Source organism: Azospirillum palustre, assembly GCF_002573965.1.
Classification (GTDB): Bacteria; Pseudomonadota; Alphaproteobacteria; order Azospirillales; family Azospirillaceae; genus Azospirillum; species Azospirillum palustre.
Window position 1 is genome coordinate 1,024,986 of sequence record NZ_PDKW01000043.1, and the last position, 56,039, is coordinate 1,081,024.

The following is a 56,039-nucleotide window of genomic DNA, read 5'->3' on the forward strand; positions in this document are numbered from 1 at the left end:
CGTCCTGCAAAAAGCAAGGAACGGCGCGGCAACTGCCGGTCTTCCGTAACGGAGCGTATGGAATGCCCTGATTTGCGGAAATTCCCTCTCCGTCCCCTCTCTCGCCCAGAACCGTCTCCAGACGATATGGGGGCGGACTCAGCGCCCCGTCAGGGGGGACTTGCCCGGAGGGGTCGGACTGCCGCCGTCCGGCCAATTGCCGAAATCGCTGTGGCCGCGGGCGGCCAGCGTGCGGACACTGGCCCGCAGGGTGCGGATCAGGCACAGCGCCACCGCCAACGACTGGGCGCCGCCGTCCGATCCGGCCAGCCAGCGCAGGGCCGCGGCATGGGCCTGGAGTGCATCGACATAACCCTCGATGTCCGGCTCCACCCAGGTGACGCAGGTGGACAGCGATGCGACGACCGAGGCCGCGGCGGAATCGCCTGCGGTGGCGATCTGCACGTCCGACAGGGCATGCCGCAGCCGGCTGCCGATCGGGTCGGGCCGCTCGATTGCCGCCTCCAGCTTGTCGAGCGCCAGCAGCATCCGCATCCGCTTGGGATCGTCGCTGCGCATGGCGGCGGCACCGCGGTCGGGCGGCATGGCGGCGGCCGGAACCGCGATCGGCGGCATCGGGGTCGGCGGCACCGGCGTCGTGGGTGGCGTTGCGGGAGGGGGCAGATGTGCCATGCCGCTCACCGCCGGGCGCGGCGTGGCCGGCCGGGGCGAGGGGAGGCTGGCGGTCGACGGGCTGCCCTGATCGGCCGGGTTGGCGGCCGGGCGGCTGGTATTGCGTCCCGGTTCCGCGGTTCCCGTCCGGGGGGAGCCGTCGCGGCGGTTCAGCACCGCGTCGATGCGACGGGCCAGGGTGGCGGCCGGCACCGGCTTCGCCAGCACGGAATCGGCGCCGGCATCCCAGGCGCTGCGCACGGTGGCGAGGTCGGCATTCGCGGTCAGCACGATGATCGGCATGCTGGGCCGCAGGCTGCCCGGCGACTGGCGGATCCACTGGACCAGCTGCGCGCCGCCGACCGGCTCCATCACCCAGTCCGTCACCATCAGGTCGTAGACCTCGCGCCGCAGCGCGTCCTTGGCCTCCTGGCCGTTGCCGACCGCGGTGATCTGGCCGACGCCCCACAGCCCCAGCATGTCCTTCAACGCGCGCTGCAACAGCGGATTGTCGTCGACGATGAGGATCTTGACGGGGGAGGCGGGACGCTTCGTCATGGAGTGGTTCCGATGATGCGGCTGTGTCTGTCCCGATATCCGCCTCCACGGCCCGCTTTTCATGGAGGGGGACGGGTAAGTGCCCAATGAGACAGCCCATGTACCGTTGGGTGGGCCGGGTTATCCCCAGCGCCGTTCGAATGGGTAGCCCGCGCGGTCGGGCACCTCTTTCGATACCGGAACGGTGAGATCTGCGCATATCAGAAAATTCTGATGGTTATGGACGCACGCGTCCGCTGCCCCTATGATTTCACTGTCAGGTTTCGAATGGGGCGGGCTATGAGCGGCGGATGCGGTGGCGGATCCTGTGGCGGCGGTTCACGTGGCGGTGGATCATCCCGTCTTTCCGGCGGATCGGGTGACCTGAAGCACACCATGCGGATGGCGATGGTGGTGAACGGACTGCTCGGCGCCCTGCTGCTCGCCAGCGCCAACGCGACGCAGGCGGTCACCCTGTGGGCTGCGGCCCTGCTGATGCTGAACCACGCCGCCGGCCATGCGGTGACGCTGGTCGGGCTGGGACGCCGGCCGGACTTGCACGGGCGCCTGTCGATGATTCAGGGGGCGGCGTTGGTCGTTGCGGCGGTGGCGCTGGTGGTGACGGCCGGGCGCAGCATCGCCGGCATGGCGATCCCCGACGTGCCGCTCGCCAGTCTGGCCCTGCTGCTGGCCATCGGCGTGACGGTAGCGACCGCGACCCTGCTGTTCGCCGGCCGGCGCGGCGCGCTGAGCCTGCGGGCGATCTGGCTGTGTTCGCGCAAGGATGTCCTGCCGCTCGGCGCCGGCCTGGTGGGGCTGGCGGCAAGCTGGCTGCTGCTGGACGGGGCGCCCGACGCGCTGGTCGGCGCCGGGATCGCAGCGTTCCTGCTGCCGGCCGCCTGGGGCCTGCTGCGCGGCAGGATAGGGGGCAGCGAGGGTGGTGTGGCTGGGCGATAGCCTCACCACCCCATCGGCCCCCTGTCTTCACGACCGCTGGCGCAGCCGCTCCAGCAGGGCCTTGGTGGCGAAGCCGTCCGGGATCTCCCCGACCGACGCCTGGAAGCGGCGCACCGCGTTGCGGGTGTTTGCCCCGACGATGCCGTCGGCGGCGCCCGGCTCCAGCCCCAGCGACGCCAGACGCTGTTGCAGGTCGATGCGCTCGTCGCGGCTCAGCGCCTGCTCCTCGCGCGGCCAGGGGCTACGGACGCCGGGCTTGCCGGTCATGCGGTCGGCCAGCATGGCGACGGCCAGTGAATAGCTGGTCGATGGGTTGTAGCGCATGATCGCGCGGAAGTTGTCGCGCACCAGGAAGGCAGGGCCGCGATGCCCGGCCAGCACCAGGATCGCCGCCGATCCCTCGCCGCCCAGATCGCTGCCGTCCACCGGACGGACGCCCAGCCGGCGCCAGTCCGACAGCGGCTTGGTGATGCTCAGCTCCGCCTGATCGTAGGGGAAGCCGTCGGGCAGCCGCACCTCCTGTCCCCAGGATTCTCCCTGCCGCCAGCCATTCGCCAGCACGAACTTGGCGGTGGAGGCCAGCACGTCGGGCATGCTCCCCCAGATGTCGCGGTGGCCGTCGCCGTCCTCGTCCACCGCGTTGCGCAGGAAGACGGTCGGCATGAACTGGGTCTGGCCCATGGCGCCGGCCCAGGAGCCGGTCATCCGCTCCGGCGCGATGTCGCCGGAATCGAGGATACGCAGGGCTGCCAGCAGCTCCGACCGGAAATAGGCGGCGCGGCGGCCTTCGAAGGCCAGCGTCGTCAGCGCGTCGATGACCGCGAAGTTGCCGGTCGACTTGCCGAAGTCCGATTCCACCCCCCAGAAGGCGACCAGGATCTCTCCCGGAACGCCGGTGCGGCGGGTGATGCGGGAAAGCAACGCCGCATGCTCCTGCAACTTCTGACGGCCGTCCTGGACGCGCTTTTCATTCACGGCGCTGTCCAAATACTGCCACACTTGCCGGGTGAACTCGGGCTGTGCGCCATCCAGTTCGACGACGCGGTCGGACAGCTTCACCCGCTGGAACGCGCGGTCGAAGGTCTGCGGACGGATGCCCTGGCCCAGCGCTTCGACACGCAGCGCCGCCAGCCATTCGGGGAAGGAGGCGGGCTGCTGCGCCACGGGCTGGACGGCCGCCGTCGCACTGCCGGGTGCCGAGGCAGCGGTTGCGACCGGAGCGGTGGCTCCGGTGCTCTGGCAGCCGGCCATCAGCAGCGTGGCGAGAAGGAGGCGGGCGGGATGACGGAACGGAAGTCGCATGCGCTCGACCGTGATCGGAGGGGAAGCCGGGCCGTGACCCTAAGGCCCCCGGGCGCAAGGCTCAACCGTCAAATGGGCAGCCCTGTCGGGGAAACGCCTATTGCGAGGGGTATACGCTTGCAGGGCCGCCGGACCGGTCCATATCAAATTTCAATGCAACGCTTTCGCAAATCCCGTCCGGCAAAGCCCTGTCTCCAGGCGCCGAACCCGGCCGGATTTGCCCAGGTTGACTTCGTCTTGGGCAGGGCTGCCGGGACGGGAGCGGAAGCCGGAACACCACCTTCTCCAATCGCGTTGATCTGGGAGCGCTTCCATCGGGAAGCAGCCTCCCGCCGCGGAACGCCAAGGGTGCCGACGCCATGAAAATCGTGATCCTCGGCTTGAGTAATGGGGGCTTGACCAACGGTTACCGCCAGGATGGCGGGCACAGCATGCGCTGGCGCGCGCTGATCCATGGGCTGGCGATCCGCGGCCATCGCGTCGTCGCGGTCGAGCGGACCGGCCCCGGCTCCCCTGTCCCCTGGACCATTCCCGGCGGCGACGTGCTGTCCTACGGCGCCTGGGACGAGGTTGCGGTGGCGGCCGCGGCCCAGGCGGACGATGCCGGCGTGGCGCTGGTGGTGGCGCAGGGGCCGGACGCCCGCGTTGCCGCCGACCTCGTCCGTCAGTCCAAGGCACCGCGCCGCGTGCTCTACGATCCGGAAGCGGCGGTCAGCCTGACGGCGCTGGAGGCGGGAGAGGCGGTGGACCATCTGCCGGCCGACGGGCTGGCCGGCTTCGACATGGTGCTCGCCTCCTGCGGCGGGCCGGCGCTGGACCGCTACCGCGCCAAGGCGGGAGCGGAGGCGGTGGCTCCGTTCTATCCCTGGATCGTGCCGGAGGTCGACAAGCCCGGCGACTTCAAGCGCGAGTATCTGGCCGATCTCTGCTGCATCGTCGGCGGGCCGGACGGCATCCGCGAGGGGCTGGGCAGCTTCTTCATCGACCCAGCCCAGCGGCTGACCCGCCGGCGCTTCGCGCTGGTCGGCGCCGATCTGCCCGACGGCGTGCCGCGCGCCTCCAACATCCTGACCTTCCCCGACCTCGACCCGGCGCGTCATGCCGATGTGCTGGCCTCGGCCAGCCTCGCGCTGACGCTGGCCCGCGACGACGAGCGCCGGATCGGCTGGTGCCCGTCGCCCCGGCTGTTCCTGGCCGCCGCCTGCGGATCCGCCATCGTCGCCGACCAGTGGGAAGGGCTGGACAGCTTCTTGGAGCCCGGCCGCGAGATCCTGGTCGCCGCCCAGACCGACGACGTGACCACGGCGATGATGCTGCCGCGCAACCATCTGACCGACCTCGGCCGCCGGGCGCGCAAGCGGGTGCTGGCCGAACACAGTGCCGAGCGGCGCGTGCAGGAGTTGCGCAGCATCCTGGACCTGAAGGGCAGCGGCGGTGACGACTGACGTCATCCGATTTAGAGTTCGTCTGGTGCTTCAATAAGCACCAGACGAACTCTAGGCTTTTGGTTTTTCCGTGTGATTCACGCTTCAAGCGATTCCGCTTGAACCGATCACACTTCAACGGGGATGCGAAAGTGCGGGGAGCGGGCTATGGTCCGCTCCCCGTTTCGTTTTGCGCCCAATGCCATTTGGCAAATCATCAGGGAGCCCGCCGCCGATGCCGACCGTCACCATCCGCCCCGCCGTCGAAGAGGATTGCACGACCATCCTGCGCTTTGTCCGCGAACTGGCGGAGTTCGAGCGCGAGGCCGATGCGGTCAAGGCGACCGAGGAGGATTTCCGCCGCGATGGCTGGGGGCCGCAGCCGGTGTTCGAGGCGCTGATCGCCGAGTTGGACGGCGCGCCGGTCGGCTTCGCGCTGACTTTCCGCAACTTCTCCACCTGGGAGGGGCGGCCTGGCCTCTATGTCGAGGATCTCTACGTCACGCCCGACGCCCGGCGCTACGGCGTCGGCCGCAAGCTCTTGGCTGCCGTGGCGAAGCGCGCGGTGGAGCGCGGTTACCGCCGGGTGGATCTGAGCGTTCTGGATTGGAACCCGGCGCGTGACTTCTACGACCGGGTCGGCTTCCGCCAGATGAAGGAATGGCTTCCCTATCGCCTGACCGGGGAGGCTCTTTCCGACCTTGCGGCGGAAGTCGGTACCGGGGAAGAGTAAAAGGCCGGGATCAGACGGCGCGGTTCAGAGCAGACACGCCGATGATCTCGGCGTAGTCGGCACGCTCGCTGCGCAGGTTCGACAGAAGATCGACCAGGCTGTCGCGGACGAAGGCATCGTCCTGTTCGACGATGGTGTCTTGCGTCAATCGAATGAATTGGTCGAGAAGCGCGATATGGGCCGCGGAGGAGGCGTTGATCTTCTTCGAGTTGACGGCGCCGATCATGTAAATCTCCCTGGGCCTGAGCGTTCCCGATGGCCTTATCAAGCCATCGGGCGAGTTAAAGACTTCCTAACGGGACTATGCGGCAGGTGGTATCTTCGGGGGTACTTCCGATCTATGGTCGCGTTGCATCGGATCACCCCGAAGAGTTACCTCAAAACGTCTATGAGGACCTTTGAAGTTCTGCTGCAATCGATCCCCGTCGGATGCCCCGGCGGGTAGCATGCATGATGACAACACGCACCGCTATGTCCGGTTGCTCAGACTGCCCGAGGGAATTGGAGGGAGGGACCACCGAAGGGTGCAGTCCCGCCCACCCGGTTGGGCAAGCACAACCCCCTGAAAATGCTGACTCCCGAAAAGTCGATCAGGCGGCGCGGCGGGCGGCAGTGCGGTCGCGGGCATCGGCGCGCTCCAGGGCGCGGGCGACCAGATCGTCGAAAACTCCGCCGATGGGCTCTTCCAGAACTGCGGCCCGGCCGGCAAGCATCGGGCCTTCCATCAGCAGGGAGCCTTCCTCGCCGGGGCCGAGAACCCGCCAGCCGCGGCTCTTCATCTCCGCAACGCGCGTCCGGGCAATGAAGGCGCGGACATGGTCGTATGCCAGATCGTCCATCCTGTTCCCCCAATCGCTGTCGGTACCCGCCGGCTTTACGGCGGATCATTGAGGAAAGCGTACGGAAGAACAGCGAACGCAACAAGAACAAATTCGAGTGAATAGCGAGGATTTCCGCCGAGTCGCTCAAGCTCCCGCTTGGAGCGTGGCCCTGGCCTGCGCATTCCCGGCCCTTGCCGTTCCGGGGTCCACTGCAAAGATCAGGCAAGGCGGGGGAATTTGCAACCCGTCCCACCCGTGACCAAAAGCGGCGATCAGGAAAGGTCCGACCATGAGCGGTGTCCGCACCGAAACCGACAGCTTCGGCCCCATAGACGTTCCGGCCGACCGTTACTGGGGCGCACAGACCCAGCGCTCGCTTCAGAATTTCCGCATCGGCGGAGAGCGCATGCCGGTGCCGCTGGTGCGCGCGCTGGGCATCCAGAAGCGCGCGGCCGCCGCCGCCAATATGACGCTGGGCGTGCTCGATCCGAAACTCGGCGCTGCCATCATGGAGGCAGCGGACGAGGTGATCGACGGCCGGCTGGCCGATCACTTCCCGCTGGTGGTCTGGCAGACCGGCTCCGGCACCCAGACCAACATGAACGCCAACGAGGTGATCGCCAACCGCGCCATCGAGCGGCTGGGCGGCACCATGGGGTCGAAGACCCCGATCCATCCCAACGACCATGTCAACATGGGGCAGTCGTCGAACGACAGCTTCCCCACAGCCATGCACATCGCGGCGGCCGACGAGATCGTGCACAGCCTGATCCCGGCGCTGGAGCATCTGCGCACGGCGCTCGATGCCAAGGCCGACGCCTTCCGGGACATCGTCAAGATCGGCCGCACCCATCTCCAGGATGCCACGCCGCTGACGCTGGGGCAGGAGTTCTCCGGCTATGCCGCCCAGGTCTCCTACGGCATCGGCCGGGTGAGGGGCGCGCTGCCGCAGCTCTACCGGCTGGCCCAGGGCGGCACCGCGGTCGGCACCGGCCTGAATGCCAAGCCGGGCTTCGCCGAAGCCTTCGCCGAGGAGGTGGCGGCCTTCACCGGCCTTCCCTTCGTCACCGCGGAGAACAAGTTCGAGGCGCTGGCGACCCACGATTCGCTGGTCGACGTGCACGGCCACCTGAACACGCTGGCGGTGTCGCTTATGAAGATCGCCAACGACATCCGCCTGCTCGGCTCCGGTCCGCGCTCGGGCATCGGCGAGCTGTCGCTGCCGGAGAACGAACCGGGATCCTCCATCATGCCGGGCAAGGTCAACCCGACCCAGTCGGAAGCGATGACGATGGTCTGCGCCCAGGTGATGGGCAACCACACCACCGTCACCGTCGCCGGCGCCACCGGCCATTTCGAACTGAACGTGTTCAAGCCGGTGATCGTTTTCAACGTCCTGCAATCGATCCGCCTGCTGGCCGACGCCGCGAACAGCTTCACCGACAATTGCGTGGTGGGAATCGAGGCCAACCGCGAGCGCATCGCCAGGCTGGTGTCGGACAGTCTGATGCTGGTGACGGCGCTGAACCCCCACATCGGCTATGACAATGCGGCGAAGATCGCCAAGAAGGCCCACAAGGAAGGGACAAGTCTAAAGGAGGCCGGGCGGGAACTCGGACTCCTGACGGATGAGCAATTCGATCAATGGGTTCGCCCCGAACGGATGGTTGGTCCCGGCTAAGCTTGGGGTTAGGGTGGGGGTGCGTCTTTCCCGGCCGTTCCGGCCTTCCTCTGACCACCCCCATCTCCCACTGCGATGCGTGCGTGACCATGAAGAAGCGTTCGGTCCTGATCGCCGGCCATCCCACCAGCGTCTCCCTTGAGGAGGAGTTCTGGGACGCCCTGAAATCGGTGGCGCAGTCCCGCGGCCTGTCGGTCAATGCCCTGATCGAGGAGATCGACCAGACCCGGACCGGCAACCTGTCCAGCGCCATCCGCGTCCACGTGCTGAAGGCGGTGCAGGGGCGCGGGGAGTAGGAGGCCTCTCGGATACCCGCAGGTGGACACCCGCCCATTGCCGGCGTACACGGGTGCCTGGTCCCCCTCATCACCGTGCCAAGACCCCGCCGCCATGCCGCCAGACGTCACCACGCTCGACATCATCGCCTTCGTCTGGTTCATCGGTTCCTGGGTCGGATTCACCGTCACCCAGGACCATCTGATGGCCGGGCGCAACGTGGTGAACCGGCATCTGCGGATCGTGCGCCGCCACTGGATCGAGCGGATGCTGGAGCGCGACAACCGCATCATGGACGCGCAGCTGTTTGGCCACACCATGCACAGCTGCACCTTCTTCGCCTCCACCAACATGCTGGTGCTGGCCGGACTGATCGGGTCCTTCGGTGCGGCGGAGCGGGCGCAGCAGCTGATCTCGGACCTGTCCTTCGCCGTCCCGACCTCGCACCAGATGTTCGAGATCAAGATGCTGCTGATGGTGGTGATCTTCACCTTCGGCTTCTTCAAGTTCACTTGGGCGCTGCGTCAGTACAATTACTGCTGCGCCCTGATCGGTTCTGCGCCGATGCCGCCGGTGCCGCCGCAGGACCGCCGGGAGATCGCCCAGACGATCAGCGAGGCGCTGACCCTTGCCATCGTCGCGCTGAACGGAGGCATCCGCGCCTATTACTTCGCACTGGCGGCCCTGGTCTGGATCATCGGCCCCATTCCGCTGATCGCAGCGTCGAGCGGCGTTGTTTTCGTTCTCACCCGCCGTCAGGCGTTTTCCGCCACCGAGAAGGTCATCCGCGTGCAGACCCAGTGGTTGGAAAGAAACGATTCAAGCAAAGCGAAATAACAAATAAAATCCCACACGTTTTCTTGCGCATGCGACCAAATATCCTCTACCTGATGGCGAGTTTCGGCGGCTAAGGTCCGGTCATCGAGGATCGCACGACAGCTTGTCGGTGCGGCGCAGAGAACAAGAGGGCGGAAATGAACGCCGACACTGCACTAACGATCATGGAAGCGCTCGATCAGGCGGAGGCTCTGCTGAACCGCGTTCACCTGCGCGACGGCTATGCCGGACGCGACACGCTGGCCCGCAACCGGGAACTTCTGAACGCGGCCCGCAATCGGCTCGATCAGGTTCACAGCATCGAGGAAATGGGCGTGTTCGAGGGCTTCGGCCGGTCCCCGGTCCTGGCCTGAGACGGCACCGGTATTCCGGCGATCACCGCACGTCAGCCCTTCAGCAGCACCTTGCCGCCGCTGCGCACCTTCGACCAGTCCTTGGCGAAATAAGCGAAGTCGCTCGACGGCCGGCTGAACAGGAAGCCCTGGGCAAACGACACGCCCAAGCCGTTCAGCAGCTCGGCGTGCACCGTCTCCTCCACCTGCTCGCCGATCAGTTCCAGCCCCAACTGGCGGCAGACATCGACCATGCTGCGCAGCATCGCCATGTCGCGTGGGCTGTTCACGGCGCCGCGGACGAACTTGCCGTCGATCTTGGCATAGTCGGCCTGGATGCCGTACAGCGACTGGAAGCTGGTGGATCCTGCGCCGACATCGTCCAGGCAGATGCGGAAGCCGCTTTCGCGCAGCTTCTGCAGCACCTCGTTCAGCTTGGCGATGTCGGTGACGACGACGGTTTCCGTCACTTCGATGAGCAGCTTCGAGGCCAGATCGCCGTAGGGGGCGACGACCGACTGGAACTGCTTGAAGAAGATCGGGCTCATCAGCGTCTTGGCCGACAGGTTGATCGCCACGTCGGGCAGCTTCGGTTCCTTGCGGAACTGCTGCAGCGTGTCCAGCACCGTGCGGGTCAGAAGCAGGTCGAAGTCGTAGATCAGCCCGACATCCTCGGCGAAGGTGATGAAGTCGGCCGGCGAGCTCGTCCCTTCGACCCGGGTCAGCGCCTCCAGATGGTGGACGGCGCCGGTGCCGATGTCGACGATCGGCTGGTAAACGACGATGAAATTGCGGTTGTCGATGGTGGCGCGCAGTTGCCCGATCCGTTCCACCGCCCCGGCCATCAGGCGGTTCGCGCCATCCTCCAGGCTGGAGATGGTGAACTCGCCGCCTTGCGCGGAGGCGAAGGCCTGCACGGTGTAGACCAGCGCGCGGGCGGCATCCGTGGCGTCCAGCCGGTCGTCGGCCATGTCCAGCGTCCAGGACCGGATGCCGCCGGGCAGGGCGCCGCCCGCCGCCTCGATGATCTGGGCGATGTGGCCCTGCACCTCGCGCCCGTCGATGTCGGCGGCATGCACGATGCCATAGCGATCGCCGGTCAGTTGCCCGGCGCTGTCGCCGTCGGCGGAAATGCCGCGCAGATAGGCGTCGATGCCCTCGCGCACCTCCGCCGCCGCTCCCTCCGGCATCGAATCCACCATCGCCTGCAACCCTTCGACCAGCAGCAGGGTCAGCCCCTGCTCCAGTCCCCGTTCGCGCGCGGCGTGGATGCGTTCCTCCAGGATGCCGGCGAAGCCGCACTGGTCGAGCAGTTCACCCTGCGCCGCCGTGACCGCCCCACTGCCGCCGTTGCCACGGGCCGGAGCGGTCAGCAGCACCGTGAGGAACAGGGAACCGGGACAGGAGTCGAGCCGGCAGCCGCCGAGCAGTGCCGGGAACTGCTGGCCGTCGAAGGCCTGGAACATCACGCGCGACGGCTTGATCCGCGCCTTTTCGCGAATGCGGTCAAACAGGACATGGACATATTTGCGGTCGCCGGGGGCCACCACCTCCATCAGGTTGCTGCCGACCAGCCCGCCGACCTCGCCCTTGGTCAGCCGGCAGCGGGCGCCGGCGGAAAACAGGATGTTGCCCTGGGGATCCGATTCGATCAGCAGATCGGCGGCGGCGAAGGCAAAGCCGACGAAGCGGTCGCGGTCGCGGCTGGACTGTGGACGGCGATGGCCGGCCGCGCCGGAGGCCGGGGTGACGGCCGGTCCGATCGGGGGAGGGGAGCGACCTGCGCTTTCCTGCGACAAGGGCATCGTCATCCGGCTACAAATTACATCAAAGTTTAGAGAGTTTCTTCCTGAATGCAACAGAGAGTAACCAATATCGATACGAGATAAAAGCCGCATCGACGGGAAATGACCTGCGCCTGACTTGAACACCACAATTTGAGACATCTATTTCGCAAATGCGAACTAACGGACGTAACTTCGCCGGGTGCTCATGGCTGCGATTAATAACGTTACCAGGAAATTGACGAAATCGTTCCGATATCGGAATGACCGTTTTCGATGCTGTCCATCATGAGCGGGCGACCCTATCGGGTCTTTTCCGCCGGAGCCGCCTCGCCATGCATCGTGGTTAAGAAGGTCAGGTGACTTCCATCGCCGCCGGCCGGACCGCGGGCTTCCGCCGCTTCGACAGCAGTGCGCTGAAGCTGGATTGTCCGGGTATTTCCACGAAGCGGTAGGTCAGGCTGGCGACCGCGACCACCGTCCCCAGATAGGCGAGCGCCAGAAGATCCATCATCCAGGTGGCACCGAAGGAGATCAGCCGGTCTTCGGCGCCGTCGGTCGCCTGCTCGACGAACATCGGCTGGCCCGACAGCCTCTGCGTTGCGACCGCTGCCTTCTCGTACAGCGCGATGACCAGCGCATGCACCATGTAGACGGAGTAGGAGCGGGCGCCCAGCCATTGGAAAGGCCGCATCGCCAGCAGCCGTGAAATCACCCCGCCTTCGAAGGCGAACACCCAGACGACCAAACCGAACAGCAGGGGCGAGGCATAGGACAGGGCGTTTCCGCGCGCCGTTGCAACGAAGATGATCACGGCGGCAAGGCTGAGCCCCTCGCTCAGCCCGGCTATCGTCGACCCAACTGTCGGCCGCCGCATCGGCAGCCTGGACAACAGTCCGGCACCGCGGGTCGCCTGGAACAGCCGATACGCCACATGGCCGGTGAAGAAACCATAGAGGCAGCGGAAATATCCAAAGTCGAAGCTGGTGTCTATGTATTGGTCGGACCATCCCATGACCACGAAAGCGCCGGTCGCCGACAGCGCCACCGCCGACACCGTCACCAGCCATGTGCGGCGGGCCAGCAGGCAGAGTGCTGCGAAAGTGACGTAGGCAAGGAACTCGGCGCTGATCGACCAGCTCGGAATGTTCCAGGTCAACCCGTCCTCGATGCCCAGGGAGTGTACAAGGAACAGGTTGCTGAGAATGGAGGACGGCGCGAAGCGGTCGGTGAAGGCCGCCGTCTCGCCGCTGATCGCCAGTGCCTTCACCATCTCCAGCGGAATGAAGGCGATCAGGGTGGCGGCATGCAGCGGCCAGACCCGGCCAAGGCGTCTGACCAGAAAATTCCCGCCGTCCGCCGTCGAGTTCAGGCGGTGGATATAAGCGTGGGTGATGACGAAGCCGCTGAGAACAAAAAAGAAATCCACAAACAAATAACTGCCGCGAACGAACGGAACGAGGTAGAAGTGCCCGGAAGCGTTGAAGTGAAATAATGCGACGAACAAAGCGCATAAGCCGCGCCAGCCGTCGAGAACTGGAAAGCGCATTTCGGATCTCCAGATTGGCGTATTGTCTCAGCCATCTCACACCGGCTGCCGATATATTTGTTCTGAAAAGTGATACCTGCTCAGCAATGGGGGCTATGCGCCCGATTACCGCTGGCTGAACGTAAATGTCGGAACCGCAACCAAAAAGCGGAAATCAGGCTTATTCCGAACGCCGGCCGGTGATTACCTCCGAAAGGTTGTGGCGATGGAATGCCCGCTTCCTGAGGACCGCGGATTTGTCCGGCCGCGGGCGGCCCTACCCGTTGTGAGCGGCACCATATCAGGCTGGAGCCTGAAACACCGTTTGGTTGTCTTGGAAGCGGTACGCTGCTTGCGCCTTCAGGTTGCGCTCTTTCGGCCTTGAGCCGGGCAGGCTCAACCGCCATTCTCCAGCCGTCCCGTCGTGGCCGAGAAACCGGTGATGCCCATCCACCGGCGCAGCGCGTGCAGTGGCTGCACGTCGGTAGCGACGGGACCGACGCCCCGTCTAAATAGAAAGGGCCCCGCCGACCGTACCGGTCGCGGGGCCCTTCGGCTTTTGCCGTGGCGCCTGCGTCAGCGCCGCGGGAACAACCGGTTGACGTGGCCCATCTTGCGGCCGGGCCGGGCTTCCGCCTTGCCGTACAGGTGCAGCCGGGCGCCGGGTTCGGCCAGCAGTTCCGGCCAGCTGAGCACGTCGTCGCCGATCAGGTTGGTCATTTCGGCATCCGCCACCCGCTCCACCGAGCCCAGCGGCAGGCCGCAGACCGCGCGGACCAGCTGTTCGAACTGGCAGGTGGCGCAGGCATCCATCGTCCAGTGGCCGGAATTGTGCGGGCGCGGCGCCATCTCGTTGACCAGCACGGCGCCGTCGGCGGTGACGAACATCTCCACCGCCAGCACGCCGACAAGGTCCAGGGCCTCGGCGATGCGCCGCGCGATGCGGTCGGCCTCCGCCGCGGTTGCCGCCGACACCTTGTCCGGCGCGGCGGGCGCGACGGTGACGTCGAGGATGCCGTCCTTGTGCCGGTTCTCCACCGCCGGATAGGCGACCATCGCGCCGTCGGCGCCGCGGGCGACGATCACCGACACTTCGCAGGCGAAGGTGACGAAGCCTTCGACGATGCCCTCCACGCCGGGCTTGCCGCCGCCGATGCTGGCCCAGGCCGCCGCCGGATCGCTGCCGCTGTCCAGCCGGGCCTGTCCCTTGCCGTCATAGCCGAGCCGCGTCGATTTCAGAACGCAGCGCGGACCGACCTCGGCCACCGCGCGGGCGACCTCATCGGCGCTGTTGGCGGTGCGCCAGGGTGCAGTGGCGATGCCCAGAGCGTTGACGAAGCTCTTTTCCGCGATGCGATCCTGCGCCACCGACAGCACGTTCGGGCCAGGGTTCAGGTTGGTGAAGCGGCGCAGATGCTCGGCCGTGGCGACCGGCACATTCTCCCACTCCAGCGTCACCGCATCGACCGAGCGGGCGAAGCGCTCCAACGCGTCCAGATCGTCCCAGCCGGCGACGGTCGCCGCGGCGCTGACCTGCGCCGCCGGGCTGTCGGCGGCGTCCGGGGCGTAGACATGGGTCTTGTAGCCCAGACGTGCCGCGGCCAGCGCCGTCATCCGGCCGAGCTGTCCGGCACCCAGCATGCCGATGGTGGAGCCGGGGGCGAGGCGGGGCAGGGGAGTGCCGGATGGGGTGCCGGTCATGACGGTGAGGCTTTCAAGTTGTCCGGGCCAGTTATCGGGCCAGTTGTCAGGCAGGGTCGTCGACGGGGGCTTCGGCGACCGCGGCGGTCTGGCGGGCGCGCCAGCCATTCAGCGCGTCGGCCACCGCCGGGTCCATCAGGGCGATGACCGAGCCGGCCAGCAATGCTGCGTTGATGGCGCCGGCCTTGCCGATGGCGAGCGTGCCGACCGGCACCCCGCCCGGCATCTGCACGATGGACAGCAGGCTGTCCATGCCCTTCAGCGCGTGGCTTTCCACGGGCACGCCGAAGACCGGCAGCGGCGTCATCGACGCGGCCATGCCCGGCAGATGGGCGGCGCCGCCGGCCCCGGCGATCACCACCTTCAACCCGCGCGCCTTGGCGGTGGTGGCGTAGTCCACCAGCCGGTGCGGGGTGCGATGGGCGGAAACGATGCGGACTTCGTGCGGAACGCCCAGCGCGGCCAGCGTGTCGGCGGCGTGCTTCATCGTCGTCCAGTCGGACTGGCTGCCCATGATGATGCCGACCAGCGGCTGGACGCCGGTAGCCGAGGTGGTGCTGTTGGGGGAATGGTCGGCGGTCACGGCCTGGCGCTTTCCTCAAGGTCCGGAAAGCGGCGCATTATAGGAAGAGTCGGGCTTCTGTCCAGAGGCGGCGCCGTTCCTTGGCGTCTGCGTGCTGCGAATCCCACCCTGCGGCTGCGACATTCCGGCCCTTCCGGCGGAACATGGTTCCACTTATGGTGCCGCCTTATATGGACTGGATAGACCCTGCTCAATTCACTCGGCGGACCCATCGCATGACCGACTCCGTTTCCGGCGAAGACATCGGCGACACCCAGCGCAAGGAACACCGCGACATCCGCGCCGCCATGGCGGAGGAACGGATGGCCGCCGTCGGCATCGACGAGGCGTCGATCGAGACGCTGGTGCGGACCTTCTACGGCAAGATCATGAAGGACGAGGAGCTTGGCCCGATCTTTGGCCGCGCCATCACCGATTGGGAGCCTCATCTGCGCAAGATGATCGATTTCTGGTCGTCCATCGCTCTGCTGACCCAGCGCTACGACGGGCGTCCGATGCCGGTCCACATCTCGCTGGGGCTGGAGCCGCCGCATTTCGAACGCTGGCTCGGCCTGTTCCGCCAGACCGCCCACGAAGTTCTGCCGGCCGAAGGCGCCAACTTCCTGATCGGCAAGGCCGAGAACATCGCCCGCAGCTTCCAGATGGGCATCCAGTTCTTCACGGTGCCGAAGAAGGGGTGACGCTTCGGTTCCCAGCCAGCCCGTCATTCCCGCCTTCGCGGGGATGACGGCACGAAGGCGCGTCGCGTGTCCCGTTAAGCGATGATGTCCGGCAGCAGCCGGCTTTCCAGGACCATGATCTGGTCCTTCAGCATCAGCTTGCGCTTCTTCAGCCGCTGCATCTGCAACTGGTCATAGGGCGCACGTTCGACCAGCCGGGCGATGACGTCGTCCAGGTCACGGTGCTCGCTGCGCAAGCTCGCCAGCTTTTCCTTCAAAATCTCTTGCTCGTTCATCGCGCCCGTTTAGGAATGGCCGTTGCCCCGGATGGTTCGGGGGTGCTCTTGCGGGTGACCCTTTGGCTGGGCGACCTCGACTATACCAGATTTCCGGCAGCACGGCACCGTCAAACCGCCGGCTCGGCCCTTTGGCATGCCCGTCGTGTCGCCGGACGGAGTGCGGCCGGCGCAATGCCCCTTTTGCGGATGCGGGCAACGATTGCGGGAAAGTTCTGTTCCGGTAACATGGTGGTCCATTTCAACGAACAGGCGAACGGGACGGGAAACCCTCAATGACTGCCCCTAATAAAGCCGGCAAGCGCATCGGCATCCTGACCAGCGGCGGCGATTGCGCCGGGCTGAACGCGGTCATCCGTGCGGTGGTCCACCGCGCCACCGGCTATGGCTGGCAGGTGCTGGGCATCAAGGAAGGCACCCAGGGCCTTCTCCAGCGCCCGGTGCAGTACCAGACGCTCGATCTTGGCTCCGTCGACGGCCACATGATGCGCCAGGGCGGCACAATCCTCGGCACGACCAACCGCGGCGACCCCTTCGCCTATCCGATGCCCGACGGCACGCTGAAGGACCGCTCCGACGAGATCGTCGGCGGCTACCGCGAACTTGGGCTGGACGCGCTGATCGGCATCGGCGGCGACGGCAGCTTCGCCATCCTGCACAAGCTGGCGCAGAAGGGCGGCTTCCCGATGGTGGGCGTGCCCAAGACCATCGACAACGACCTGGGCAAGACCGAGGTGTCGGTCGGCTACGACACCGCCGTCGCCGTGGCGGTGGAGGCGCTGGACCGCCTGCAACCGACCGCAGCCAGCCACCACCGCGTGATGGTGCTGGAGGTGATGGGCCGCGACGCCGGCCACATCGCGCTGGCGGCCGGCATCGCCGGCGGGGCCGACGTGATCCTGATCCCGGAGATCGCCTATTCCATCGAAAGCATCGCAGCCAAGATCCAGAGTGTGCGCGACTCCGGCCGCAACTTCGCCCTGGTCGTGGTGTCGGAGGCGGTGAAGACGCTGGAGGGCACCGGGGTCAAGAAGATCCTCCAGGGCGGCGAAAAGCGCTATGGCGGCATCGGCGACTATATCGGCGAGAAGATCGCCGACGCCACCGGGGCCGAAACCCGCGTCACCGTGCTGGGCCATGTCCAGCGCGGCAGCATGCCCAGCCCGCGCGACCGCCTGATCGCCTCGGCCTTCGGTGTCCATGCCGTCGATCTGATCGCGGAGGGCAAGTTCAACCGCATGGTCGCCTGGTCGAACCGCGGCGTCATCGACGTGCCGATCACCGAGGCGATCGAGCATTATTCCTGCGTCGAACTGGACGGTGCGCTGGTGAAGACGGCCCGTGGCCTGAACATCAGCTTCGGCGACTGATCCAGGCGATGGGCGAAATGCCGGCAAATCCCTTCTGGGACTTTTCCCTGGCCGTCTATGGGCGGCCGGGGGTGCCGGCCTGCTGCCTGTCCCTTCAGGACCGGCGCGGCGTCGACGTGAATGTGCTGCTGTTCGCCGCCTGGGCCGGCCTGGACTGCGGCATCCGCCTGTCGGCCGAGGAACTGGCCCGCATCGACGGGGCGGTCGCCGGCTGGAGGGAGGAGGTTGTGCGTCCGCTGCGCGCACTGCGCCGCCGCGCCAAGGCGGAGGACGACGCCTTCTATCGCCGCATGAAGGCCGCGGAACTGGAGGCCGAGCGGGTCCAGCAGGACCGCCTGTTCGCCGCGGCGGGCTTCACCCCGCAGCCGGGCGGCGGCGTGGAGCTTGCCGCCGCCAACATGGTGCTGCTGGTGCCCGGCGGCGACCCGGCGCTGGAGGAACTTGCGGGGAGGCTGTCGGGAGTGTTCGGGGCCTGACCTAGCGGTTCAGGATCAGTTCGTTCGGGTCGCGCACGGTGTTGGACACCAGCACCGGCTTGCCGGCATAGAAGGCGCTGCACCGCTTGCCGCTGACCAGCCGGGTCAGCGCCGCTTCCCATTCGCGCCCCTTCGGGCCGATGATGCGCAGCTTCAACTGGTCGATCAGCGGGAACACCTTGAACTGCTCGATCTCCAGCGGTTCGGAGCTGGTGGTGGTGAAGGCGTCCTGCTTCAGGGTCAGCGTCTTGCCGTTGATCTCCAGCGTCACGTCCTGGGCCCAGGGGCAGCCGTTCGGCTTGGCGCCCTCATTGGCCTGCGCGGCGCCGATCCCGAAACCAACAGTCCCGAACCAAGCGGTCAGCGCGGCGGCGAGAGTAACCCGGCAGAGGCCGGAGTGGCAGAAGAGTGCCCGGATTGGGCGGGTGATCATGATCCGCTCCTCGAAGAACGGCGCGGACAATAACGATGGGTCAGCGTCATGACAATCCAGGGAAAATCCCAATTCTGTGACCGTTTGCGACGATTTCAGGCATAGGCCCGGCTGGACCGGGCGGGTTCCGAAGAGGCATGATCCCGTTCCCGGCGGCAAGCCCGTTACTCCCTCCATCACTTCACATGTGTGCCGATGGTTACTTTGTCGCAGGCTCTGCTGATCGCGCTGGACCACCATCAGGCGGGCCGTGTGGCGGAGGCGGAGGACATCTACCGCCGAATCCTCGGCGCCGACCCCGAATTTGCCGACGCCATGCAGCTTCTGGGGGTGCTCGCCGCCCAGACCGGCCGGCAGGCGGCGGCGCAACGCTCCCTGCGCCTTGCCGTGGCGTTGCGTCCCGACGGGGCCGGCGGGCTGTCGAACCTTGCCGGCGTCGAGCAGTCCGCCGGCGCCCTCGACGCCGCCGTGCGGCACTATGGCCGGGCGTTGCGCCTGATGCCGGACCTTGCCGACGCCCATGCCAGCCGCGCCGGTGCGTTGCGCCGGCTGGGGCAGGTGCCGGCCGCGCTGACGGCCACCGGCCATGCGCTGGCCCTGGCCCCCGACCATACCGACGCGCTGGCGAACCGGGCCGCCGCCCTGCTGTCCTGCGGCGATGCAAGGGCGGCCGAACGCTGTGCCCGCCGCTCGCTGAGCGTGAACGCCCGGTCCGCCGTTGCTTATGCAACGCTTGCCGCGGCACTGGCGGCCCAGCGCCGCTGGGCGGAAGCCGAGTCCGCCGCCCGTGATTCGCTGGCTCTCGACCGCAACGCCGCCGAGCCGTGGGAAGTGCTGGGCGCCGTCCTGGCCAAGCTCGCCCGCTTCCCGGACTCGCTGAACGCCTTCGCCATGGCGGAGCGCCTGCGACCCGGCCCGTCGGTCCATGCCGCACGGGGCATCGCCCTGGTCGCCATGGCCCGCCCGGCGGAGGCTGCCGTCGCGTTCGAACGCGCGCTGGCCGACCGGCCGCAGGATGTCGGTCTGCATTGGAACCTCGGTTTCGCCCGGCTGATGGCCGGCGATTACCGGCGCGGCTGGCCCGAGTTCGACTGGCGCCGCCGTGACCCCCATGCCGATCCGCCCTGGAGGCCATTCCATCAGCCACCGTGGCAGGGCGAGCCGCTGAACGGTCGCACGATCCTGCTCTATGCCGAACAGGGGCTGGGCGACACGCTGCAGGTCCTGCGCTATGTCCCGCTGGTGGCGGCCCGCGGTGGCCGGGTGGTGCTGGAGGTGCAGCGGCCCCTGCTGCCCCTGATGGCCGGGCTGGAGGGGGCGGCGCAGGTCATCGCCCGTGGCGATCCGCTGCCGCCCTTCGATCTCGAATCTCCGCTGATGAGCCTGCCGCGCGCCTTCGCCACCGACCTCGACAGCGTGCCTGCCGACATCCCCTATCTGCGCCCCGACCCGGTGCGGGTAGCCCGCTGGCGGGAGCGGCTGGGGCCGCGGGACGGCCTGCGCGTCGGCGTCGTCTGGGCCGGCAACCCGCGCTTCCCCGGCGACGAGGAGCGCTCCCCCCGGCTCGCCGGACTGCGTGGGCTGTTCGATGTGCCGGGCTGCCGATTCTATGGATTGCAGATGGGGCCTGGACGCGCCGGCCTTGCCGAGAGTGCCTTGCCGGACAGCTTCACCGATCTGGGGACCGCCATCTCGGACTTCGCCGACACCGCGGCGATCATGGCGAACCTGGATCTGGTTGTGTCGTCCTGCACCGGTCCGGCCCATCTCGCCGGCGCGCTGGGCGTGCCGCTGTGGGTGGCGCTGCCCTTCTCGGCGGACTGGCGCTGGCTGACCGGCCGCGACGACAGCCTCTGGTATCCGACCGCCCGCCTGTTCCGGCAGCCGGCGCCCGGCGACTGGCCTGCGGTCGCCGGGCGCATGGCCGCGGAACTGGCGGCGCTTGCTCAGCGCTTCAGGCCGTTGCCGTAGCGGGAGCAGTCGTAGTCATCGGTCCCGGCCTCGGCATGGCCGCCGTTGGAGGTGTTGTAGCGCGGGTCGTCGCAGCGGCCGTTGCGGGCATAGGAATCGGAATTTCCCGACCCGAACAGCCCACCCCCGCCGCTGTTGCCGAACAGCCCGCCACCGCTGTTGCTGCTGGTCTGGTTGCAGGCGGCGAGCGCCAGCGGCACGGCGGCGACGATCACGAAGCGGAGCGCGGTCTTCATGGCAGTCCCTTTCCCTTATGAGGATTGCGAAGGAGAGTTCTTCCTTCGCCCTCAACAGGGCAGGGGGCCGGCAAGTCCCGTGCCGGCGCTCGGGTTAACGCTTCCTGGCCTGAAAACGGCTTGCCGCGCCGCTCACTCGACCGGCTGGAACAGTCGGGTGACGGGATGGATCGCCCACATCTCGCCCGATTCGATGTCGAACCACCAGCCATGGATGTTGAGGATGCCGGCCTCCACCCCTTCGCGGACGAAGGGGAAGGTCATCAGGTTCTCGACCGAGGCTCGGACCGCGGCGCGTTCGATCACTGCCGGCGTGTTCTGTAATTTCTCCGCATCGGCGCGCGCCTGCTCGGAACCTTCCGGCCCGACATAGGGGTCGAGCGCCGAACCGGCGATGGACACCCAGGGGGAGACGAAATCGTCCTCCGCCTTCTGCCCGGCGCGCAGCCGGATCAGGCCCTGTATGCCGCCGCACTTGGCATGGCCCAGCACGATGATCTCCGACACCTTCAGCGCCTTGACCGCATATTCGATGGCGGCCGAGGTGCCGTGATAGGCGCCGTCGGGCTGGTAGGGCGGGACGAGGTTGGCGACGTTGCGCACGACGAACATCTCGCCGGGTTCCGCCATCGTCAGCAGCGCCGGGTCGACGCGGCTGTCGGAGCAGCCGATCAGCAGAACCTCCGGGTGCTGTCCTTCGGTCGCCAACTGCCGCATGCTGTCGGGGCGCCGCTCGTAATAGCGGGCACGGAATGCCTTGATGCCGGCCAGAAGCTGGCGGATGGGCTCGGACGGTTTGCTGCTGAAGGGCATGATGGGCTTTTCCCCTTTGGCGCCGGCCGGCGGCGATGCCGGTTCCGCGTCGTGGTGCATCGACAGCGGTATAATGGCATTGCGCCCGCGCTCCAAGCCACCTGTTAGGCGACGGCCGCGGGTCAGGTGTCTCCCTGACGTTCGCCCCAGCGCCGCAGGTTTCCCGCGTCCAGCCCGAACAGGTCCAGCACCCGGCCAACGGAGTGGTCGACCAGATCGTCGATGCCCTGCGGCCTGGCATAAAAAGCCGGGACCGGCGGCGCGATCACCGCTCCCATTTCGGCCAGCGCGGTCATGGTTCGCAGGTGACCCAGATGCAGCGGGGTCTCCCGCACCATCAGCACCAGCCGGCGCCGTTCCTTCAGCGCCACGTCCGCCGCCCGCGTCAGCAGGGTGGAGGTGACGCCGCTGGCGATCTCGCTCATCGTCCGGACGGAGCAGGGGGCGACCACCATGCCGAGCGTGCGGAAGCTGCCGCTGGACACGGCCGCGCCGATGTCGGCGGCGGCATAGCTGACATCGGCCAGCGCCCGCAGCTCGGCCACCTTCATGGCGGCTTCATGCGCCAGCGTGACCTCGGCCGACCGGCTGACCACCAGATGCGATTCGACGCCGATCCGCCGCAGCGTCTGCAGCATGCGGATGCCGTAGATCACTCCCGACGCGCCGCTGATGCCGACGACGAGCCGGGGCGGAGGGATGGTGGGATCGGTCATGGCCGGATTCCAAACTCGCATCAAGCGGTATTCCCCCTCCCGCTCGGGGAGAGGGACACCCCCCTCAGTGCGCGTCTTCCTGTTCGGAATAGCGGTCGTCCTCGCGGCCTTCGCCGTAGAAGTCCTCGGCGGCGTCCTCCGGGGCACGCGGCACGCCGCCGCGGCGGATCGCCAGCGCCAGCGCCTCTTCCAGCTCGCGCTGGGAGCAGAGGCCCAGCATCACCGGGCCGCGCGGCTTGATGTTGGCGACATTCCAGTGGGTACGGTCGCGCACCGCGGCGATGGTCGGCTTCGTGGTGCCGATCAGGCGGCAGACCTGGGCGTCCGACAGCTCCGGATGGTGCTTCAGCAGCCAGGCGATGGCGTCGGGCTTGTCGCCGCGCTTGGTGATCGGGGTGTAGCGCGGACCCTTGGAGCGGGAGGCGACCTGCGGCAGGTCGGCGACCAGAAGCTTCAGGCGCAGGTCCTGATTCTTCTCGCAGCGCTCGATCTCGTGCTTGGTCAACTGGCCGTTGGCGATGGGGTCCAGCCCCACCATGCCGACCGCGACCTCGCCGTCGGCGATGGCCTGGACTTCCAGCGAATGCATGCCGCAGAAGGCGGCGATCTGCTCGAAGGACAAGGACGTGTTCTCGACCAGCCAGACGGCTGTCGCTTTCGGCATCAAGGGCAGAGCCATCATCCCTCCTGACAAACTTCTTTACCGGCCGCACCCGCTGGCGGGTGGTGCGGCCGGTCGTTCTAACTGGTTATGCGGCGCGGGGGCGGCTTCGCGACCCGGCTTCGCGACTTCGGGGGCGGCCGCCCCATTCTCGTCACCACGATATAGGGCGAATGCCGGTCCGCGTAAGCATGCTTGCGCAGGCGCACCGGGAAATCCCGGCCGCCCGCTCGCCTCTGCTAACCTGTCTTGGCAGCGTATGGCAAGCCCGACGGCGCCGCAGCGGCGAAGAAAAGCGCAAAATCAGGCGGCGTCCGGCCCCACCGTCAGCACGATCTTGCCGATATGCGCGCTGCTTTCCATCAGCCGGTGCGCCTCGTCCGCCTGTTCCAGCGGGAAGGTGGCGTGGATCTGCGGCTTGATGCCGCCGGTCTCCAGCAGCGGCCAGACATGCTCGCGCAAGGCGGTGGCGATGCGGCCCTTCTCCGCCACCGGGCGGGCGCGCAGCGTCGATCCGGTCAGGGTCAGCCGCTTGGTCATCACCGGAGCCATGTTCAGCGACACCTTCGCCCCCTGCAGGAAGGCGATGGAGACGTGGCGGCCGTCCACCGCCATGATGTCGATGTCGCGGGCGATGTAGTCGCCGCCGACCATGTCCAGCACCACATCGACGCCGCGACCGCCGGTCGCCTCGCGGATCGCCGCGACGAAATCCTCGGTCCTGTAGTTGATGGCGCGGTCGGCCCCCAGTTCCTCGCAGGCGCGGCACTTGTCGTCGCTGCCGGCGGTGGTGAACACCGTCGCACCGAAGGCCTTGGCCAGCTGGATGGCGGTGGTGCCGATGCCGCTCGATCCGCCATGGATCAGCAGGGTCTCGCCACGCTTCAGGGCGCCGCGCTCGAACACGTTGGTCCAGACGGTGAAGAAGGTTTCCGGCACCGCCGCCGCCTCGACCATCGACAGCGGGCCCGGCACGGGCAGGGCCTGCACCGCCGGCACCACGCAATATTCGGCATAGCCGCCGCCGGCTACCAGCGCGCAGACCCTGTCGCCGCTGGCCCAGCTCTCCACCCCCTCGCCGATGGCGATCACCGTGCCGGACAGCTCAAGCCCCGGCAGGTCCGATGCGCCCGGCGGCGGGTCGTAGCGGCCCTGGCGCTGCAGCGTGTCGGGGCGGTTCACGCCGGCGGCGGCGACTTCCACCAGGATTTCGCCGGGGCCGGGCACCGGGGCAGGGCGGCGGGCGGGGCGCAGCACCTCCGGCCCGCCGGGCTGGGTGATCTCGACGCAGCGCATGCTGTCGGGCAAGCTTAGGCCCATGGCGGTCGTCCCTTCGGTTTTGTCTGTTTGGCAATGTCCGGCCCGAAAGGTAGATTTGCCCAACCGGTCTGACAAGCCGGACAACGGATTGAAAACACGGCAGGGGGAGGGACCCGATCATGGCCATCGACGAGCGTTTCGAGGATCTGGAGCCGCGCAAGACCAAGCCGGCGCCTAAGGACCTGACCGTGATGGGCGTGGCCGAGATCGAGGCCTACATCGCCACGCTGGAGGCGGAGATCGCCCGCGCCCGCGCCGCCATCGCCGCCAAGCAGGCGCAGAAATCGGCGGCCGAGGCCTTCTTCAAGAAGGGGTGAAAAAAGCCCCTCTCCCGCCGGGGGAGAGGGGCTTCGTCTGCTTGCGGAGTGGAGTGTCCTGCGTCACCGCCCGATGCCGACCAGATCGCGGTAGCAATGCCAGGAGGCATGCCCGACGACCGGCAGGGCGATGGCCAGCCCGAGGAAGCCGGTGACCATCCCGGCGCTCATGAACAGGGCGATCAGGAAGCCCCAGGCGATCATCGGTTTGACGTTGGCGCGCACCACCGCGATGCTGGTCGCCATGGCGGTGAAGACGTCGGTCTCACGGTCCAGAAGCATCGGCACCGACACCACGGCAATGGAGAACACCGCCGTCGCGATGATCCCGCCGAACACCGTCCCGGTCAGCAGGAAGGGGATGGTCTCCGCCGAGAAGAAGATGCGGTCGACCAGCTGGTCCAGCGCCGGCGGTTCGCCGGAGAAGAACAGGGCGAAGATCAGGAAGGCGATGCGGATCCAGGCCAGCAGCGCCAGCATCAGCACCATGCCGATCCCGGCGATCTGCACCCCGTTGCGGCGATAGGCGGCAACCACCTTGGCCAGCGTCGGCCGCTCACCCAGCTCCAGCAGGCGGCTGGTCTCATAGAGCCCGACGGCGAACAGCGGCCCGACGAGCATGAAGCCCGCCGCCATCGGCAGCAGCAGATATTCCATCTCCAGCGTCGCCAGCCCGACCAGCAGCACCAGGCTGGAGATCACCGCCAGCGCGCCGTAGGCGAAGCTGATGCCGGGGGCGGCCATCATGTCCTGCCAGGCCGATGCCAGCCAGACCCAGGGCCTGTCCATCTCGACCGAGCGGATTGCCGGCAGCCAGTTGGGGGTTTGCGTCTGAGGCGTCTGCACCGAACCGCGAAAAGACGTCATGTCGACCATGAAGACGGCCCTCCCCATCAGCCTAGGAAAGCGCCGGCAGGCGCCCATGACCAGCACTGTCACACAACCGCCCCGATAGTCGCAATAGGGAACTATCGGCATACCCAATAGTAACAAAAAAGCAGAGGTTATTCCCACCCCGCAACTTGGTCTTTTCCGTGCTTTCGGCTTATGCGGTCAGTCCTTCCCGTCCAGCTTATGCCCATCCAAAGTCTGAGTGCGCCGCTCGGCGTCCTTGCGGTCGCGCTCCTTCTCCGCCTTGGTGCGGCCGAATCGGGCCCGATTCGCCTCCGCTTCCCTGGCGCGCTCCGCCTTGTCGCGGGTCTTGCGGAAACGGTTGAGGTTGACCACGTCGCCCATGGCACGGTCTCCGGTGGCTGTTTTCAGGGGGTTCGGCGCCGCACGGCCGATTCCGGCGGGCGGCGGGACGAAAAAACTTTGCGAAAAATCCGGGCAGATCCCGACTTGGCCGTGGGATTGCCCAAATTGCTTGTTTCTTCTGCGGGCGCTAGCTTACCGAAGGATGGCGCGCACCGGAAGCGGACGGTGCGGTGGGTGGGGGAACTGGTCTTTGTATAGACGTGGCAAAGGGGCGCGGCCGACGACAGTGCCGGTCGCAGGGAAGGCGGAAACCCGGTGAAGAAGATCCTGATCGCTGCACTGGCCGGACTGGCGGTTTCGGCCGGTCTGCTGCTGGCGGCGCCGAGCCTCATCGACTGGAACGCCTACAAGGGCATCATCGCCGAGCGGGTGTCGCAGGCGACCGGCCGGCAGGTGGAGTTGCGGGGCGACGTCGGCTTCACCCTGCTGCCGTCGCCGGCGCTGACGGTGCGCGACGCCCGGCTCGCCAACGCCGCCGGCGCCGCCGAACCCGACATGGTGCGCCTGAAGAAGCTCGACGCCCGGGTGGCGCTCGGCCCGCTGCTGGGCGGCCGCGTCCAGGTCGAAAGCATCGCGCTGGTCGAACCCACCTTCGTCGTCGAGGTGCTGAAGGACGGCCGCATCAACTGGGACCTGTCCACCGCCGGCACCCACGGCGACGACGGGCTGGGGGCGGCCGAGGGGCTGGTCTCCGCCGTCAGCTTCGATCAGGTGCTGATCGACAACGGCACGATCATCTACCGCGACGACCGCAACGGCCGGACCGAGACGGTGGCCGGCCTCAGCGCCCGCATCGCCGCCGGCAGCCTGAACGGCCCCTTCCAGATCCAGGGCGACTTCCGCCTGCGGGGCCTGTCCCTGCATGGCGAGGCGACTGCCGGCCGCTTCACCGAAGGAGCGGCGGTGCCGGTGCGCGCCACCCTGTCGATGCCGCACACCGATGCCACCCTGCGCTTCGCCGGCATCCTGACCGGCGGCGGCAACAGCGGGAACGGGTCGAAGGTCCAGGGCGATCTGCGCGCCGAGGGCAGCGACTTCGCCAAGCTGATCGACTCCCCCAAATCCTCCTGGGCCCCGGCGGCGCTGGCCCAGCCCTTCAGCCTGCGCTCGACGGTGGAGGCGGGGACCAGCCTCGCCACCTTCTCCGGGCTGGAAGCGCAGCTGGGCGAAACGCGCGCCACCGGCAACGCCACGCTCCGCGTCGGCGATCCCGCCAAGCGCGAGGAGCCGCGCACCGAACTGACCCTCGCCGTCAACCGTCTCGACCTCGATGCCTGGCTGGCCCAGGGCGCGCGCAGCGTCGGCAACACCGTGTCGGCCCCATCCGCCGCGTCCGGCACCGTGGACGCTTCCGGCGGCGGCAAGGCGCAGTCCCTGTCCATCGTGCTGCCGGCCGGGGTGGAGGCCAAGCTGGACGTCGCCATCGACGCCATCGCCTACAACCGCGGCGTGGTGCGGCAGGGCCGGATCGAAGCCAGCCTCTCCGGCGGCCGGCTGAACATCGACCGCGTCAGCGCGCTTCTGCCCGGCGGCTCCGACTTCGTCGCGGCGGGGGAGGTGACGACGCCGGGCGGCCAGCCGACGCTGGACGTGCGGATGGAGGCGAACGCCGACAACCTGCGCGCCCTGCTGGACTGGGCAAAGCTCGACCTGCACGGCGTCCCGGCCGACCGGCTGCGCCGCGCCTCGCTGTCGGGCCGTCTTCAGGGCCATGCCGACCGTTTCGAGCTGTCGGGCCTCGATTTCCGCTTCGACAGCAGCCGCCTCAGCGGCGCCATCGCCTATGTCGACCGCGGCCGTCCCGCCTTCGGCGCCCGGCTGGAACTCGACCGTCTGAACCTGGACGGCTACCTACCGGCCGATCCCGCGACCGCCCAGGCGGCCTCCCAGGGTCCTTCCCCGACCGCTGCCCAGCCGGCCAACCGCGCCGTCGGTCCGCGCAACGGGACCGCCACCGGCTCCACCGGCTCCGCCCAGACGCAGCAGCGCATGCTCGGCCTTGCCGACGCCAACCTCGATCTGCGGGTCGGGCAGCTCACTGTGGGCGGGCTGCCGGTGCAGGGGCTGCGCTTAGACGCCACGGTCGCCTCCGGTGCGCTGACGGTGCGCGAGGCCAAGGTGGACGACATCGCCGGCCTCCAGGCCCGCATCGACGGTCAGGTCGCCAGCCTGATTCCGCTGCGCGGCGTCAACCTCGCCCTGACGGCCGACGCCAAGTCGCTGGGCGGCCTGCCCAGTGCCGTATCGTGGCCGCGCGGCCTGCCGGTGCCGGAGAGGCTGGGCGCCGTCAGCGCCAAGGCGCGGCTGGCCGGCGACGGCGAGCGGCTGGCTGTGGAGGCCTCGGCAGGCATGCTCGGCGGCACGCTGGAGGCCGGCGGCGTTCTGCTCGGGCTGGATCGCACGCCCAGCGCCGACCTCAAGCTGCGCCTCACCCATCCGGAGATGGGGCGGATCGCCGCCCTGTTCACCGACACCGGCCTGGCCCGCGCCTATGGTCCGCTCGATCTCTATGGCGAGCTGTCGGGTTCGGCGTCGTCGCCCACCCTGAACAACCTCCAGGGGCTGGTCGCCAGCGTGCCCCTGCGCGGCAAGCTGGTGCTGGACCGCAAGGCTGAACGCCCCGCTTTCCAGGCCGACATCCAGACCGGCGACCTCGACCTCGACCGGCTGCGCAACGCCCCGCTAGTCGGCGACGGCGCCGGTCGTCCTGCCGCCGCTGGCGATTCCGCCGCAACGCCGGCCGACCCGCTGTCCGACCTTGCCTGGATGCAGTCGCTGGATGGTCGCCTCGGTTTGACCTCCACCTCCCTGACGGTGGGCGGGCAGCGCATCGCCCAGCCGGCGCTGCGGGCGACCCTGTCCAAGGGCGTCGCGACGCTGGAACAGCTGGACGGCGAGTGGCAGGGCGGCCAGATCGGTCTCAGCGGCCGTCTCGCCACCGCGGCCGGGCAGGAGCCGAAGCTCGACGCCGATCTCACCGTCATCAAGGCCGACACGGGCAATGCGCTGTCCGGCCTCACCGGGCTCGGCCTCAGCGGCGGCACTGTCGATCTCGACGTGACCCTGTCGGGCAGCGGCCATGGCGACGCGCTGCTCCGCAGCCTGACCGGCCGTGGCCGGGCGGTGGCGTCGGGCGGCGTGCTGCGCGGCGTCGACCTCGCGGCATTGCGCAGCCGCCTGGCCGGGGTGGAGCGCACGCAGGAGGTGCTGACCGCGGTTGCCGGCGCGCTCCAGGGCGGGGAGACGAAGCTCGACCGGCTCGACGCCCGTTTCGCCATCGACAACGGGGTGATCCGCACCGAGGACGCCCGCCTGACCACCGCGCCGGCCGACGGCACGCTGGCCGGCACCGTCTCGCTGGCAGAAGAGCAGGTGGATCTGGGTTTGACCCTGAAGGTGAAGACGGACGGCGACCTGCCGCCGCTGACCCTGCGCATGACCGGACCCTGGGCCGCTCCGACCCAGACCCTGGACCTGAAGGCGCTGCGCGACCGCTTCAACGCGGCGCCCGCGAAATGACGGCCGGCCCAAATAATGCCCCAGCGAAATTGACGGCCTGCCCACACGGCCAAGGGCGTTGAAGTCGCCGCGCGCGGCGTCCATAATGAACGAACGGTAACCGGAAGTCAGAGCGATGCAGGTGGACAACAGGATTTTGGACGATCTCGCCCGTGTGGCGGGTGGCGCTCTCGGCGCCTTCTCGTCCTTGCGCGAAGAGGCCGAAGGCCAGCTTCGTGCCCAGCTCGAACGTGTTCTGTCGCGGATGGACGTGGTCAGCCGCGAGGAATACGAGGCTGTCCGCGCCATGGCCGCCAAGGCCCGCGAGGAGCAGGAGGCGATGGCCGAGCGGCTGGCAGCCCTTGAGGCGACCGTCGCATCGTTGAGCGCCGCGAAGGCGCCGCTGCCGGTCCCGGTCGAGGCCGCCGGTGTCCCCGCCGTGGTCGAGGCCGATCCGGCGGACGCCAAGCCGGAAGAGGGCAAGCCCGGCAGCAGGGCCACCCCGGCCGCCTGAGCGTCGGCGCCGCCGCCCACACACCCGACGCCCCCTCCCGTCGTCCCTGTCCGCGCCGCTTCCCGCGGCCGGACGGGTGTGCGCCGGCGCCAGTCTCGCCCTCGATTCAGCCCGTTTTTTCATCATCTTGGGGTATTGGCCCGGACCGCGCGCTGTCGCCGGCGCGTCTCTTTCGGTCCAGGTGAACGGTACCGCCCATAGCGCCTTCACAGGAGGACGCGGACATGTCGGCAGTCGCCGTCGAGACCACCACTTCCGCCCACAATCCGCTCGACGTGGTCGAGGAGATCGTCACCGCCAACGAATGGCCCTTCGACCGCGCCACCGATGACGAGTTGGTCGTCGAGATCGGCGGGCGCTGGTGCGATTACCGGCTCTATTTCGTCTGGCAGCCGGACGTCGCCGCGATGCAGTTCTCCTGCCAGTTCGATATGAAGGTCCAGGCCGCCCGCCGCACCGCCGTCGCCGAACTGCTGGCCGAGGTCAACGGCCGCATGTGGCTCGGCCATTTCGACGTCTGCTCGGAAGAGCATACGCCGATGTTCCGCCAGACCATGCTGCTGCGCGGCGCGCGTGGCGCCGCGGTGGAGCAGCTTGAGGATCTGGTGGAGATCGCCCTGTCGGAATGCGAGCGCTTCTATCCCGCCTTCCAGTTCGTGATCTGGGGCGGGAAGTCAGCGTCGGAGGCGGTGTCCGCCGCCATTCTCGACACCATGGGCGAAGCGTGACAGGACAACTGGCGTAACAAGGCAAGATGCCTGGGCGGGAAAGCCCCGGCGAACCGGAGAGGGACAGGGTTCATGACGGCGGAATCGGGTGCGTCGCTGCTGTTGGTCGGCTGCGGGAAGATGGGCGGAGCGATGCTGGACGGCTGGCTTGCCGCCGGGACCGTGTCGCGCGTCATGGTGGTCGACCGCGCCGGCCTGCCGCAATCGGTGGCGGGCGACTCCCGGGTCACCTTGGCATCCGGTGCCGACGCCCTGCCGGACGGCTTCGTTCCCGACGTGGTCGTCCTGGCGGTGAAGCCGCAGGTGATGGAGGAGGCGCTGCCGTCCTACCGTGCCCTGGTCGGCCCCGGCACTGTCTTCCTGTCGATCGCCGCCGGCAAGACCATCGCTTATTTCGAACGGCTGCTGGGGGAGGGGGCGGTCGTCGTCCGCTCCATGCCCAACACGCCGGCCGCCATCGGCCGGGGCATGACCGTCGCCGTCGCCAACTCCCGTGTCAGCTCCGCCCAGCGCGACCTGTCCGACCGCCTGCTGCGCGCCGTCGGCGATGTCGCCTGGGTGGAGGACGAGGGGCTGCTGGATCCCGTCACCGCCGTGTCGGGCAGCGGCCCGGCCTATGTCTTCTTCCTGGTGGAGGCGATGGCCAAGGCCGGGGAGGCCGCCGGACTGCCGGCCGACCTGGCGATGCGGCTGGCCCGCGCCACCGTGTCGGGGGCCGGCGCCCTGCTTGACGCTTCGCCTCAGCAGGAGGCCGCCGATCTGCGCAAGGCGGTGACCAGCCCGAACGGCACCACCCAGGCAGCGCTCGAGGTGCTGATGGCGCCGGAAGGCGTGCAGCCGGTGATGACCGCCGCCATCGCCGCCGCCACCCGGCGGTCGCGTGAACTGGCGGGTTGAGGGATGCGGCCATGACGGTGCTCAGCCCGTCCGCCGCCCGCGTCCAGGCCCTGCTCGACAGCATCGGCCTCGGCCACCGCGTGGTCGAGCATGAAGGCAGCACCCGCACCTCGGAGGATGCCGCCAACGCCGTCGGCTGCGCGGTGACGCAGATCGCCAAGTCGCTGATTTTCCGTACGAAGGAGACCGGCCGCCCGGTTCTGGTCGTCGCCAGCGGCGCCAACCGGGTGGACGAGAAGGCGGTCGGCCGGCTGATCGGCGAGAAGATCGAGCGGGCCGATCCGGAGTTCGTCCGCGAATCGACCGGCTTCGCCATCGGCGGCGTTCCTCCCATCGGCCATGCCGTGCCGCCGCTGGTGCTGATCGACGACGACCTGCTGCGTCTGGAAACCATCTGGGCAGCGGCCGGTACGCCCAATGCCGTTTTCCGCCTGACTCCCGCCGATCTGGTCAGCATGACCGGCGGCCGGGTGGAAACTGTCCGCAAGGCATGATTGACCGGTTGGACGGGTGACGTTCGCCCGTCCACGCACCACCTTATAAGGCAATCCCTGTCGCCTGGAGGTGGTGCCATGTCCGACATGCCGTCCGACAAGCCTGAAGACAACAGCTTCCGCTCCGATCCCACGGATTCCGATTCGCTCGACCGCTCTGTTGCGGCGGCGGCGATGGGGCTGGCGGCCGAGAAGGGCTGGCGGCGCGTCGGCCTGCTGGAGGTCGCGCATACTGCCGGCATCCCGCTGTCCCGCTTCCATCATCGCTATCGCGGGCGCGCCGACGTGCTGGCGGCGGTATCGCGCGTCGCCGACGCCACCGTTCTGGCTGGCGACACTGCCGTCGATCCGACCGAATCGGCACGCGACCGCCTGTTCGACGTGATGATGCGCCGCTTCGACGCGCTTCGTCCCTATCGTGAGGGCTTGCGGTCCGTCGTGCGCGACCTGCCGGCCGATCCGGCGGCGGCACTTGCCTTTACCTGCGCCTTCGGCCGCTCCATGGCCTGGATGCTGCGCGCGGCGGGGATCGATCCCGACCGGCGCGGCGGCGCGGCACTCGTGGCCGGCCTCGGCACCGTTCATGCCCGCGTCATGCGGGTATTCCTCGATGACGACACCGCCGACCTGTCGCGCACCATGGCGGCGCTGGACAACGCCCTGCGCGGGGCGGAACGCTGGGGCGCGACCTTCTGCCGCTGGACCCGGCCGCGCGGGCCGCTCGGCAAGCAACCGGGAACAGAGTCCATGGCATCAGGCATTTAGCAACGGAGCAGCGAGCCAGGGCAGGGAGTTTTTCCCGCCAAGGTTATGCTGCGGCGCAAAAAAGCGGATTGACTAACTTTTCGGCACTCTTCATAGTCGGCCTCTGTAATGTTGCGACGCAACATGCCCGTATTCAGATACGGGTAGCAAACACCGATGCTGGGATGAGAAACATGGCCAAGATCAGCGGTAACCCCTTCCTCGAATTCGATCCGTCCAAGCTGATGGGCGACCTGAAGGTTCCGGGTGTGGACGTCGAGTCCATCATCGCCAGCCAGCGTCGCAACATCGAGGCGGTTACCGCCGCCAACCAGCTCGCCTTCGAAGGCTTCCAGGCCATCGTCCGCCGTCAGGCCGAAGTGCTGCGCACCGTCGCCGAGGACGTGAACCGCGCCGTCGGCGAGCTGACGGCTGCCGGTACCCCGGAAGAGAAGGCCGCCAAGCAGGCCGATCTGGTCAAGACCGCCTTCGAGAAGTCGCTGTCGAACATCCGCGAGCTGAGCGAGATGATCGCCAAGTCGAACACCGAAGCCGCCGAGATCCTGACCAAGCGCGTCTCGGACAGCCTGGACGAGGTCAAGGCCGCCATCGCCAAGGCGAAGGCCTGATCCTTTCCGATTTGCCGGAAATTTCGCGAAGAGGGGTCGCCAACCGGCGGCCCCTTTTTCGTTGGTGCCGCTACCTGCGCTTGCCCATTCCGATGCGGGTCCTGCCGCGCTACCCTGGCGCGGACCGCAAGAACCGCATCGGATCCGTCATGACCATCAGCTACGACGATTTCACCAAGGTCGACATCCGCGTCGGCACAATCCGCGCCGTCGAGGCTTTCCCCGAGGCGCGCAAGCCGGCCTATAAGCTGACCATCGATTTCGGCGGCGAGATCGGCACCAAACGCAGCTCGGCCCAGATCACCGGCCACTATGCCGCCGATGCGCTGGTCGGCCGTCAGGTGCTGGCGGTGGTCAATTTCCCACCCAAGCGCATCGGCCCCTTCACCAGCGAGGTGCTGTGCCTCGGCCTGCCCGATGCAGAAGGCGCGGTGGTTCTGGTCGGCCCGGATCATGCGGTGCCGGACGGCGCCCGGCTGTTCTGAAATCGCACAAGTCATTTTTGCAAGGTATGTGGGTTCGAAAGTACCGCGAGGCTACGGCCCGCATGCGTGTGACGCAATCGTGACAGGCGAACCGTTGCATTTGATGTAAATCATATGACGGCAGTCCAATTCCGGATGACATGCCGCACGTGACTGTGAACCAGCACTTGCAACATGCTCATCCGGTGGACGGTGGTGATGAACGTCATGCGCGCTTTTATCGGCCGGCTTTCGATTTCTACGAAAGTTACGATGTTGAATCTCGTCGGCATGCTGATCCTCAGCACGGCGATCCTGTTCGCGATCAGCCAGGTCATCGTCCGCGACCTGGAGCGTCAGGCGATCGAGATGCAACGCCTCAGCATGGACATCGCCTGGTCCTCGCTGCAGGAGCGCGGCGGCCACTTCACCATCGCCGACGGAAAGCTGCTGCTGGATGGCGTCGTGATGAACGACAACAATCTGGTGGTCGACAAGATCAAGCGCATCACCGGCGGCACCGCCACCCTGTTCCTGGGCGACCGCCGCATCGCCACCAACGTGATCGCCGCCGATGGCGCCCGCGCGGTCGGCACCACGCTGGCCCAGGGGCTGGCCTACGATTCGGTGCTGCGCCAGGGCATCCCCTACCGCGGCATGGTCGATATCCTGGGCGAGCCCTATTACGCTGCCTATGACCCGATCAAGGATGCCGGCGGCAAGACGGTCGGCATCCTCTATGTCGGCATCAAGAAGGCGGAGGTGTTCAAGACCTTCGACGACAGCATGCGCTTCGCCACCATGCTGGTGGTGCTGTGCGCCGTCGTGCTGGCGGTTCCGGGCTATCTGGTGTCGCGCCGGCTGCTGCGTCCGCTGGGCCAGCTCAGCCATGTGATGACCGCCCTGTCGTCGGGCGACCTGACCGCCACGGTGGCGGGTGCCGACCGGCTGGACGAGATCGGTGCCATGTCGCGCTCCGTCCTCGTCTTCCGCGACGGCATGGCCGAGGCCGAACGGCTGCGCGCCGAACAGGAGCGCCAGCGCACCGAAGGCGAGGCGCAGAAGCGCAAGGCCCTGCAATTGATGGCCGACACGGTGGAACTGGAAAGCCGCCATGCGGTGGAGCGGGTCGCCGCCCGCACGCAGGAGATGGACCAGAATGCCGGCGCCATGGCGACGTCGGCCGGGCTGGTCGGTGCCAACGCCCAGAACGTCGCCGCAGCTGCAGCCCAGGCGCTCAGCAACGCCCAGGCGGTGTCGTCCGCCGCGGAGCAGCTTTCCGCCTCCATCGAGGAGATCGGCACCCAGGTCGGCCATGCCGCTGGCGTCACCCGCGCCGCCGTCGCCGCCAGCAACCGGACCGAGACCACCATCGAGTCGCTGTCCTCGGCCGTCGGCCGCATCGGCGATGTGGCCGAACTGATCCAGGGCATCGCGGCCCAGACCAATCTGCTGGCGCTGAACGCCACCATCGAGGCGGCGCGGGCAGGGGAGGCGGGCAAGGGCTTCGCCGTCGTGGCGGGAGAGGTGAAGAACCTCGCCAACCAGACCTCGCGGTCGACCGAGGAGATCTCGCGCCTGATCGCCGAGATCCAGTCGGTCACCGCCCGCAGCGTGGAGGAGGTGCGCGATATCAGCCGCACCATCGGCGAGATCGACGCAATTTCCGGCACGGTCGCCGCCGCGGTGGAGCAGCAGGCGTCGGCGACCCAGGAGATTTCGCGCAACGTCGCCCAGACCGCCGGTGCCGCGACCGACGTGTCGACCCGGATCGACGAGGTGTCGCGCGAGGCCCAGGTGACGGAGGAGCGGGCCGACGTGCTGCGCGCCGGCGCGTCCGAGGTGACCCACAGCATCGACGAACTGATGCATGTGCTGGTCCGCGCCGTGCGCACGGCGACCGAGGATGTCGACCGCCGCAGCCTGCCGCGCTACCGCGTCGAGGCGCCCTGCACGGTGGAAGGGCCGGAAGTCCGTCTGACCGTCCGGCTGCTGGACATCTCCCGCCAAGGCGCGGCGCTTGCCGAGGCCGACGCGGTCGGTGCCCATGGCACCCTGCTGTTCGACAGCCTGGGCATGGCCTTGCCCTTTGAGGCTTTCAACCGGGAGGAGGGGGTGGTGCGCATCCGCTTCCGGCTGTCGGAGATCGACCGGCAGGCCTTCGACGTCCGCTTCGACCGATTCGAAGCGGCGATGGCCGAACGCCGCCTGACGGCCTGATCCCGGCTGTCAGGATGGGGCCGGCCGGAGGGCGGTGCCGGGGAACGGTGGCGGACCGCGCGGATCCCTGACGGTCCCGGCGCGGTTCCGATCTCCGCTTCGGGGTTCGTCAGACCCCGGCCCGGCGGACGGCGGCGTGGACATGCGGCGGAGTCATGCCGGTCCGCGCCTGCTCAAGGGCGCCCTGCTGGCGGGCGGCGAAGACACCCGCTTCCGTGCGGTTGCGGAAATGCAGCTTGGACAGCACGCTGCGCACCATCGACTTGATGACCGCTTCCGACAGGTCCAGCGCGTTGGCTATGGTCCGGTTGTTCATGCCCTCGCCCAGCAGGCGCAGCGTCTCGAACTCCGGGTCGGACAGGCGCGGCAACAGCGTCAGCCGGATCTCATCCACGCCCAGGCGCGACAGGAACTGCTTGGGCATCAGGCAATGGCCTTCCAGCCCGAGGTCGAGCAGCTCGTTGATGCGGTCGACGTTCAGATCCTCGAACACCCAGGCGTCGGCGAAGGCCAGGATATGAGCGGCGTCCAGCAGCTCGCGGGACGATAGCACGACGACGATCCGCGAGCGGCGCGACAACCGCAGATAGACCATCGGTTCATTCTCGCGCAATGCGGTGAACTGCTGCAATCCGATCAGGATCGCATCCGGCGTCAGTGCGCTCTGGGTCAGCTCCCCGATGTCGTGCAGGACCGTGACGCGATGGCGGCCGCCCCGGTCGAGCTGCTGGACCACGTTCTCGGTCAGCGCGTTGTTGTCGAGGATCAGGCAGACATGCATGGGAGTCACCGCGTTGCGGGTCTGGTGAGATGCTTTCTCATGGGCGTACTCATGGTGTGTGTGCATGGGTCAGCTCTGTCTGGAGGAGGCATCCACGGCCGGCCCGGCTCAGGGCATTGCCGCCTGCGTCTAAGGGTTGAGGGGGAACCGGCCGGTTGGCCCAGGCACGTCATGGATTGGGTCACGTCGTTACGGAATATTGCGGGGGTGAAAGTATTTGCGTGCGGACCGCAGACTCCCTCCTTGTCGGGATTCGGGAAGTCCTGTTCGCACCGCGTGATTTAGAAATGATTGGTGCTCTTCGTAAATCAGGCGATGGATGATCAGCCAAGATCGCTTCCCGTCTCCTTGTTGGTCGCCTCAGGTTTCGAAACGGTAACACCTATGGAATGATGTGTGCTGGCTGGGTCACACGGGAATGCGCGTTGGTACAGGCATCCTTCAGGACTATCCTTTCGGTTTCGCAACGGCTTTTCCCTCCTCTATTGCGTGCTCGAATCGGGATTAGCCGCATCCCTGCCACACGAACGCCGCAAAGATGGCAAGGTTCCAGAAAAATTCCCGTCGATAATGGAGACAGTGGGTCTCTGTTTGAATGAACCCGTCCGGATCGAATGAATCCAATGGATGTGCGCGATAACTCTATTCGCGGACGCAATAGACTCTATGACCTTAGGCCGAGCCGTTTCTTGCCGGTCGCATGACGAACGGTGCCTCGAAGGAGGGTGGCGGCTTCGAATGACCTATGGCCCTTGTCGGGATACAGAGCCCCTTCCGATCGTGGTATCAGATACTCAACACAGAGAAGAACAGCCCCACAACGGCAGACAGCCTTCCGGCCGATGTCCGAACGGGGCCGCAGCACAAATCGGCCACCAAGCCGTGCAAGCGGCATGAAATCGGTAACCCGGGTGCCGCGGGGGCGCACCGGGCAAGATCGACAACAAGCCCTGACGGGCGGTCGTCCGCAAAGCGGGCGGCACCGGCAAGGGCCGGCGAGCGAGGATGACGGGGACCATGAAGATTCTGATCGGGGACGACCATCTGCTGTTCCGCGAAGGCCTGCGGCGTCTGCTGGAACAACTGCAGGGCGATGCCAGCTTCGTGGAGGCCGGCACCTTCGACGAGGTTCTGGAGCAATGCCGCACCAGCGGCACCTTCGACATCATCCTGATGGATCTGCATATGCCGAACTGGCCGGGCTTCGACGGCCTGCGCGAGATCCAGGCTCTGCAGCCGGGTGTGCCGGTGGTTGTGATTTCCGCGTCGGAAGCGCTGGGTGACATCCGCGGCGCGCTCGACCATGGCGCGACCGGCTACATCCCGAAGTCGAGCAGCGTGAAGGTGATGATGGGCGCCCTGAACCTCGTGTTCTCGGGCGGCATCTACCTGCCGCCGGGCGCCCTGACCGCCAGCATGGACGCCGCCCCGCGCCGCCGGACCGTCGACATGTCCGACCGCAACGCCGGTTACGGCCTGACCCAGCGCCAGCGCGAAGTGCTGGAATGCCTGCGTCTCGGCAAGTCGAACAAGCAGATCGCCTATGAGCTGGGCCTGTCGGAAGGCACGGTGAAGATTCACGTCACCGCCATCTTCAAGTCACTGGGCGTCAAGAACCGCACCCAGGCCGTCATCGCCGCCGCTGCCATGTCGGCGTAAGCCGCCAAGATTACGTCGGCGTAAGCCGACCAGATTGCGTCGGGGTGAACCGCGAAGGCTCTCGATTGGAATCGACCGATTCGGGGCACGTCCGGGTCGTGGGACTGGGCTGCGGGGCATCGCCTCCGCGGCCCATTTTCTTTTGCCTGCGACCACATCCCCCCACCGCAAAACAGCCTGCCTCTTGACCGGGTGGGTTGCCCGATGCTATCCGCCCCTCTTGATCTTGTGGAATCATCCGTCCGGATTGCCGGCCGGCTGGGTTCCGCCTGACCCGCGCCGCCATCCGGGCCGTGCGCGAAGCCGCCACCGCAAGGACGCCACCGCAGCGCCATGAGCGATATTTTCCGCGAAGTCGACGAGGATCTGCGCCGGGACCGCGCGGAGCACCTGTTCAAGAAGTATGGCGGCGCCATGATCGCCGCGGCCGTCCTGGTCGTCGCCGGCACCGGCGGCTACAGCTTCTGGCGCCATTGGCAGGCACAGAAGAAGCAGGAGCAGACCGCCGCCCTCGTCACCGCCATTTCGCAGAGCGGCCAGGGGCCGGAGAAGGGTGTCGACGCGCTTGCCGCGTTCGCCGGCTCCGCCGATCCCAGCCTCGCCGCCATCGCCCAGTTCAACGCCGCGGCGCTGATGATCCGCCAGGGCAAGGGCGCCGACGCCGCGACCGTCTATGACGGCATCGCCGGCAACGCCTCCGTGCCTGCGCAGTACCGCGACCTCGCCACCCTGATGGGGGTGATGCAGCGTGCCGACGGCGGCGACCCGGCGCAGCTGACCGCGAAGCTGCAGCCGCTGACCGCCGACACCAGCCCCTGGCGCTTTTCGGCGCGCGAGCTGACGGCGATGCTGGCCGCCCGTGCCGGCGACACCGAGAAGGCGCGCACGCTCTACAAGCAACTGGCGGATGACCAGCAGGCCCCGTCGGGCGTGCGCGGCCGCGCCGCCGATCTCGCCTCCCTCTACGGCAAGGGCTGACCCGCGCCATGAAGACCAAGACCGAGAAGACCGCAATGGCCGGTTCGATCCGCCGCGCCGCGCTGCTGTCGGCATCGCTGCTGACCGTCCTGCTCGCCGGCTGCGACACCATCGACAGCTGGATGGGCAAGACCCCCGATCCGCCCCTGCCGGGCAAACGGGTCGCCGTGCTCCAGCGCGAGCGCAAGGTGGAGCCGGACGCCCAGCTCGCCGCCACCGCCGTCACCGTGCCGCCGCCGGTCGCCAACGCGTCCTGGGCGCAGCCGGGCGGCACGCCGGACCATGTGCTGGGCAATCTCGCCTTGTCGGCCAACCCGTCCGACGCATGGCGCGCCGACATCGGCGCCGGGTCCAGCAGCTCGCGCGCGCTGCTCGGCACGCCGGTGATCGCCGACGGCCGCATCTTCGCGATGGATGCCGATTCGCACGTCACCGCGCTGAACGAGCGCAGCGGCCAGTCGCTGTGGCGGTTCGATACCCGTCCGGAGAACGAGCGCGGCGGCGCCACCGGCGGCGGCGTCGCCTATGCCGACGGCCGCGTCTACGCCGCCACCGGCTTCGCCGAGGTGCTGGCGTTCGACGCCGGCAGCGGCAAGGTGCTGTGGCGCAAGCGCATCGCCGGCCCGGTCCGCGGCGCGCCGACGGTCGCCGGCGGCCGTGTGCTGGTCATCACGCTGGACAACCAGACCATCGCGCTGTCCACCGACGACGGTGCGGTGCAGTGGTCGCAGCAGGGCATCCTGGAGACCGCCGGCCTGCTCGGCGCCGCCAGCCCGGCCGCGACCGGCACGCTGGTCGTCTCCCCCTATTCCTCGGGCGAGCTGTTCGGCCTGCGTCCGGAAAACGGCCGTGTCGCCTGGCAGGACAGCCTCGCCAACATCCGCCGCAGCGGGGCGCTGAGCAATCTGGCCGACATCCGCGGCCTGCCGGTTGTCGACCGCGGCGCCGTCTATGCCATCGGCCATTCCGGCCGCATGGTCGCCATCGACGAGCGCATCGGCGCCCGCATCTGGGAAACGGAGATCGGCGGCGTCCAGACCCCCTGGCTGGCCGGCGATTACCTGTTCACCGTCACCAACGACCAGGAAGTGGTCGCGGTGGCCCGCCAGAACGGCAAGGTCCGTTGGGTGGCACCGCTTGCCCGCTTCACGGATCCGGAGGACAAGTCCGGCCCGATCGTCTGGTCCGGCCCGGTGATGGCGGGCAGCCGCCTGTGGGTCGCCGGCTCCAACGGCCAGCTGCTCGGCCTGTCGCCGTCCGACGGCAAGGTCGAGGTGACCCGTTCGTTGCCCACCGGTTCCTACTTGTCTCCGGTCGTTGCCAACAACACTCTCTATGTGCTGTGCGACAACGGAACGCTCGTCGCGTTCCGCTGATCGCGGATTTCCTCCGTCTGTTGTGAAAGGCCTTTGGCCCCATGTCGTTCACCGTGGTCCTCGTCGGTCGGCCGAATGTCGGCAAATCGACCCTCTTCAACCGTCTGGCCGGCAAGAAGCTGGCCCTGGTGGACGATACGCCGGGCGTCACCCGTGACTGGCGCTCGGCCCCGGCCCATGTCGGCGGCCTGTCCTTCACGGTGGTCGATACCGCCGGTCTGGAGGATGTGACCGACGACAGCCTGGAGGCGCGCATGCGCCGCCAGACCGAGCAGGCGCTTACCCGTGCCGACGTCGCCCTGTTCATCATCGACGCCCGTGCCGGCATTACCCCGCTGGACCGCCATTTCGCCAAGCTGCTGCGCCGGAGCAAGACCCCGGTGCTGCTGGTCGCCAACAAGACCGAGGGCAAGGCCAGCCAGCCCGGCATGTTCGAATCCTACGAGCTGGGTTTGGGCGATCCGATCCCGCTGTCCGCCGAGCATGGTGAGGGCATGGCCGATCTGGTCGAGGCCCTGCTGCCTTACGCTCCGCCCGAAGAGTCCAATGAGGCCGAGGACGCCGACGACGGATTCGACCCCTCCATCCCCATCGGCGACCAGCCCGAGCCGGAAGAGGATCGCACCAAGCCGATCCAGATCGCCATCGTCGGCCGTCCGAACGTCGGCAAATCGACGCTGCTGAACAGCCTGCTGGGCGAGGAGCGCGTGCTGACCGGACCCGAGGCCGGCATGACCCGCGACGCAATCGCCGTCGACTGGGAGTGGCGCGACCGCCGCTTCAAGCTGGTCGACACAGCCGGCATGCGCCGCCGCGCCCGCGTCGACGAGAAGGTCGAAAAGCTGGCGGTCGCCGACAGCCTGCGCGTCATCCGGATGGCGAATGTCGTGGTGCTGGTGGTCGACGCCGCCGCCATCCTCGACAAGCAGGATCTGACCATCGCCCGGCTGGTGATCTCCGAAGGCCGAGCTCTGGTGATCGCCGTCAACAAGTGGGATGCGGTCGAGGACCGCGCCATGGCGCTGCGTCAGGTCGAGGACAAGCTTGAGGCCGCGCTCGGCTACATCAAGGGGGTGAAGGTCGTCACCATCTCGGCGCTGAAGGGCCACAAGCTCGACACGCTGCTGGACGGCGTGCTGGAGACCTATACGGTCTGGAACCGCCGCATTCCAACCGCTCAGCTGAACCGTTGGATCGAAGGCGTTCTGGACCACCATCCGCCGCCCCTGGTGGAAGGCCGCCGGGTGAAGATCCGCTACGTCACCCAGGTGAAGACCCGTCCGCCGACCTTCGCGCTCTTCGTCAACAAGCCGCTGGATCTGCCGGAAAGCTACCAGCGTTACCTGACGACGCATCTGCGCGAGAGCTTCGACATGCCCGGCGTGCCGGTGCGCCTGCTTCTGCGCAAGGGCAAGAATCCGTACGCGGACGATTGATTCCGATGTCCCCTCTCCCCGATGGGAAGAGGGCTGCGACGAGCACCGGTAATGGTGTGGAGCGCGATCTGAAACGATCACGCTCCACACAAAGTTTTGCGATGACCTGCATCCGCCTGTCGGGCGGCTTTACATGGTGTCGATGGGAAGCGTCGCCCGCTGATTGAGCAGGCGCTGTTATCCGCCCGGTACCGGATTCCCAAGGGCGATTGTCCGCCGGCCCGCTCCTGAAATTTGGCCTCTACGGACTCAATCCCCCCGATCCCACCCCTTGATTGCGATCACCAGGATCGTCCGGGGCCTTACCATCGATCATCGCGGCGACCGATTTGAGAGCGGCCCTCTGTGACGGGGGGGGGCGCATCGCGCCGTGCGATTGCCTTTCCCAGGATAAATCCCGTCTCGACAGCGAAGCCTGCAACTGATATCCATTCTCATGAAATTGAGAGCCATTCGCAGTCCGGGAGTGATGGATGTTCATCGATAAGATCGCTGGGGTCGCTTTTGCCGTCGGTGCCTTGACCGCCTTTTCCGTGCAAGCGCAGGAAGTCAATGTCTACAATTCCCGACATTACAATACCGACCGCGCGATCTATGAAACCTTCACCAAGTCGACCGGGATCAAGGTCAACATTATTGAAGGCAACCATGATGAGCTGATCCAGCGCATGAAGTCGGAAGGTGCCAGTAGCCCGGCCGATCTGTTCATCACCGTCGATGCCGGGCGTCTGGCCGCTGCCGCCAAGGAAGGGCTGCTCGCCTCCGTCACCTCGCCGCAGCTCGATGCGATCAAGGTCCCGGCCAACCTGCGCGACCCGAACGGCGCCTGGTGGGGCCTGTCCAGCCGCGCCCGCATCGTCGTCTATGCCCGTGACCGGGTGAAGCCGGAGCAGATCAAGGATTACGAGGATCTCGCCAAGCCGGAGTGGAAGCACCGCGTGCTGACCCGCAGCGGCACCCATCCCTACAGCCTGGCCCTGACCGCCTCGATGATCGAAGCGCTGGGCGAGGAGAAGACGGAGGAGTGGGTCAAAGGTCTCGTCGCCAACCTCGCCCGCCCGCCGCAGGGCGGCGACACCGACCAAATCAAGGCGGTCGCGGTGGGTGAGGGCGATCTGGCCATCGCCAACACCTATTATGTCGGCAAGATGATCACCTCGGCCAAGCAGGAGGACCGGGAGATCGCGTCCAAGATCGGCGTGATCTTCCCCAACCAGGGCAACCGCGGCACCCATGTGAACCTCAGCGGCGCCGGCGTGGTGAAGACCTCCAAGAACCAGGATAACGCCCGCAAGCTGCTGGAATATCTGCTGAGCCCGGAGGCGCAGCGCCAGTTCGCCGACGGCAACATGGAATATCCGGTCAACCCGGCGGTCCAGCCGCATCCGGAACTGCTGAAGCTGGGCAACTTCAAGGCGGCCGAGGTGAATGCGGCCTCCTTCGCCGCCCACACGCCGCAGGCGCTGCGCATCATGGACCGTGCCGGCTGGAAGTAAGATGACAGAAGCCCTTTCTCCGTCCGCCCTTTCCCCGTCGGTCGTCCTCTCCGGCATCACCCACCTCTACGGTCGTGCCGACAGCGGCGTGACCGCGGTCGACGGCGTCTCGCTGTCGGTCGCCCCGCGCGAGGTGGTGTGCATCGTCGGCCCGTCCGGTTGCGGCAAGTCGACCTTGCTGCGCCTGATCAGCGGGCTTGAGGCGGTTCAGAAGGGCGAGATCGCGGTGGACGGGCAGGTGCTCGCCACCGCGGGCCGGTCGTTGCCGCCAGAAAAACGGCCGGTCGGCATGATGTTCCAGGACTTCGCGCTGTTCCCGCACCTGACGGTGGCGGGCAACATCGGCTTCGGCCAGACCGACCGTCCGCGCGCCGAACGCCGGCGCCGGGTGGACGAGTTGCTGGAGACCATGGCGCTGACCCGCTATGCCGATGCCTATCCGCACACTTTGTCGGGCGGCCAGCAGCAGCGGGTGGCGCTGGCCCGCGCCATGGCGCGCGATCCCAAGGTCCTGCTGCTGGACGAGCCGTTCTCCGCACTGGACGAGCAGCTTCGCCGTTCGGTGCGGGAGGAGGTGGTGCGGATCATCCGCGCCAGCGGCATCGCCACCGTCGTCGTCACCCACGACCCGGAAGAGGCGATGGAGATGGGCAACCGCGTGGTGGTGATGGAGGCCGGGCGGATCGTCCAGGCCGACACGCCGGTGACGCTCTATCAGCGCCCGGCCAACAGCTTCGTCGCCCGCCTGTTCGGCGAGGTGAACCGTTTCGAAGCGACGGTGCGCGACGGGCAGATCGTCACGCCGCTCGGCCGGATCATGGCCCCCGGCCTGCCGGGCGGAACGAAGGTCGAGGTCGCCTGCCGGGTCGAGGATCTGGAGCTGCTTCCGCCGGGCACCCGGCCCGATGCCGTTCCGGTGCGGGTGCGCCATTCCAGCTTCCTCGGGCCGGCGACGCGGGTGTGCCTGGATTTGGCCGGCTCGGAGATCCATGCACGCCTGCCCGGCCATGTGGACGTGCGTGCCGGCGAAGAGCTGTCCGCCGCGATGGCGGCCGAACGCGCGATGGTGTTCCCGGCAGAGTGAGCGGGGGTGGCGGGAGGCCTCAGGCCCCCGCCCGCACCTCGTCCTCGCCGAATTGCAGCCGGCACAGCCGGGCATAGGCCCCGTCGGCCGCCAGAAGCGCCTCATGCGGGCCCTGTTCGATGATGCGCCCGCCTTCCATCACCACGATCCGGTCGGCATTGCGCACCGTCGCCAGACGATGGGCGATCACCAGCGTGGTGCGACCCGCCGTCAACCGCTCCAGGGCAGCCTGCACCAGACGTTCCGATTCGCTGTCCAGCGCGCTGGTCGCCTCGTCCAGCAGCAGGATCGGCGCGTCCTTCAGGAAGGCGCGGGCCAGCGCCAGACGCTGGCGCTCGCCGCCCGACAGCTTCACGCCGCGGTCGCCGATCACCGTGTCGTAGCCCTCCGGCAGCTTCGACACGAAGTCGTGCGCAGCGGCCGCCTTGGCGGCGGCGATCACGTCGTCCATCCCGGCGTCGAGCCGGCCGAAGCAGATGTTCGCCCGCACGGTGTCGTTGAACAGCACGGTGTCCTGGCTGACGATGGACACGGCACCGCGCAGGCTGCGCAGGGTGGCGCCGCGGACATCCTGGCCGTCGATCAGCACCTCGCCCCCCGTCACGTCGTAGAGGCGGGGGATCAGGTTGAAGACCGTCGATTTGCCGGCGCCGCTGCGCCCGACCAGCGCCACCGTGCTGCCGGCCGGCACATCGAGGTCGATGCCCTTCAGCGTGTCGGCCCCGGCCTCGTAGGAGAAGCGGACGCCGCGCAGCGCGACGGCACCCGTGGAGACGGCGAGCGGCTTGGCGCCCGGCTGCTCGACGATGGTCGGCTGCTGGTCCAGCAGTTCGAAGATGCGCTGGGCGGCGGCAAGCCCTTCCTGCAAGGCGGCGTTCAGCGTGCCGATGGCGCGCACCGGCTGGGCCGCCATCAGCAGCGCGCCGACGAAGCCGGAGAAGGCGCCGACCGACCCTTCGCCCATCGTCATGCGATAGCCGGCGAAGGCGATCACGCCGGCAACCGCGACGCCGCCCAGCACCTCCATCATCGGGTCGATGCGCGAGCGGGCGCGCACCGCCTTCATCGTCAGCAGGTAGTTCTCGTGGAAGGCGCGGCCGGCGCGGGCGCGCTCATAGTCTTCGAGGTTGTAGGTCTTGACCATGCGCGCGCCCGACAGGCTTTCGGTCAGCAGCGAGGTCATGTCGCCCATCTGCGCCTGGGTGTCGCGGGAGACGCGGCGCAGACGCTTGCCGATCCGCACGATGGGAACGGCGGCGATGGGATAGATGATGAAGACGATCAGCGACAGCAGCCAGTCGAGATAGAACATCGACCCGACCAGCGCGATCACCGTCAGGATGTCGCGCACCAGCCCGGTCAGCGTCCGGGTCAGCGCGTTGCGGATCAGATCGACGTCGTTGATGAAGCGCGAGGTCAGCGACCCGGTGGGCGTGGCGTGCAACTGCGCCATGTCGGCGGTTTGCAGGTGCGTGAACATCGCCAGCCGGACATCGGCGATGATGCGCTGGACGATGTCGCTGGTCACCACCGTCTGGGAATAGAGCGACACGCCCTTGATGATCGTCACCGCCACGATGGCGAGCGGGATCGCCAGCAGCATGCCGCGGTCCTGGGCGGAGAACATGGCATAGGACCGGTCGATCAGCAGCGGATAGGCGCCGGTGGTCGCCGCCACCACCGCCATCAGCACGAAGGACAGCAGCAGCTTGCCGCGATAGGGACGCACCCATTCGCGCCACATCCGGGCCGCCAGCCGTTCGGTCGCCGCATCCAGGCGCAGGGGCTTGCCGCTCTTGTTCGTCACGGTCGCATCCGATCATCTTGTCCGATGGGGATGGCTTAGCCTATGGGCTTCGGCTTTGTCCACCGGTCGACGCGGCGGTGCCGGTGCCGGTTACAGGCTTCCTTTACCGATTCCGTACGAGGATGCTGACGATCGGGGCGGCGAACATCGGTGCCGCCGGGGACGGGGGGAAGGCCAATGCCGAACGGAACCAGCCTGAATGGCGGCATCAATGGCGTTAACACTGGCGGTAACACTGGTGGCGGGAGCGCGCGGCGTCCGCGCATCGGTCTTGCGCTGGGCGGCGGCGTGGCGCGCGGCTGGGCGCATATCGGGGTGCTGCGGGCGCTGAAGCGCTATGGCATCGAGGCCGACATCGTCTGCGGCTCCTCGGTCGGGGCGCTCGTGGGCGGCGTCCATCTCGCGGGAAAGCTCGACACGCTGGAAGAGTGGGTGCGCACGCTGACCCGGATGAAGATCGTCGGCTATCTGGATCTGCGGCTGCGCCAGGGCGGCGGGCTCATCAGCGGCGACCGGCTGCTGGCTGAACTGCGTCTGCATCTGGGCGACGTGCGGATCGAGGAACTGCCATGCCCCTATGCCGCCGTCACCACCGATCTGGTGACCGGTCACGAGGTGTGGCTGCAACGCGGCGAACTGGTCGACGCCATGCGGGCGTCCTTCTCGCTGCCGGGGGTATTCCCGCCGGTGTCCATCGACGGGCGCTGGATGATTGACGGCGCGCTGGTCAACCCGGTGCCGGTGTCGGCCTGCCGGGCGCTGGGCGCGCAGATGGTGATCGCCGTCAATCTGGCCGGCGATATCCTGGGCAAGGCGCGCAAGCCCGGGTCGAGCGTGCCGACCGCCGCGGGCTTCGACCTGTTGCGGCTGGTCGAGGACGAGACGCCGGGCCATCGCGCGCCGAGCGGCATCGGCGCCTTGACGCGTCGGATCTTCCGCCGCGACTATGAAGGGCCGAGCCTGTTCGGCGTGATGGTCTCGTCGCTCAGCATCGTCACCGACCGTATCACCCGCTCACGGCTGGCCGGCGATCCGCCGGACGTGCACATCGTGCCGCGGCTGGGTCACATCGGGCTCACCGAGTTCGACCGGGCCGACGATTGCATCCGCGAGGGCGAGGCGGCGGTGGAGCGCGTCCTGCCGGAACTGCATGACGCGCTCGCCGTCTTCGCCACCGGTCCGCGCGAATCGACGCGCGCACCGGTGCGGGACTGAGGCTGTAGCAAACCCGATCTTAGTGATCGATGGCGGTGCCCAGCGCCGCGCCGCCCAGGCCGCCGATCACGGCGCCGCGGGTACCGTCCACCGCGTAACCGCCTGCCGCACCGGCCGCACCGCCGACCACGCCGCCAGTCGAGCAGGCGGTGACGGAAAGGAGCGCGAACACCGCACCGATCAGACGCAAACGGGACATCATACTACCCTCCACGTGTTGACTGTTCGGTCTCTAAACACGCGAAAACGCATTTTGCTTCCATCGGCCCCTGATCTTTTGGTCCTGCTTCTTTGGGGGAACTTCTTCTCTCCATAAGCGTTGACCGGACTTTAACCGTGAAACGTTGATATGGGGGAACCACCATGCGGACCATGACCAACAGGTTGCGCGTCACGGCCATCGCCGCGGTCGCGGCTCTGTCGCTTGGCGCCTGCCAGACCGGCAACGGCAGCGGCGGCGGCATCGGCGGGATGAACACGTCGGAGACGGTCGGCACGCTGGGCGGCGCCGTCGCCGGCGGCCTGCTCGGCTCGCGCTTCGGCGGCGGCGCGGGCAAGCTGGCGACGACGGCCATCGGCACGCTGGTCGGCGCCTATGCCGGACAGCAGCTGGCCCGGCACTTCAGCCCCGCCGACCAGAACCGCGCGTCGGACGCGGAGGAGCGCGCTGTCGCCAACAACCAGACCATCACCTGGAACAACCCGCAGTCCGGCAACAGCGGCACCATCCAGCCGGTGAGGACCTATCAGGGCACCGACGGCCAGACCTGCCGCGACTACAACCATACGGTCGTGATCGACGGCAGGACCGAAGTGGCACGCGGCACCGCCTGCCGTCAGGCTGACGGAAGCTGGAAGCTGGTATCGTAAGCGTACAGCCTATCCGAATGACCGCCTCCGGGTCCTACTCCTTGCGGATGTGTGGAGTTGCCGTCAAAATCAAGGAGTTCCGCCGGATGGCGGCCCGATAAAAACGGCGTGCGGGGCTTATGGAGGCGGTCAGCTACATCATCCTCATCGGATCGACCCTGCTGATCGTCAGCGTGCTGACCAGCTACCTTGCTTTGCGGGTCGGTGCGCCGCTGCTGCTGATCTTCCTCGGCATCGGCCTGCTGGCCGGCGAGGACGGGATCGGCCACATCTCCTTCAACGATGCCGGCTCCGCCTTCCTGATCGGATCGATGGCGCTGGCGGTGATCCTGTTCGAAAGCGGGTTCGACACCAAGCTCGCCAGCTACAAGGCGGCAGCCTGGCCGGCGATGACGCTGGCGACGGTCGGGGTGGCGGTCACCACCGGCGTGGTGGGGATCGCCGCCCATTACCTGATGGGGCTGGCCTGGGGGGAGGCGCTGCTGGTCGGGGCGGCGTGCAGCTCCACCGACGCGGCGGCGGTCTTCTTCCTGCTGCGCGTCGGCGGCATCACGCTCCGCGACCGCGTCCGCTCCACTCTGGAAATCGAATCGGGCAGCAACGACCCGGTCGCCATCATGGTGACCATCCTGCTGGTGGAGGCGGCGACCCACGGTCTGGCGTCCCCCATCGCCATTGTCGGCGAGCTGGTGCTGGCCTTTTCGCTGGGCGGGGTGATGGGGCTGGCCGGCGGCTGGCTGCTGGTGACCTTCATCAACAAGGCGAATTTCGAAGCTGGGCTGAACCCGGTGGTGACGCTGACCTTCGCCCTGTTCATCTTCGCCGTCACCAACGTGATGGGCGGCAGCGGCTATCTCGCCGTCTATGCCGCCGGGCTCTATGCCGGCAACGTCAAGCTGCGCGGGGCGCTGGAATTGCGGCGTTTCCATGCCGGGCTGACCTGGCTCAGCCAGATCGTCATGTTCGTGATGCTGGGGCTGCTCGCCACGCCGCGGGAATTCGCCGGGATGATCCTGCCGGCGCTGGGTGTGGCCTTTGTCCTGATCGTCGTCGCCCGCCCCGCCGCGGTGTGGATGTGCCTGCTGCCCTTCCGCTTCTCGGTCCGGGAGACCAGCTTCATCGCCTGGGTGGGCTTGCGCGGTGCGGTGTCGCTTCTGCTGGCGCTGGTGCCGGTGCTGGGCGGGCTGGAGAACGGCCAGCTGATCTTCAACACCGCCTTCATCGTCGTGGTGGTGTCGCTGCTGGTGCAGGGCTCGACCATCGGCACGATGGCGCGGGCGCTGGAACTGATCGTGCCGCCGCGCCGCGGCCCGGTGGAGCGCGTGGAGCTGGAGCTTCCCGGCAATGCCGACCAGGAACTGGTCGCCTACACCGTCCATGCCAAGAGCCCGGCGGCCAGAGGGCAGCGTATGCCGCGCTGGGCCAAGCCGTCGCTGGTCATCCGGTCGGGCGCGGTGGTGCCGCTGCACAAGGCGAAGCCGTTGCAGCCCGGCGACCATGTCTATCTGTTCACGCCGCAGCACCGGCTGCCCCTGATCGACAGGCTCTATGGCGGCAGCCGGGCGCTCGACCAGAACGACCGGGAGTTCTACGGCGATCTGGTGCTGAGCCCCGACGCGACGGTCGAGCAGATCGCCGAGATGTATGGGCTGCCGCTGTCGATGTCGAACGCCCGGCTGACGCTGAGCGACCTGCTGCGCAACGAGTTTGGCGGCTCCTGCGAATTGGGCGACCGGGTGCGCATGGGCGGTGTCGAGTTGATCGTGCGCGATATGGAGGACAACATCATCACCTCCGTCGGCCTGGCGCTGGAGCCGGCCCGCGTGACCAGCCGGCGCCGGCCGCTCTATCAGCGCCTCATCGATATCGGCGGGCGGCTGGGCGGCTGGTGGAACGAGCAGTCCTTCCGCCGTTGGAAGGAACGCGAAAAGCAGCGGGCATGCCGGGCGGGCGTGCCGGCGGCGGAGCCCCGGCATGACGAGCGGGTGGAAAGCCGCACCGAAGTCTGACGGTCAGTCGCGGTGCCCCGGCCGCGACGCCGCGATGGTGCGGCTGAGATAGATGACCGGGGCGAGGCCGACCAGAACGATCACCAGGGCGGGCAGGGCGGCATCGTCCAGCCGCTCGGTGGAAGCCATGCGGAAGGCCTCGATTGCCAGCGTGTCGAAATTGAAGGGGCGCAGGATCATCGTCGCCGGCAGCTCCTTCGTGATGTCGACGAAGACCAGCATGGCGGCGCTCAGCAGGCTGGGGCGCAGCAGCGGCAGATGGACCCGGCGCAGCACCTGCAACGGCGTGTGGCCGAGCGAGCGTGCCGCCCCCTCCAGATTCGGACCGATCTTGGCGAAGCCCGACTCCAGCGGCCCATAGGCGACGACGAAGAAGCGGATCAAATAGCCGTAGAGGATGCCGGCGATGGTGGTGCCGAGGACAGCACCCATCGGCCAGCCGGTCCAGTCGCGCGTCAGACCGACGGTGATGAGGATGCCGACGGCGATCACCGTGCCCGGCGTGGCATAGCCGAGTGAGGCGAGCCGTGCGGCGCCGGTGGCGAAGCCGCTGCGGTCATGGCGCACTCCATGGATCACCATCAGCGCCACCGCGACGACCAGAACCGCGCCGCTGGCGCCCAGGATGAAGGTGTTCACCGTCAGGTCGGTGAAGCGGGCGAGCGTCAACTCGGTGCCGCCGCGCAGGATCATGCGGATCAGCACGGCGCCGGGCAGCAGGAAGCCGAACAGCACCGGCGTCAGGCAGACGATCCAGGCCACCATCGTGCCGCGGGCCGACAGGCGTGGGGCGGGCAGGGCGCGGTAGCGGCCGGTGGTCTGGTGGAAGCGCATCTTTCCGCGCGACAGCCGCTCCAGCCCGACCAGCGCCAGCACCACCAGCAGAAGGACGGCGGCGAGCTGTGCCGCCGCGGCCGGATCGCCCAGCGCGAACCAGGTGCGGTAGATGCCGACGGTGAAGGTGTCGATGCCGAAATAGCGGACCGCCCCGAAGTCGGCCAGCGTTTCCATCAGCGCATAGCCGACGCCGGCCACCAGCGCCGGACGGGCGAGCGGCAGTGCCACCCGGCGGAAGGCGCCGAAGGCGGTGCAACCCAGCGTGCGGCTGGCCTCCAGCACGCAGACCGACTGTTCCAGGAAGGCGGCGCGGGTCAGCACATAGACATAGGGGTACAGCACCGACGACAGCACCAGCCCGGCACCCCAGGCTGTGTGGATGTCCGGGAACCAATAGTCGCCGCGCCGCCAACCGAAGGTGGCGCGCAGGAAGGATTGCAGCGGTCCGGCGAATTGCAGGAAGTCGGTGTAGGTGTAGGCCAGCACATAGGCCGGCATGGCGAGCGGCAGCAGCAGCAGCCATTGCAGGATCCCGCGACCGCGGAAGTCGTGCATGGTGACGGTCCAGGCGCAGGCGACGCCGGTCACCAGCGTGACGACGCCGACGATGCCCAGCAGGATCACCGTGTTGAGGATATAGCCGGGAAGCACCGTCCGCGCCATGTGCCCCCACAGATCGGTGGAGATTCCGGCGGACTGGACGAAGACGGCGAGGATCGGCAGGGCGATCAGCAGTGCGAGGATCAGGGCGAACAGCCCGGTCGGCCCGATTCGTGCCCACAGCTGGCGGGGAGAGAAGGACGGGGAGCCGGGGGACCTCGCGTCGGTCGCCATCGCCATGCGGAAACATCCTCGCAGTCTGCAAAAAGAAGGCGGCGCCTGCTCCCTGTCAGGGGGCAAGCGCCGCCGGTACTCTACCCTATATGCGAACCGTTATCAGCTGGCTTCGGCGGCACGCGAGTGACGCTTGCGCTCGTTCGGATCGAGGTAGCGCTTGCGCAGGCGGATCGACTTCGGCGTCACTTCCACCAGCTCATCGTCGGAGATGTAGGACAGTGCCTTTTCCAGGGTCATCTGGATCGGCGGGGTCAGGCGGACAGCCTCGTCCTTGCTGGTGGTGCGGATGTTCGTCAGCTGCTTGCCCTTGATGACATTGACCTCAAGGTCGTTGCCGCGGGTGTGCTCGCCGATGATCATGCCCTGATAGACCGGCACGCCCGGATCGATCAGCATCGGGCCGCGATCTTCCAGGTTCCACAGGGCGTAAGCCACCGCGGTACCGTCGCTGTTGGAGATCAGGACGCCGGTGCGCCGCGCCGCGATGGCGCCCTTGAACGGGGCGTAGCCGTGGAACAGGCGGTTCATGATGCCGGTGCCGCGGGTGTCGGTCAGGAACTCGCCCTGATAGCCGATCAGGCCGCGCGACGGCGCATGGAAGACGATACGGGTCTTGTTGCCGCCGGACGGGCGCATCTCGATCAGGTCGGCCTTGCGCTCCGACATCTTCTGCACGACGGTGCCCGAGAACTCCTCGTCGACGTCGACGACGACTTCCTCGATGGGCTCCAGGCGCTGGCCGTTCAGCGGATCGGTCTTGAACAGCACGCGCGGACGGCTGATCGCCAGCTCGTAGCCCTCGCGGCGCATCGTCTCGATCAGGATGCCCAGCTGCAGTTCGCCGCGGCCGGCGACCTCGAAGGCGTCGCCGCCCTCGGTGTCGGAGATGCGCAGCGCCACGTTGCCTTCGGCTTCGCGGAACAGGCGGTCGCGGATCATGCGGCTGGTGACCTTGTCACCCTCGCGGCCGGCCAGCGGGCTGTCGTTGACCGAGAAGGTCATCGCCAGGGTCGGCGGGTCGATCGGCTGGGCGTGGATCGCCTCGGCCACTTCGGGCGCGCAGATGGTGTCGGCCACGGTGGTGTTGGTCAGGCCGGCCAGCGCGACGATGTCGCCGGCATGGGCCTCGTCCACCGGAACGCGCTCCAGGCCGCGGAAGGCCAGCACCTTGCTGATGCGGGCGTTCTCGACCAGCTTGCCGTCGCGGCTCATCGACTTGACGGCCATGTTGACCTTGACCGAACCGGTCAGGATGCGGCCGGTCAGGATGCGGCCCAGATACGGGTTCGCTTCCAGCGTGGTCGCCAGCATGCTGAAGGGCAGGTTTTCCTCGACCTTCGGGGCCGGGACATGGTCGCGGATCAGTTCGAACAGCGGGGTCAGCGTCTCGCGGGCGCCGTTCTCCAGATCCGTGGTCGCCCAGCCGTTGCGGCCCGAGGCGAACAGGGTCGGGAAGTCCAGCTGCTCGTTCGAGGCGTCGAGCGAGGCGAACAGGTCGAACACCTCGTCATGCACCTCGTGCGGACGGCCGTCGGGACGGTCCACCTTGTTGATGACGACGATAGGACGCAGGCCGAGCTTCAGGGCCTTGCCCAGCACGAACTTGGTCTGCGGCAGCGGGCCTTCGGCCGCGTCGCAGAGCAGGACGACGCCGTCGACCATGGAGAGGATGCGCTCCACCTCGCCGCCGAAATCGGCGTGGCCCGGGGTGTCGACGATGTTGATGCGCAGGTCGTTCCACAGAACGGACGTGCACTTGGCCAGGATGGTGATGCCGCGCTCGCGCTCCAGGTCGTTGGAGTCCATGGCGCGCTCGGCGACCTGCTGGTTCTCGCGGAACGAGCCGGCCTGCTTGAGGAGCTGATCGACCAGCGTGGTCTTGCCGTGGTCGACGTGGGCGATGATAGCGACGTTACGGAGATTCATGGAGCCTTCGGTCTCGCAAGGGCACCCCCGACACGCAGCAGCGTCATGCCACAAACAACAAAAAGGCCCGCCGAACAAAATCGGTGGGCGCTGTCGGGGAAACTGTTGCGGCGCAATATATGGATCCCCGGCAAAAACGCAAGTGCCGTGCCCTTTGGTCTAGGGCGAATTTCCGGGATGGAGCCATGCGTCAATGGGCCCTACATTGGGGACGATGATCCGCTTCGCTTCCGCTTCCCGCCGCCGCGCCGCCGTTGCAACCAGGATTGCAGCCGCTCCGCTCAAGGCTCCGATCGCCATGCCGATGGTCGCCGCCCTGCTGATGCTGGGGCCGGCCGACGCCGGCTATGCCCAGGATTCGCCGCCCGACAGCATCCCCGGCGCCGTGCCCGCGGCGCCATCGGAGGGGGCTCCGTCGGACGCCGCGCCGCTGGACGAGGAGGTGAGGCCGGCCGGCATCACCTATGAGGTGGAGATCACCGGCGTCGAGGATGAGGGGCTGCGCGGCACGCTGCGCGACGCCTCCACCCTGGTCGAGCTGAAGGACGACCATCCGCCCTCGCTGATCGGGCTGGAGCGGCGGGCCGACAGCGACCGCGACCGTTTGCAGACGGCGCTGCGCTCCGCCGGCTATTACGACGCGAAGCTGGACATCCGCATCGACGATCCGGCGGCGGCCGGGACCCTGCCGGCGGGCGGACAGGCTCCGCCGGTCAAGGTGACGGTCGCGGTGACGCCGGGGCCGCTCTATCACATCAAGACGGTGACGGTGCGCGGTGTTTCCAATTCCACTGGCAGCTCGACATTACCCAAGGAGCTCGCGACCGACGATCTCGGCCTCGTCGCCGGTGCGCCGGCAATCGCGCAGAAGGTGCTGGACGCCGAATCGGAGCTGGTCGGCCGGCTGAGCAAGCGCGGCTATGCCTTCGCCAAGGTGCCCGACCGCGAGGTGGTGGTCGATCATTCCGACCGGACGATGGACGTCACCTACAGTGTCGATCCCGGTCCGCTCACCCGCTATGGCGCGACCCGCATCGAAGGGCTGGAGAAGGTCGACGAGGATCTGGTGCGCGGGCGTCTCGCCTGGAAGGAGGGGCAGGTCTACGACCCCGGCGCCACCGACCGGGCGCGCCAGGACATCGCCGCCCTTCAGGTCTTCGACACCGTCCGCGTGCGGATGGCGGACGAGCCGGGGCCGGACGGCGTGACGCCGGTCATCGTGTCGGTCGGCGAGCGCAAGCGCCGCTTCATCGGCGGCGGCGTCACCTATTCGACCGAGGACGGGGTGGGCGCCAACGCCTATTGGGGCCACCGCAACCTGTTCGGCGGGGCGGAGCAGCTCCGCGTCGGCGTCGATGTCGGGCGCGTCGCCGGCTCAAGCGGCGGTACGTCGAGCAAGGGTAACGACCTGCCGGACCTGCGCTTCAGCGTCAATTTCCGCAAGCCCGACTTCCTGGCGGTGAAGCAGTCGCTGCTGGTCAATTTCGCCGTGGTGAACGACCAGCCGCCGGCCTACAGCCGCGTCGCGTCCGAACTGACGGTGAAGCTGGAGCGGCCTTTGACCGACCAGCTGACCGTCAGCTACGGCGTGACCGGCGAGCGCGGCCGGGTGCGGACGGAGGACACCACCTATCAGACCTCCTTCATCGGTGTGCCGCTGGGGGCGGCCTGGAACGGCACCGACAATCTGCTGAACCCGACCTCCGGCCAGCGGGCATCGTTGCAGGTGACGCCCTGGTTCCCGGTGGGCGGCGACACCAAGTCGCCCTTCACCTCGATATTGCTGAACGGCTCCACCTATTACGACCTCGGCAAGGATGGGCGCTATGTCGCCGCGGGCCGGATCGGGCTGGGCAGCATCCTCGGCA

At 67.8% G+C, this 56,039-nt stretch carries 53 protein-coding genes (1 of these 53 only partly in view); 31 read left to right on the forward strand and 22 right to left on the reverse strand.

The features are described 5' to 3' along the window. Window positions 1-138: 138 nt before the first annotated feature. Complete coding sequence (locus tag CRT60_RS27200; RefSeq protein ID WP_098739622.1) at window positions 139-1,209, reverse strand: response regulator; 1,071 nt, start codon at window positions 1,207-1,209, stop codon at window positions 139-141. A 375-nt stretch (window positions 1,210-1,584) separates the two neighbouring features. Between CRT60_RS27200 and CRT60_RS27205 the strand changes: the two genes are divergently transcribed. Next, window positions 1,585-2,145 carry a cation diffusion facilitator family transporter gene (locus tag CRT60_RS27205; RefSeq protein WP_244592782.1) on the forward strand — a complete coding sequence of 187 codons (561 nt, stop codon included), beginning with the start codon at window positions 1,585-1,587 and terminating at the stop codon, window positions 2,143-2,145. Between the two features lie 27 nt (window positions 2,146-2,172). On the opposite strand, the gene CRT60_RS27210 is transcribed toward CRT60_RS27205, so the two are convergent. Beyond that, window positions 2,173-3,447 (reverse strand): lytic murein transglycosylase, encoded by a 1,275-nt coding sequence (locus CRT60_RS27210; protein ID WP_098739624.1) that lies wholly within the window; start codon window positions 3,445-3,447, stop codon window positions 2,173-2,175. Window positions 3,448-3,806: 359 nt separating this feature from the next. Between CRT60_RS27210 and CRT60_RS27215 the strand changes: the two genes are divergently transcribed. Together CRT60_RS27215 and CRT60_RS27220 are read left to right on the forward strand one after the other, a co-directional pair. Then, window positions 3,807-4,892 (forward strand): glycosyltransferase family protein, encoded by a 1,086-nt coding sequence (locus CRT60_RS27215; RefSeq protein ID WP_098739625.1) that lies wholly within the window; start codon window positions 3,807-3,809, stop codon window positions 4,890-4,892. 214 nt (window positions 4,893-5,106) lie between these two features. After that, window positions 5,107-5,604 carry a GNAT family N-acetyltransferase gene (locus CRT60_RS27220; protein ID WP_098739626.1) on the forward strand — a complete coding sequence of 166 codons (498 nt, stop codon included), beginning with the start codon at window positions 5,107-5,109 and terminating at the stop codon, window positions 5,602-5,604. Window positions 5,605-5,614: 10 nt separating this feature from the next. Here the strand turns inward: CRT60_RS27220 and CRT60_RS27225 are convergent, their stop codons facing one another. Both CRT60_RS27225 and CRT60_RS27230 read right to left on the reverse strand, forming a co-directional pair. Beyond that, window positions 5,615-5,830, reverse strand: coding sequence for a hypothetical protein (locus tag CRT60_RS27225; RefSeq protein ID WP_098739627.1), 216 nt, complete (start codon window positions 5,828-5,830; stop codon window positions 5,615-5,617). A 364-nt stretch (window positions 5,831-6,194) separates the two neighbouring features. Next, window positions 6,195-6,443 (reverse strand): hypothetical protein, encoded by a 249-nt coding sequence (locus CRT60_RS27230; RefSeq protein ID WP_098739628.1) that lies wholly within the window; start codon window positions 6,441-6,443, stop codon window positions 6,195-6,197. Window positions 6,444-6,714: 271 nt separating this feature from the next. Here CRT60_RS27230 and fumC point away from each other — a divergent pair, with 271 nt between their 5' ends. The 4 genes from fumC (at window position 6,715) to CRT60_RS27250 (ending at window position 9,572) form a co-directional block, all read left to right on the forward strand. Continuing rightward, window positions 6,715-8,106: a class II fumarate hydratase gene (fumC, locus tag CRT60_RS27235; protein ID WP_098739629.1), complete on the forward strand. Its 1,392-nt coding sequence runs from the start codon at window positions 6,715-6,717 to the stop codon at window positions 8,104-8,106. An 89-nt stretch (window positions 8,107-8,195) separates the two neighbouring features. After that, window positions 8,196-8,402, forward strand: a complete 207-nt coding sequence (locus tag CRT60_RS27240) for a ribbon-helix-helix domain-containing protein (protein ID WP_098739630.1) — start codon at window positions 8,196-8,198, stop codon at window positions 8,400-8,402. Window positions 8,403-8,496: 94 nt separating this feature from the next. Next, entirely contained in the window at window positions 8,497-9,219 is a 723-nt protein-coding gene (locus tag CRT60_RS27245; RefSeq protein WP_098739631.1) for a DUF599 domain-containing protein, read from the forward strand. Window positions 9,220-9,356: 137 nt separating this feature from the next. Next, on the forward strand, window positions 9,357-9,572 hold the full coding sequence (locus CRT60_RS27250) for a hypothetical protein (RefSeq protein WP_143273398.1): 216 nt from the start codon (window positions 9,357-9,359) through the stop codon (window positions 9,570-9,572). Between the two features lie 32 nt (window positions 9,573-9,604). Here CRT60_RS27250 and CRT60_RS27255 read toward each other — a convergent pair whose 3' ends face one another. From CRT60_RS27255 to purE, 4 genes are all read right to left on the reverse strand, one after another. After that, a complete protein-coding gene (locus CRT60_RS27255) occupies window positions 9,605-11,356 on the reverse strand; it encodes an EAL domain-containing protein (protein WP_244592783.1) in 1,752 nt (583 codons plus the stop codon). A 334-nt stretch (window positions 11,357-11,690) separates the two neighbouring features. Continuing rightward, window positions 11,691-12,884 carry an acyltransferase family protein gene (locus CRT60_RS27260; protein WP_098739634.1) on the reverse strand — a complete coding sequence of 398 codons (1,194 nt, stop codon included), beginning with the start codon at window positions 12,882-12,884 and terminating at the stop codon, window positions 11,691-11,693. Window positions 12,885-13,439: 555 nt separating this feature from the next. Then, complete coding sequence (locus CRT60_RS27265) at window positions 13,440-14,564, reverse strand: 5-(carboxyamino)imidazole ribonucleotide synthase (RefSeq protein WP_098739635.1); 1,125 nt, start codon at window positions 14,562-14,564, stop codon at window positions 13,440-13,442. A gap of 46 nt (window positions 14,565-14,610) precedes the next feature. Then, window positions 14,611-15,147: a 5-(carboxyamino)imidazole ribonucleotide mutase gene (purE, locus tag CRT60_RS27270; protein WP_098739636.1), complete on the reverse strand. Its 537-nt coding sequence runs from the start codon at window positions 15,145-15,147 to the stop codon at window positions 14,611-14,613. A gap of 215 nt (window positions 15,148-15,362) precedes the next feature. Here purE and CRT60_RS27275 point away from each other — a divergent pair, with 215 nt between their 5' ends. Beyond that, complete coding sequence (locus tag CRT60_RS27275) at window positions 15,363-15,827, forward strand: group III truncated hemoglobin (RefSeq protein WP_244592784.1); 465 nt, start codon at window positions 15,363-15,365, stop codon at window positions 15,825-15,827. 74 nt (window positions 15,828-15,901) lie between these two features. Here the strand turns inward: CRT60_RS27275 and CRT60_RS27280 are convergent, their stop codons facing one another. Further along, window positions 15,902-16,102: a YdcH family protein gene (locus CRT60_RS27280; RefSeq protein WP_085089646.1), complete on the reverse strand. Its 201-nt coding sequence runs from the start codon at window positions 16,100-16,102 to the stop codon at window positions 15,902-15,904. A gap of 275 nt (window positions 16,103-16,377) precedes the next feature. Here CRT60_RS27280 and CRT60_RS27285 point away from each other — a divergent pair, with 275 nt between their 5' ends. Both CRT60_RS27285 and CRT60_RS27290 read left to right on the forward strand, forming a co-directional pair. Then, complete coding sequence (locus CRT60_RS27285) at window positions 16,378-17,472, forward strand: ATP-dependent 6-phosphofructokinase (protein ID WP_098739637.1); 1,095 nt, start codon at window positions 16,378-16,380, stop codon at window positions 17,470-17,472. Window positions 17,473-17,489: 17 nt separating this feature from the next. Next, complete coding sequence (locus CRT60_RS27290) at window positions 17,490-17,948, forward strand: TIGR02444 family protein (RefSeq protein WP_098741052.1); 459 nt, start codon at window positions 17,490-17,492, stop codon at window positions 17,946-17,948. Between the two features lies 1 nt (window position 17,949). On the opposite strand, the gene CRT60_RS27295 is transcribed toward CRT60_RS27290, so the two are convergent. Then, entirely contained in the window at window positions 17,950-18,381 is a 432-nt protein-coding gene (locus CRT60_RS27295) for a hypothetical protein (RefSeq protein ID WP_098741053.1), read from the reverse strand. A 195-nt stretch (window positions 18,382-18,576) separates the two neighbouring features. Here CRT60_RS27295 and CRT60_RS27300 point away from each other — a divergent pair, with 195 nt between their 5' ends. Then, the gene (locus CRT60_RS27300; RefSeq protein WP_098739638.1) at window positions 18,577-20,352 is read left to right on the forward strand and encodes a tetratricopeptide repeat protein; all 1,776 of its coding nucleotides are present in this window, start codon (window positions 18,577-18,579) and stop codon (window positions 20,350-20,352) included. On the opposite strand, the gene CRT60_RS27305 is transcribed toward CRT60_RS27300, so the two are convergent. From CRT60_RS27305 to CRT60_RS27325, 5 genes are all read right to left on the reverse strand, one after another. After that, the gene (locus tag CRT60_RS27305; protein ID WP_098739639.1) at window positions 20,328-20,588 is read right to left on the reverse strand and encodes a hypothetical protein; all 261 of its coding nucleotides are present in this window, start codon (window positions 20,586-20,588) and stop codon (window positions 20,328-20,330) included. The genes CRT60_RS27300 and CRT60_RS27305 overlap by 25 nt on opposite strands. Before the next feature lie 132 nt (window positions 20,589-20,720). Next, complete coding sequence (locus CRT60_RS27310) at window positions 20,721-21,401, reverse strand: carbonic anhydrase (RefSeq protein ID WP_098741054.1); 681 nt, start codon at window positions 21,399-21,401, stop codon at window positions 20,721-20,723. A 122-nt stretch (window positions 21,402-21,523) separates the two neighbouring features. Next, window positions 21,524-22,117 carry a UbiX family flavin prenyltransferase gene (locus CRT60_RS27315; protein WP_098739640.1) on the reverse strand — a complete coding sequence of 198 codons (594 nt, stop codon included), beginning with the start codon at window positions 22,115-22,117 and terminating at the stop codon, window positions 21,524-21,526. Between the two features lie 64 nt (window positions 22,118-22,181). Continuing rightward, entirely contained in the window at window positions 22,182-22,796 is a 615-nt protein-coding gene (locus CRT60_RS27320) for a DUF1013 domain-containing protein (RefSeq protein ID WP_098741055.1), read from the reverse strand. Window positions 22,797-23,081: 285 nt separating this feature from the next. Next, a complete protein-coding gene (locus CRT60_RS27325; RefSeq protein WP_098739641.1) occupies window positions 23,082-24,098 on the reverse strand; it encodes an NAD(P)H-quinone oxidoreductase in 1,017 nt (338 codons plus the stop codon). A gap of 119 nt (window positions 24,099-24,217) precedes the next feature. Between CRT60_RS27325 and CRT60_RS27330 the strand changes: the two genes are divergently transcribed. Next, entirely contained in the window at window positions 24,218-24,415 is a 198-nt protein-coding gene (locus tag CRT60_RS27330; protein ID WP_098739642.1) for a DUF1192 family protein, read from the forward strand. Between the two features lie 63 nt (window positions 24,416-24,478). Here CRT60_RS27330 and CRT60_RS27335 read toward each other — a convergent pair whose 3' ends face one another. Both CRT60_RS27335 and CRT60_RS27340 read right to left on the reverse strand, forming a co-directional pair. Continuing rightward, window positions 24,479-25,291, reverse strand: coding sequence for a DUF2189 domain-containing protein (locus CRT60_RS27335; protein WP_098739643.1), 813 nt, complete (start codon window positions 25,289-25,291; stop codon window positions 24,479-24,481). 177 nt (window positions 25,292-25,468) lie between these two features. Beyond that, the gene (locus CRT60_RS27340; RefSeq protein ID WP_098739644.1) at window positions 25,469-25,651 is read right to left on the reverse strand and encodes a DUF4169 family protein; all 183 of its coding nucleotides are present in this window, start codon (window positions 25,649-25,651) and stop codon (window positions 25,469-25,471) included. Window positions 25,652-25,927: 276 nt separating this feature from the next. Between CRT60_RS27340 and CRT60_RS27345 the strand changes: the two genes are divergently transcribed. The 9 genes from CRT60_RS27345 to CRT60_RS27385 all read left to right on the forward strand — a co-directional run bounded on the left by CRT60_RS27345 (window position 25,928) and on the right by CRT60_RS27385 (window position 35,860). Next, window positions 25,928-29,191, forward strand: a complete 3,264-nt coding sequence (locus CRT60_RS27345; protein WP_098739645.1) for an AsmA family protein — start codon at window positions 25,928-25,930, stop codon at window positions 29,189-29,191. Between the two features lie 115 nt (window positions 29,192-29,306). Further along, on the forward strand, window positions 29,307-29,684 hold the full coding sequence (locus tag CRT60_RS27350) for an accessory factor UbiK family protein (RefSeq protein ID WP_098739646.1): 378 nt from the start codon (window positions 29,307-29,309) through the stop codon (window positions 29,682-29,684). A 224-nt stretch (window positions 29,685-29,908) separates the two neighbouring features. After that, a complete protein-coding gene (locus CRT60_RS27355; RefSeq protein ID WP_098739647.1) occupies window positions 29,909-30,412 on the forward strand; it encodes a type III secretion system chaperone family protein in 504 nt (167 codons plus the stop codon). A 72-nt stretch (window positions 30,413-30,484) separates the two neighbouring features. Continuing rightward, window positions 30,485-31,309, forward strand: coding sequence for a pyrroline-5-carboxylate reductase (proC, locus tag CRT60_RS27360; protein WP_098739648.1), 825 nt, complete (start codon window positions 30,485-30,487; stop codon window positions 31,307-31,309). Between the two features lie 11 nt (window positions 31,310-31,320). Then, complete coding sequence (locus CRT60_RS27365; RefSeq protein WP_098739649.1) at window positions 31,321-31,803, forward strand: YbaK/EbsC family protein; 483 nt, start codon at window positions 31,321-31,323, stop codon at window positions 31,801-31,803. Between the two features lie 78 nt (window positions 31,804-31,881). After that, window positions 31,882-32,568, forward strand: coding sequence for a TetR family transcriptional regulator (locus CRT60_RS27370; protein ID WP_098739650.1), 687 nt, complete (start codon window positions 31,882-31,884; stop codon window positions 32,566-32,568). 173 nt (window positions 32,569-32,741) lie between these two features. Further along, window positions 32,742-33,176: a phasin family protein gene (locus CRT60_RS27375; protein WP_098739651.1), complete on the forward strand. Its 435-nt coding sequence runs from the start codon at window positions 32,742-32,744 to the stop codon at window positions 33,174-33,176. Window positions 33,177-33,325: 149 nt separating this feature from the next. Beyond that, window positions 33,326-33,661 (forward strand): tRNA-binding protein, encoded by a 336-nt coding sequence (locus CRT60_RS27380; protein ID WP_098741056.1) that lies wholly within the window; start codon window positions 33,326-33,328, stop codon window positions 33,659-33,661. Window positions 33,662-33,913: 252 nt separating this feature from the next. After that, on the forward strand, window positions 33,914-35,860 hold the full coding sequence (locus CRT60_RS27385; protein WP_244592785.1) for a methyl-accepting chemotaxis protein: 1,947 nt from the start codon (window positions 33,914-33,916) through the stop codon (window positions 35,858-35,860). Between the two features lie 109 nt (window positions 35,861-35,969). Here the strand turns inward: CRT60_RS27385 and CRT60_RS27390 are convergent, their stop codons facing one another. After that, window positions 35,970-36,707 (reverse strand): response regulator transcription factor, encoded by a 738-nt coding sequence (locus tag CRT60_RS27390; protein ID WP_244592786.1) that lies wholly within the window; start codon window positions 36,705-36,707, stop codon window positions 35,970-35,972. Window positions 36,708-37,658: 951 nt separating this feature from the next. Here CRT60_RS27390 and CRT60_RS27395 point away from each other — a divergent pair. From CRT60_RS27395 to CRT60_RS27420, 6 genes are all read left to right on the forward strand, one after another. Continuing rightward, entirely contained in the window at window positions 37,659-38,300 is a 642-nt protein-coding gene (locus CRT60_RS27395) for a response regulator transcription factor (RefSeq protein ID WP_098739653.1), read from the forward strand. Window positions 38,301-38,633: 333 nt separating this feature from the next. Beyond that, a complete protein-coding gene (locus CRT60_RS27400; protein ID WP_098739654.1) occupies window positions 38,634-39,278 on the forward strand; it encodes a tetratricopeptide repeat protein in 645 nt (214 codons plus the stop codon). A gap of 8 nt (window positions 39,279-39,286) precedes the next feature. Beyond that, window positions 39,287-40,654, forward strand: coding sequence for an outer membrane protein assembly factor BamB family protein (locus tag CRT60_RS27405; RefSeq protein WP_098739655.1), 1,368 nt, complete (start codon window positions 39,287-39,289; stop codon window positions 40,652-40,654). A 41-nt stretch (window positions 40,655-40,695) separates the two neighbouring features. Further along, on the forward strand, window positions 40,696-42,090 hold the full coding sequence (gene der / locus CRT60_RS27410; protein ID WP_098739656.1) for a ribosome biogenesis GTPase Der: 1,395 nt from the start codon (window positions 40,696-40,698) through the stop codon (window positions 42,088-42,090). Window positions 42,091-42,563: 473 nt separating this feature from the next. Next, window positions 42,564-43,586 (forward strand): Fe(3+) ABC transporter substrate-binding protein, encoded by a 1,023-nt coding sequence (locus tag CRT60_RS27415; protein WP_098739657.1) that lies wholly within the window; start codon window positions 42,564-42,566, stop codon window positions 43,584-43,586. A 1-nt stretch (window position 43,587) separates the two neighbouring features. After that, complete coding sequence (locus CRT60_RS27420; RefSeq protein WP_098739658.1) at window positions 43,588-44,670, forward strand: ABC transporter ATP-binding protein; 1,083 nt, start codon at window positions 43,588-43,590, stop codon at window positions 44,668-44,670. Between the two features lie 19 nt (window positions 44,671-44,689). Here the strand turns inward: CRT60_RS27420 and CRT60_RS27425 are convergent, their stop codons facing one another. Continuing rightward, the gene (locus CRT60_RS27425; protein ID WP_098739659.1) at window positions 44,690-46,477 is read right to left on the reverse strand and encodes an ABC transporter ATP-binding protein; all 1,788 of its coding nucleotides are present in this window, start codon (window positions 46,475-46,477) and stop codon (window positions 44,690-44,692) included. A 177-nt stretch (window positions 46,478-46,654) separates the two neighbouring features. Between CRT60_RS27425 and CRT60_RS27430 the strand changes: the two genes are divergently transcribed. Next, the gene (locus CRT60_RS27430; protein WP_098739660.1) at window positions 46,655-47,692 is read left to right on the forward strand and encodes a patatin-like phospholipase family protein; all 1,038 of its coding nucleotides are present in this window, start codon (window positions 46,655-46,657) and stop codon (window positions 47,690-47,692) included. A gap of 19 nt (window positions 47,693-47,711) precedes the next feature. On the opposite strand, the gene CRT60_RS27435 is transcribed toward CRT60_RS27430, so the two are convergent. Continuing rightward, window positions 47,712-47,894: a hypothetical protein gene (locus CRT60_RS27435; RefSeq protein ID WP_085089555.1), complete on the reverse strand. Its 183-nt coding sequence runs from the start codon at window positions 47,892-47,894 to the stop codon at window positions 47,712-47,714. Window positions 47,895-48,055: 161 nt separating this feature from the next. On the opposite strand from CRT60_RS27435, the gene CRT60_RS27440 reads away from it, so the two are divergent. After that, window positions 48,056-48,562, forward strand: a complete 507-nt coding sequence (locus CRT60_RS27440; RefSeq protein ID WP_098739661.1) for an RT0821/Lpp0805 family surface protein — start codon at window positions 48,056-48,058, stop codon at window positions 48,560-48,562. A gap of 119 nt (window positions 48,563-48,681) precedes the next feature. After that, a complete protein-coding gene (locus tag CRT60_RS27445; RefSeq protein ID WP_098739662.1) occupies window positions 48,682-50,571 on the forward strand; it encodes a potassium/proton antiporter in 1,890 nt (629 codons plus the stop codon). Between the two features lie 3 nt (window positions 50,572-50,574). Here the strand turns inward: CRT60_RS27445 and CRT60_RS27450 are convergent, their stop codons facing one another. Beyond that, the gene (locus CRT60_RS27450) at window positions 50,575-52,248 is read right to left on the reverse strand and encodes an ABC transporter permease (RefSeq protein WP_098739663.1); all 1,674 of its coding nucleotides are present in this window, start codon (window positions 52,246-52,248) and stop codon (window positions 50,575-50,577) included. A 96-nt stretch (window positions 52,249-52,344) separates the two neighbouring features. Then, entirely contained in the window at window positions 52,345-54,171 is a 1,827-nt protein-coding gene (gene typA, locus CRT60_RS27455; protein WP_098739664.1) for a translational GTPase TypA, read from the reverse strand. A 193-nt stretch (window positions 54,172-54,364) separates the two neighbouring features. On the opposite strand from typA, the gene CRT60_RS27460 reads away from it, so the two are divergent. Next, window positions 54,365-56,039 carry the 5' portion of an autotransporter assembly complex protein TamA gene (locus tag CRT60_RS27460; RefSeq protein WP_244592787.1) on the forward strand. It continues 377 nt past the right edge of the window, so only the first 1,675 of its 2,052 coding nucleotides appear in the window; it begins with the start codon at window positions 54,365-54,367; the stop codon falls past the right edge of the window.

Coding starts and splice junctions, on each gene's coding strand:
- CRT60_RS27290 (WP_098741052.1), top strand. CDS start 17,490: ATGCCGGCAAATCCCTTCTGGGACTTTTCCCTGGCCGTCTATGGGCGG.
- CRT60_RS27435 (WP_085089555.1), bottom strand. CDS start 47,894: ATGATGTCCCGTTTGCGTCTGATCGGTGCGGTGTTCGCGCTCCTTTCC.
- CRT60_RS27415 (WP_098739657.1), top strand. CDS start 42,564: ATGTTCATCGATAAGATCGCTGGGGTCGCTTTTGCCGTCGGTGCCTTG.
- CRT60_RS27335 (WP_098739643.1), bottom strand. CDS start 25,291: ATGGTCGACATGACGTCTTTTCGCGGTTCGGTGCAGACGCCTCAGACG.
- CRT60_RS27405 (WP_098739655.1), top strand. CDS start 39,287: ATGAAGACCAAGACCGAGAAGACCGCAATGGCCGGTTCGATCCGCCGC.
- CRT60_RS27340 (WP_098739644.1), bottom strand. CDS start 25,651: ATGGGCGACGTGGTCAACCTCAACCGTTTCCGCAAGACCCGCGACAAG.
- CRT60_RS27440 (WP_098739661.1), top strand. CDS start 48,056: ATGCGGACCATGACCAACAGGTTGCGCGTCACGGCCATCGCCGCGGTC.
- CRT60_RS27350 (WP_098739646.1), top strand. CDS start 29,307: ATGCAGGTGGACAACAGGATTTTGGACGATCTCGCCCGTGTGGCGGGT.
- CRT60_RS27315 (WP_098739640.1), bottom strand. CDS start 22,117: ATGACCGATCCCACCATCCCTCCGCCCCGGCTCGTCGTCGGCATCAGC.
- CRT60_RS27365 (WP_098739649.1), top strand. CDS start 31,321: ATGACGGTGCTCAGCCCGTCCGCCGCCCGCGTCCAGGCCCTGCTCGAC.
- CRT60_RS27230 (WP_098739628.1), bottom strand. CDS start 6,443: ATGGACGATCTGGCATACGACCATGTCCGCGCCTTCATTGCCCGGACG.
- CRT60_RS27390 (WP_244592786.1), bottom strand. CDS start 36,707: ATGCACACACACCATGAGTACGCCCATGAGAAAGCATCTCACCAGACC.
- CRT60_RS27325 (WP_098739641.1), bottom strand. CDS start 24,098: ATGGGCCTAAGCTTGCCCGACAGCATGCGCTGCGTCGAGATCACCCAG.
- CRT60_RS27245 (WP_098739631.1), top strand. CDS start 8,497: ATGCCGCCAGACGTCACCACGCTCGACATCATCGCCTTCGTCTGGTTC.
- CRT60_RS27430 (WP_098739660.1), top strand. CDS start 46,655: ATGCCGAACGGAACCAGCCTGAATGGCGGCATCAATGGCGTTAACACT.
- CRT60_RS27355 (WP_098739647.1), top strand. CDS start 29,909: ATGTCGGCAGTCGCCGTCGAGACCACCACTTCCGCCCACAATCCGCTC.
- CRT60_RS27210 (WP_098739624.1), bottom strand. CDS start 3,447: ATGCGACTTCCGTTCCGTCATCCCGCCCGCCTCCTTCTCGCCACGCTG.
- CRT60_RS27385 (WP_244592785.1), top strand. CDS start 33,914: ATGTTGAATCTCGTCGGCATGCTGATCCTCAGCACGGCGATCCTGTTC.
- CRT60_RS27450 (WP_098739663.1), bottom strand. CDS start 52,248: ATGGCGATGGCGACCGACGCGAGGTCCCCCGGCTCCCCGTCCTTCTCT.
- CRT60_RS27330 (WP_098739642.1), top strand. CDS start 24,218: ATGGCCATCGACGAGCGTTTCGAGGATCTGGAGCCGCGCAAGACCAAG.
- CRT60_RS27200 (WP_098739622.1), bottom strand. CDS start 1,209: ATGACGAAGCGTCCCGCCTCCCCCGTCAAGATCCTCATCGTCGACGAC.
- CRT60_RS27420 (WP_098739658.1), top strand. CDS start 43,588: ATGACAGAAGCCCTTTCTCCGTCCGCCCTTTCCCCGTCGGTCGTCCTC.
- CRT60_RS27310 (WP_098741054.1), bottom strand. CDS start 21,401: ATGCCCTTCAGCAGCAAACCGTCCGAGCCCATCCGCCAGCTTCTGGCC.
- der (WP_098739656.1), top strand. CDS start 40,696: ATGTCGTTCACCGTGGTCCTCGTCGGTCGGCCGAATGTCGGCAAATCG.
- CRT60_RS27275 (WP_244592784.1), top strand. CDS start 15,363: ATGACCGACTCCGTTTCCGGCGAAGACATCGGCGACACCCAGCGCAAG.
- CRT60_RS27265 (WP_098739635.1), bottom strand. CDS start 14,564: ATGACCGGCACCCCATCCGGCACTCCCCTGCCCCGCCTCGCCCCCGGC.
- proC (WP_098739648.1), top strand. CDS start 30,485: ATGACGGCGGAATCGGGTGCGTCGCTGCTGTTGGTCGGCTGCGGGAAG.
- CRT60_RS27285 (WP_098739637.1), top strand. CDS start 16,378: ATGACTGCCCCTAATAAAGCCGGCAAGCGCATCGGCATCCTGACCAGC.
- fumC (WP_098739629.1), top strand. CDS start 6,715: ATGAGCGGTGTCCGCACCGAAACCGACAGCTTCGGCCCCATAGACGTT.
- CRT60_RS27220 (WP_098739626.1), top strand. CDS start 5,107: ATGCCGACCGTCACCATCCGCCCCGCCGTCGAAGAGGATTGCACGACC.
- CRT60_RS27225 (WP_098739627.1), bottom strand. CDS start 5,830: ATGATCGGCGCCGTCAACTCGAAGAAGATCAACGCCTCCTCCGCGGCC.
- CRT60_RS27205 (WP_244592782.1), top strand. CDS start 1,585: ATGCGGATGGCGATGGTGGTGAACGGACTGCTCGGCGCCCTGCTGCTC.
- CRT60_RS27375 (WP_098739651.1), top strand. CDS start 32,742: ATGGCCAAGATCAGCGGTAACCCCTTCCTCGAATTCGATCCGTCCAAG.
- CRT60_RS27250 (WP_143273398.1), top strand. CDS start 9,357: ATGAACGCCGACACTGCACTAACGATCATGGAAGCGCTCGATCAGGCG.
- CRT60_RS27240 (WP_098739630.1), top strand. CDS start 8,196: ATGAAGAAGCGTTCGGTCCTGATCGCCGGCCATCCCACCAGCGTCTCC.
- CRT60_RS27300 (WP_098739638.1), top strand. CDS start 18,577: ATGGTTACTTTGTCGCAGGCTCTGCTGATCGCGCTGGACCACCATCAG.
- CRT60_RS27215 (WP_098739625.1), top strand. CDS start 3,807: ATGAAAATCGTGATCCTCGGCTTGAGTAATGGGGGCTTGACCAACGGT.
- CRT60_RS27295 (WP_098741053.1), bottom strand. CDS start 18,381: ATGATCACCCGCCCAATCCGGGCACTCTTCTGCCACTCCGGCCTCTGC.
- typA (WP_098739664.1), bottom strand. CDS start 54,171: ATGAATCTCCGTAACGTCGCTATCATCGCCCACGTCGACCACGGCAAG.
- CRT60_RS27395 (WP_098739653.1), top strand. CDS start 37,659: ATGAAGATTCTGATCGGGGACGACCATCTGCTGTTCCGCGAAGGCCTG.
- CRT60_RS27380 (WP_098741056.1), top strand. CDS start 33,326: ATGACCATCAGCTACGACGATTTCACCAAGGTCGACATCCGCGTCGGC.
- CRT60_RS27305 (WP_098739639.1), bottom strand. CDS start 20,588: ATGAAGACCGCGCTCCGCTTCGTGATCGTCGCCGCCGTGCCGCTGGCG.
- CRT60_RS27445 (WP_098739662.1), top strand. CDS start 48,682: ATGGAGGCGGTCAGCTACATCATCCTCATCGGATCGACCCTGCTGATC.
- CRT60_RS27255 (WP_244592783.1), bottom strand. CDS start 11,356: ATGCCCTTGTCGCAGGAAAGCGCAGGTCGCTCCCCTCCCCCGATCGGA.
- CRT60_RS27400 (WP_098739654.1), top strand. CDS start 38,634: ATGAGCGATATTTTCCGCGAAGTCGACGAGGATCTGCGCCGGGACCGC.
- CRT60_RS27320 (WP_098741055.1), bottom strand. CDS start 22,796: ATGGCTCTGCCCTTGATGCCGAAAGCGACAGCCGTCTGGCTGGTCGAG.
- CRT60_RS27260 (WP_098739634.1), bottom strand. CDS start 12,884: ATGCGCTTTCCAGTTCTCGACGGCTGGCGCGGCTTATGCGCTTTGTTC.
- CRT60_RS27280 (WP_085089646.1), bottom strand. CDS start 16,102: ATGAACGAGCAAGAGATTTTGAAGGAAAAGCTGGCGAGCTTGCGCAGC.
- CRT60_RS27370 (WP_098739650.1), top strand. CDS start 31,882: ATGTCCGACATGCCGTCCGACAAGCCTGAAGACAACAGCTTCCGCTCC.